43 protein-coding genes and 1 pseudogene are annotated in these 47,716 nt (G+C 72.9%); 18 read left to right on the top strand and 26 right to left on the bottom strand.

Translation table 11 applies throughout. The annotated features are described in order from the left end of the window. Positions 1-75: 75 nt before the first annotated feature. The 3 genes from AB0O36_RS34475 to AB0O36_RS34465 are packed head-to-tail and all read right to left on the bottom strand — an operon-like array spanning position 76 to position 3,300. Positions 76-1,143 (bottom strand): Zn-dependent alcohol dehydrogenase, encoded by a 1,068-nt coding sequence (locus tag AB0O36_RS34475; RefSeq protein WP_365117303.1) that lies wholly within the window; start codon positions 1,141-1,143, stop codon positions 76-78. Then, positions 1,140-2,378, bottom strand: coding sequence for an acyl-CoA dehydrogenase family protein (locus AB0O36_RS34470; RefSeq protein ID WP_365117300.1), 1,239 nt, complete (start codon positions 2,376-2,378; stop codon positions 1,140-1,142). The genes AB0O36_RS34475 and AB0O36_RS34470 overlap by 4 nt, the downstream gene beginning before the upstream one ends. A gap of 10 nt (positions 2,379-2,388) precedes the next feature. Further along, positions 2,389-3,300: an SDR family oxidoreductase gene (locus AB0O36_RS34465; RefSeq protein ID WP_365117297.1), complete on the bottom strand. Its 912-nt coding sequence runs from the start codon at positions 3,298-3,300 to the stop codon at positions 2,389-2,391. 84 nt (positions 3,301-3,384) lie between these two features. Between AB0O36_RS34465 and AB0O36_RS34460 the strand changes: the two genes are divergently transcribed. Next, a complete protein-coding gene (locus AB0O36_RS34460; protein ID WP_365117295.1) occupies positions 3,385-4,311 on the top strand; it encodes a cyclase family protein in 927 nt (308 codons plus the stop codon). A gap of 22 nt (positions 4,312-4,333) precedes the next feature. Here AB0O36_RS34460 and AB0O36_RS34455 read toward each other — a convergent pair whose 3' ends face one another. After that, entirely contained in the window at positions 4,334-5,740 is a 1,407-nt protein-coding gene (locus AB0O36_RS34455) for a hypothetical protein (RefSeq protein ID WP_365117293.1), read from the bottom strand. A gap of 120 nt (positions 5,741-5,860) precedes the next feature. Here AB0O36_RS34455 and AB0O36_RS34450 point away from each other — a divergent pair, with 120 nt between their 5' ends. Next, positions 5,861-6,058: a hypothetical protein gene (locus AB0O36_RS34450; RefSeq protein ID WP_365117290.1), complete on the top strand. Its 198-nt coding sequence runs from the start codon at positions 5,861-5,863 to the stop codon at positions 6,056-6,058. Positions 6,059-6,298: 240 nt separating this feature from the next. Continuing rightward, entirely contained in the window at positions 6,299-6,724 is a 426-nt protein-coding gene (locus AB0O36_RS34445; RefSeq protein WP_365117288.1) for a hypothetical protein, read from the top strand. Positions 6,725-6,809: 85 nt separating this feature from the next. On the opposite strand, the gene AB0O36_RS34440 is transcribed toward AB0O36_RS34445, so the two are convergent. Continuing rightward, entirely contained in the window at positions 6,810-7,217 is a 408-nt protein-coding gene (locus AB0O36_RS34440; protein WP_365117286.1) for an ATP-binding protein, read from the bottom strand. Positions 7,218-7,465: 248 nt separating this feature from the next. On the opposite strand from AB0O36_RS34440, the gene AB0O36_RS34435 reads away from it, so the two are divergent. The 3 genes from AB0O36_RS34435 (at position 7,466) to AB0O36_RS34425 (ending at position 9,165) form a co-directional block, all read left to right on the top strand. Beyond that, a complete protein-coding gene (locus AB0O36_RS34435; RefSeq protein ID WP_365117285.1) occupies positions 7,466-8,317 on the top strand; it encodes a Scr1 family TA system antitoxin-like transcriptional regulator in 852 nt (283 codons plus the stop codon). Between the two features lie 13 nt (positions 8,318-8,330). After that, a complete protein-coding gene (locus AB0O36_RS34430; RefSeq protein WP_365117313.1) occupies positions 8,331-8,537 on the top strand; it encodes a DUF397 domain-containing protein in 207 nt (68 codons plus the stop codon). A gap of 202 nt (positions 8,538-8,739) precedes the next feature. Then, a complete protein-coding gene (locus tag AB0O36_RS34425; protein ID WP_365117282.1) occupies positions 8,740-9,165 on the top strand; it encodes a hypothetical protein in 426 nt (141 codons plus the stop codon). 1,638 nt (positions 9,166-10,803) lie between these two features. On the opposite strand, the gene AB0O36_RS34420 is transcribed toward AB0O36_RS34425, so the two are convergent. From AB0O36_RS34420 to AB0O36_RS34400, 5 genes are all read right to left on the bottom strand, one after another. Beyond that, positions 10,804-11,709 carry a universal stress protein gene (locus AB0O36_RS34420; RefSeq protein ID WP_365117279.1) on the bottom strand — a complete coding sequence of 302 codons (906 nt, stop codon included), beginning with the start codon at positions 11,707-11,709 and terminating at the stop codon, positions 10,804-10,806. A gap of 198 nt (positions 11,710-11,907) precedes the next feature. Beyond that, on the bottom strand, positions 11,908-12,360 hold the full coding sequence (locus tag AB0O36_RS34415) for an ATP-binding protein (RefSeq protein WP_365117277.1): 453 nt from the start codon (positions 12,358-12,360) through the stop codon (positions 11,908-11,910). A gap of 349 nt (positions 12,361-12,709) precedes the next feature. After that, entirely contained in the window at positions 12,710-13,687 is a 978-nt protein-coding gene (locus AB0O36_RS34410; protein WP_365117274.1) for an acyl-CoA dehydrogenase family protein, read from the bottom strand. Between the two features lie 7 nt (positions 13,688-13,694). Continuing rightward, positions 13,695-14,855 (bottom strand): acyl-CoA dehydrogenase family protein, encoded by a 1,161-nt coding sequence (locus tag AB0O36_RS34405; RefSeq protein ID WP_365117272.1) that lies wholly within the window; start codon positions 14,853-14,855, stop codon positions 13,695-13,697. 6 nt (positions 14,856-14,861) lie between these two features. After that, the gene (locus AB0O36_RS34400) at positions 14,862-16,049 is read right to left on the bottom strand and encodes an amidohydrolase family protein (protein ID WP_365117270.1); all 1,188 of its coding nucleotides are present in this window, start codon (positions 16,047-16,049) and stop codon (positions 14,862-14,864) included. A gap of 158 nt (positions 16,050-16,207) precedes the next feature. On the opposite strand from AB0O36_RS34400, the gene AB0O36_RS34395 reads away from it, so the two are divergent. Beyond that, complete coding sequence (locus AB0O36_RS34395; RefSeq protein ID WP_365117269.1) at positions 16,208-17,749, top strand: AMP-binding protein; 1,542 nt, start codon at positions 16,208-16,210, stop codon at positions 17,747-17,749. Positions 17,750-17,848: 99 nt separating this feature from the next. On the opposite strand, the gene AB0O36_RS34390 is transcribed toward AB0O36_RS34395, so the two are convergent. After that, the gene (locus AB0O36_RS34390) at positions 17,849-18,799 is read right to left on the bottom strand and encodes an alpha/beta fold hydrolase (protein ID WP_365117268.1); all 951 of its coding nucleotides are present in this window, start codon (positions 18,797-18,799) and stop codon (positions 17,849-17,851) included. A 110-nt stretch (positions 18,800-18,909) separates the two neighbouring features. Between AB0O36_RS34390 and AB0O36_RS34385 the strand changes: the two genes are divergently transcribed. Together AB0O36_RS34385 and AB0O36_RS34380 are read left to right on the top strand one after the other, a co-directional pair. Beyond that, positions 18,910-19,518 carry a TetR/AcrR family transcriptional regulator gene (locus AB0O36_RS34385; RefSeq protein WP_365117267.1) on the top strand — a complete coding sequence of 203 codons (609 nt, stop codon included), beginning with the start codon at positions 18,910-18,912 and terminating at the stop codon, positions 19,516-19,518. A gap of 172 nt (positions 19,519-19,690) precedes the next feature. Next, positions 19,691-20,971, top strand: a complete 1,281-nt coding sequence (locus tag AB0O36_RS34380) for a serine hydrolase domain-containing protein (protein ID WP_365117265.1) — start codon at positions 19,691-19,693, stop codon at positions 20,969-20,971. A 125-nt stretch (positions 20,972-21,096) separates the two neighbouring features. On the opposite strand, the gene AB0O36_RS34375 is transcribed toward AB0O36_RS34380, so the two are convergent. Next, positions 21,097-21,612 carry an EF-hand domain-containing protein gene (locus tag AB0O36_RS34375; protein ID WP_365117263.1) on the bottom strand — a complete coding sequence of 172 codons (516 nt, stop codon included), beginning with the start codon at positions 21,610-21,612 and terminating at the stop codon, positions 21,097-21,099. Between the two features lie 308 nt (positions 21,613-21,920). On the opposite strand from AB0O36_RS34375, the gene AB0O36_RS34370 reads away from it, so the two are divergent. Beyond that, on the top strand, positions 21,921-22,499 hold the full coding sequence (locus AB0O36_RS34370) for a sigma-70 family RNA polymerase sigma factor (protein WP_365117260.1): 579 nt from the start codon (positions 21,921-21,923) through the stop codon (positions 22,497-22,499). Beyond that, positions 22,496-23,707: a maleylpyruvate isomerase N-terminal domain-containing protein gene (locus AB0O36_RS34365; protein ID WP_365117258.1), complete on the top strand. Its 1,212-nt coding sequence runs from the start codon at positions 22,496-22,498 to the stop codon at positions 23,705-23,707. Before AB0O36_RS34370 ends, AB0O36_RS34365 begins: the two co-directional genes overlap by 4 nt. 85 nt (positions 23,708-23,792) lie before the next feature. On the opposite strand, the gene purU is transcribed toward AB0O36_RS34365, so the two are convergent. After that, on the bottom strand, positions 23,793-24,665 hold the full coding sequence (gene purU, locus AB0O36_RS34360) for a formyltetrahydrofolate deformylase (RefSeq protein ID WP_365117256.1): 873 nt from the start codon (positions 24,663-24,665) through the stop codon (positions 23,793-23,795). 23 nt (positions 24,666-24,688) lie between these two features. Beyond that, complete coding sequence (locus tag AB0O36_RS34355) at positions 24,689-25,135, bottom strand: hypothetical protein (protein ID WP_365117310.1); 447 nt, start codon at positions 25,133-25,135, stop codon at positions 24,689-24,691. A 216-nt stretch (positions 25,136-25,351) separates the two neighbouring features. Between AB0O36_RS34355 and AB0O36_RS34350 the strand changes: the two genes are divergently transcribed. Beyond that, the gene (locus AB0O36_RS34350; protein ID WP_365117254.1) at positions 25,352-26,635 is read left to right on the top strand and encodes an ABC transporter substrate-binding protein; all 1,284 of its coding nucleotides are present in this window, start codon (positions 25,352-25,354) and stop codon (positions 26,633-26,635) included. 102 nt (positions 26,636-26,737) lie between these two features. On the opposite strand, the gene AB0O36_RS34345 is transcribed toward AB0O36_RS34350, so the two are convergent. Next, positions 26,738-28,231, bottom strand: a complete 1,494-nt coding sequence (locus AB0O36_RS34345) for a hypothetical protein (RefSeq protein ID WP_365117252.1) — start codon at positions 28,229-28,231, stop codon at positions 26,738-26,740. 149 nt (positions 28,232-28,380) lie between these two features. Continuing rightward, the gene (locus AB0O36_RS34340) at positions 28,381-29,760 is read right to left on the bottom strand and encodes a transcriptional regulator (RefSeq protein WP_365117250.1); all 1,380 of its coding nucleotides are present in this window, start codon (positions 29,758-29,760) and stop codon (positions 28,381-28,383) included. A 221-nt stretch (positions 29,761-29,981) separates the two neighbouring features. Between AB0O36_RS34340 and AB0O36_RS34335 the strand changes: the two genes are divergently transcribed. The 3 genes from AB0O36_RS34335 to AB0O36_RS34325 all read left to right on the top strand — a co-directional run bounded on the left by AB0O36_RS34335 (position 29,982) and on the right by AB0O36_RS34325 (position 33,335). Beyond that, positions 29,982-30,674, top strand: coding sequence for a bifunctional DNA primase/polymerase (locus tag AB0O36_RS34335; protein WP_365117308.1), 693 nt, complete (start codon positions 29,982-29,984; stop codon positions 30,672-30,674). 136 nt (positions 30,675-30,810) lie between these two features. Next, entirely contained in the window at positions 30,811-31,635 is an 825-nt protein-coding gene (locus tag AB0O36_RS34330; protein ID WP_365117249.1) for an ABC transporter ATP-binding protein, read from the top strand. Beyond that, on the top strand, positions 31,632-33,335 hold the full coding sequence (locus AB0O36_RS34325; RefSeq protein WP_365117246.1) for a transporter: 1,704 nt from the start codon (positions 31,632-31,634) through the stop codon (positions 33,333-33,335). Before AB0O36_RS34330 ends, AB0O36_RS34325 begins: the two co-directional genes overlap by 4 nt. A gap of 125 nt (positions 33,336-33,460) precedes the next feature. Here the strand turns inward: AB0O36_RS34325 and AB0O36_RS34320 are convergent, their stop codons facing one another. After that, a complete protein-coding gene (locus AB0O36_RS34320; protein WP_365117243.1) occupies positions 33,461-34,450 on the bottom strand; it encodes an alpha/beta hydrolase in 990 nt (329 codons plus the stop codon). Between the two features lie 289 nt (positions 34,451-34,739). Beyond that, positions 34,740-35,432, bottom strand: coding sequence for a metal-dependent transcriptional regulator (locus AB0O36_RS34315; RefSeq protein WP_365117241.1), 693 nt, complete (start codon positions 35,430-35,432; stop codon positions 34,740-34,742). Positions 35,433-35,666: 234 nt separating this feature from the next. On the opposite strand from AB0O36_RS34315, the gene AB0O36_RS34310 reads away from it, so the two are divergent. Next, positions 35,667-36,422 carry an SIS domain-containing protein gene (locus tag AB0O36_RS34310; protein WP_365117240.1) on the top strand — a complete coding sequence of 252 codons (756 nt, stop codon included), beginning with the start codon at positions 35,667-35,669 and terminating at the stop codon, positions 36,420-36,422. 114 nt (positions 36,423-36,536) lie between these two features. On the opposite strand, the gene AB0O36_RS34305 is transcribed toward AB0O36_RS34310, so the two are convergent. Both AB0O36_RS34305 and pdxH read right to left on the bottom strand, forming a co-directional pair. Beyond that, positions 36,537-37,847 carry a PAS domain-containing protein gene (locus AB0O36_RS34305; RefSeq protein WP_365117237.1) on the bottom strand — a complete coding sequence of 437 codons (1,311 nt, stop codon included), beginning with the start codon at positions 37,845-37,847 and terminating at the stop codon, positions 36,537-36,539. A 575-nt stretch (positions 37,848-38,422) separates the two neighbouring features. Beyond that, a complete protein-coding gene (pdxH, locus tag AB0O36_RS34300) occupies positions 38,423-39,070 on the bottom strand; it encodes a pyridoxamine 5'-phosphate oxidase (protein ID WP_365117305.1) in 648 nt (215 codons plus the stop codon). 311 nt (positions 39,071-39,381) lie between these two features. Here pdxH and AB0O36_RS34295 point away from each other — a divergent pair, with 311 nt between their 5' ends. Continuing rightward, entirely contained in the window at positions 39,382-40,488 is a 1,107-nt protein-coding gene (locus AB0O36_RS34295) for a citrate synthase 2 (RefSeq protein WP_365117234.1), read from the top strand. Continuing rightward, complete coding sequence (locus AB0O36_RS34290) at positions 40,485-40,745, top strand: hypothetical protein (RefSeq protein ID WP_365117231.1); 261 nt, start codon at positions 40,485-40,487, stop codon at positions 40,743-40,745. Before AB0O36_RS34295 ends, AB0O36_RS34290 begins: the two co-directional genes overlap by 4 nt. An 18-nt stretch (positions 40,746-40,763) precedes the next feature. Here AB0O36_RS34290 and AB0O36_RS34285 read toward each other — a convergent pair whose 3' ends face one another. The 6 genes and pseudogenes from AB0O36_RS34285 to AB0O36_RS34260 form a co-directional block, all read right to left on the bottom strand. Beyond that, positions 40,764-41,453: a TetR/AcrR family transcriptional regulator gene (locus AB0O36_RS34285; RefSeq protein ID WP_365117229.1), complete on the bottom strand. Its 690-nt coding sequence runs from the start codon at positions 41,451-41,453 to the stop codon at positions 40,764-40,766. Continuing rightward, a complete protein-coding gene (locus AB0O36_RS34280) occupies positions 41,441-42,214 on the bottom strand; it encodes an enoyl-CoA hydratase family protein (RefSeq protein ID WP_365117226.1) in 774 nt (257 codons plus the stop codon). The genes AB0O36_RS34285 and AB0O36_RS34280 overlap by 13 nt, the downstream gene beginning before the upstream one ends. A 79-nt stretch (positions 42,215-42,293) precedes the next feature. Beyond that, entirely contained in the window at positions 42,294-43,472 is a 1,179-nt protein-coding gene (locus tag AB0O36_RS34275; RefSeq protein WP_365117223.1) for an acyl-CoA dehydrogenase, read from the bottom strand. Continuing rightward, complete coding sequence (locus AB0O36_RS34270) at positions 43,469-45,568, bottom strand: biotin carboxylase N-terminal domain-containing protein (protein ID WP_365117220.1); 2,100 nt, start codon at positions 45,566-45,568, stop codon at positions 43,469-43,471. The genes AB0O36_RS34275 and AB0O36_RS34270 overlap by 4 nt, the downstream gene beginning before the upstream one ends. 7 nt (positions 45,569-45,575) lie before the next feature. Next, positions 45,576-47,174: a carboxyl transferase domain-containing protein gene (locus AB0O36_RS34265; protein WP_365117218.1), complete on the bottom strand. Its 1,599-nt coding sequence runs from the start codon at positions 47,172-47,174 to the stop codon at positions 45,576-45,578. Beyond that, positions 47,171-47,716: pseudogene (locus AB0O36_RS34260) on the bottom strand (exopolyphosphatase); the annotation flags it as partial. The gene AB0O36_RS34265 and the pseudogene AB0O36_RS34260, both read right to left, overlap by 4 nt.

Genomic DNA, 47,716 nt, shown 5'->3' with positions numbered 1-47,716 from the left:
GCTTTCCCGTGGGGTGGGGGCGGGGGGGGCTCGACCCCGCCGGCGCCCGTCACGGCCGTGACTCCCGGAAGGCCGTCAGAAGGTCAGGACCCCCCGCGCCACCCGCCCGTGGTGGGCGTCGTCCGCCGCCTTCGCGAAGTCCTCCACCGGGTAGACCTCGGTGACCAGCTCGTCCAGCAGCAGCCGGCCCTCCCGGTACAGCTGCGCGTACAGCGCGATGTCCCGCTGCGGGCGGGAGGAGCCGTACCGGCAGCCCATGATGGTCTTGTCCAGGTACAGGGAGGAGACCTGGAAGGCCGCCTCCTCCCTGAAGCCCGGCACGCCCAGCAGCACCGCCTGTCCGTGCCGGTCCAGCAGGTCGATGGCCTGCCGGATCAGCTTCACGCTGCCCACGCACTCGAACACGTGGTCCGCGCCCGTCGGCAGGACCTCCTTCACGGCCGCTGAGGTGTCCGGCACCGCCGAGGCGTCCACGAAGTGGGTGGCACCGAACTGCCGGGCCACCGCCTCCTTCGCCGGGTTGGCGTCCACGGCCACGATCACCGACGCGCCCGCGATCCGCGCCCCCTGGAGGACGTTGAGCCCGATCCCCCCGGTACCGATGACCACGACCGACTCGCCGCGGTCCACCTTCGCCCGGTTCAGCACCGCGCCGACGCCGGTCAGCACCCCGCAGCCGATCAGGGCCGCGCTGGTCAGCGGGATGTCGGAGGGGATCCTGACGGCCTGCACGGCCTTGACGATGGTCCGTTCGGCGAAGGCCGAGTTCGAGGCGAACTGGAACAGCGGCTGCCCGCCCCGCGAGAACGGCTGCCCGGGCATCCCGATCGCCTTCCGGCACATCGTCGGCCGGCCCCGGTCGCAGTCGGCGCAGGCCCCGCAGTTCGCCAGGGTCGACAGCGAGACGTGGTCACCGGCCGCCACGTGCGTCACTCCCGCGCCGACCGCCTCCACCACCCCGGCCCCCTCGTGGCCCAGCACCACCGGCGGCGGGAAGGGGATCGTCCCGTCGATCACCGAGAGATCGCTGTGGCAGAGCCCGGCCGCCGCGACCGCCACCAGTACCTCGCCCGGACCCGGGTCGCGTATCTCCAGGTCGTCGACCACCTGCGCCCGCTTGCCGTCGAACACGACGCCTCTCAACTGAACCTCCTGGGCTCCTTGGGGAGACCGAGCACCCGCTCGGCGATGATGTTCCGCTGGATCTCGTCCGAACCGCCGTAGATCGTGTCGGCGCGGGTGAACAGGAAGAGCCGCTGCGCCTCGTCCAGCCCCTCCTCGTACGGCTCACCGGGCGCCCAGTCCCGCACCCCGGCCGCGGCCCCCGCGCCCCGGACCGCCACCGCCAGCTCCCCGAGCCTCCTGTGCCAGCCGCCCCACAGCAGCTTGGCCACGCTCGGGGCTCCCGGATCCCCGGTGCCGCCCAGGGTGCGCAGCGCGTTCCAGCGCATGGTGCGCAGCTCCGCCCACGCCCGGACCAGACGGTCCCGCAGGACCGGGTCCGCGGCGCCGCCGCCGGCCCCGCCCGCCCCGCCCGCCCTCAGGTGGTCGGCGACCACCTGCTCCAGCTCGGCCGCGAAGCCGATCTGCTGGACCAGGGTGGACACCCCCCGCTCCAGGGCCAGCAGGCCCATGGCCACGGTCCAGCCGTTGCCCTCGCCGCCGACGACCTCCTCGGCGAGCGCGCCGTCGAAGAACACCTCGTTGAACTCGCTGGTCCCGGACATCTGCCGGATCGGCCGGACCTCGACCCGACCCGGCTGGTCCATCCGTACGAGGAGGAAGGACAGCCCCTGGTGGCGCCGGGAGCCCGGCTCGGTGCGGGCGAGCACGAAGCACCAGTCGGCGTCCCGGGCCAGCGAGGTCCAGATCTTCTGCCCGGTGACGCGGTGGCCCGTGCGCCCGGCGGCCGTCTCGCGCACCGCCGTCGTACGGATCCCCGCCAGGTCCGAGCCGGCCCCCGGCTCGCTGTAGCCCTGGCACCACAGCTCCTCGCCGCGCGCGATGCCCGGGAGGAGGCGGTCCCGCTGCTCCCGGCTGCCGTACGCGAGCAGCGTGGGCGCGAGGAGGTTCTCCCCGATGTGGCCGACCCGTCCGGGGGCGCGCACCCGCGCGTACTCCTCGGCCCACACCACCTGTCCGGTGAGGGAGGCCCGCTGCTGCCCGTACGCGCCGGGCTCCGCCTCCCAGCCCAGGCCGATCCAGCCGCCCCGCCCCAGCTCCCGCTCCCAGGCGCGCCGGGCAGCGACCCCCTGATGCTCGCTGCCCGGCCCGCCCAGCCCCACGGCGTCGGCGTACGGGCCGACCAGGTGTCCGGCGAGCCAGTCCCGCGCGGACGCCCGGAACTCCCGTTCCGCCGTGCCGAATCCGAAGTCCACCGCCCGGCCCCTACGCGTTGGGGCGGTCCTTGGCGGCCGCCGCCCTGGCCATGGCCTCCAGCTGCGCCAGCATCGGCATCGGGTCGGTGCCGACGGTGCCGGGCAGGAAGTCGGCGATCTTCTCGGGGGTCCAGGCGCCTTCGGCGTAGCCTGCGCGCAGTTCGCGCGGCTGCGCCCACACGGCGATCTTCGGGCCGGCGATGGTGTACACCTGCCCGGTGATGTCCTCCTGCCGGGCCCGGTCGCTGAGCAGGTAGGTGACGAGGGCGGCGACGTCCTCGGGCTCCCCGATCTCCTTGAGCTCCATGGGCACGTTGGCCGACATGCGGGTGCGGGCGACGGGGGCGACGGCGTTCGCGGTCACCCCGTACTTGTGCAGGCCGAGGGCGGCGCTGCGGACCAGCGAGATGATCCCGCCCTTGGCGGCCGAGTAGTTGGCCTGGGCGACGCTGCCCTGGTGGTTGCCGCTGGTGAACCCGATGAGGGTGCCGGTGCCCTGCTTCCGCATGACCGCGGAGGCCGCCCGGAAGACGGTGAAGGTGCCCTTGAGGTGGGTGGCGACCACCGGGTCCCACTCGCCCTCGCTCATGTTGAACAGCATCCGCTCGCGCAGGATGCCCGCCACGCACACGACCCCGTCGATACGGCCGTACTGCGCGAGCGCGGTGTCGACGATCCGCTGCCCGCCCTCCATCGTGGACACGTCGTCGGCGACGGCCACCCCCTCGCCGCCCGCCCCGGTGATCTCCTTCACCACGGCCTCGGCGACCTCGCTGCTCGGTTCCCCGCCCTCGATGGAGACCCCGTAGTCGTTGACCACGACCCGTGCGCCCTCGGCGGCGGCGGCGAGCGCAACGGCCCGGCCGATGCCCCGCCCCGCGCCGGTGACGGCGACGACCTTGCCTGCCAAGAAGTTCCCCACGTCCGGCCCCTTCCCGCGGTTTCTGACGGACCGTTAGATTCTAGGGGCAGTCGGATGTGCGCGCACAAGCCCCGAGGAGGACCCATGTCCCTGCCGGCCGAGTTCCACGAGATCGCCAAGCGCGTGAACAACTGGGGCCGCTGGGGAGCCGAGGACGAGATCGGCACCCTGAACCTGATCACCGCCGAGGTGGTCCGCGAGGCCGCCCGCGAAGTCCGGACCGGGCTCCGCGTGCCGCTCGCCCTCCCCCTCAAGGAGGACGGCGTCCAGGCCGGCCTGATCCCCGGCCGGATCAACCCGCTGCACACGATGGTGCAGATCAACCAGGAGATCTTCGGGCCGGGCACGGTGGCGTGCAGCGACGACGCGGTGACCATGGGCCTGCAGTCGGCCACCCACTGGGACGCCCTGACCCACGTCTCCCACTCGGGCCGGATCTACAACGGCCGCCCGGCCTCCTCGATCACCCCGCACACCCGGGCCGCGTTCAGCGGGATCGACAAGGCCACCCCGATCGTCTCGCGCGGGGTCCTGCTGGACGTCGCCCGCGCCAAGGGCTTGGACCGCCTGCCCGGCGACCACGCGGTCACCCCGGCGGACCTGGCCGAAGCCGAGGAATTCGGCCGGGTGGAGGTGCGGGCCGGCGACATCGTCCTCGTCCGCACCGGCCAGATCCAGACCTACCTCGCGGGCGACAAGCACGGCTACGGCTTCCCCTCCCCCGGACTCTCGGTGCGCACCCCGGAGTGGTTCCACGCGCGGGACGTGGCGGCCGTCGCCAACGACACCCTCACCTTCGAGATCTTCCCCCCGGAGATCGAGGACCTGTGGCTGCCGGTGCACGCCCTCGACCTGGTCGAGATGGGCATGCACCAGGGCCAGAACTGGAACCTCGAAACCTTGTCCACAGCCTGTGCAGAAGAGGGCCGCTACGCCTTCCTCCTCTCGGCCATGCCCGAACCCTTCGTCGGCGGCACGGGCACCCCGGTGGCACCGGTGGCGATCCTCTGAGACGTCCGGCGGGCGGCCGGGGTCAATTCGGCCGCTGGCCCTGGGCTGCCTTCAGCAGCCCCGCATAGGGGATCTCGGCAATCGAGCCGGGGATGAGCTGGAGGCCGTAGAGCTCTTCAGCACGCTTCCTCGTCGCCGCGTCGTGCAGGTCGTACGTCTCCTTCTCGCCCGGCAGGGACACGTCCACGTCCAGGTAGGGACCCGGAGGCCGCGTGTTCCCCCGAAGCACCCACCACAGCGTCACGCGCTCCCGGCCCCGCGTCACGTTCAGGAGCTCACTGCTGTTGGAGAACCGGGACTGGTACCTGCGGTATTCGGAATCGGGCCCCGGCGGATCCTTGTCCTCACCCTTCGCTTTGAGCTCACTCCTCCACTTCCCGGAATCCCCGTAGTCCTCAGACATTTTCAGTCGATCCTTCCGGACCACATATGCCTCGACCTGCGCCGCGATCGCCTCGAATTTAAGATCGCCGGAACTAGGGATCCTTGCGACCACATCCTCCGAGAAGTCCTCTTTCGGATTCAATGACCGCCCGGGCGGTCTGATGAATTCACCGGGCTGTATCAAGACGGTGTCGGCCGACGACGGGCTCACAACGTTCCCGATGCCGCGAATCCAGTACATGCTGCCCAGGATGTATACCGGAACTTCACCGGTGTTCCTGATGTTCAGACGGACTGGCACGTACATCGTCGTGCCGTCCCTGCCCAGACTCGGCGTTCCGAATTCGGCCGAGGTCTGCACGATCGGAGACGTGACCGAGGGCACATAGATCTGCGTGTACGCCAGATTGGCGATGACGATGAGGGTGGAGACGACCGCCCCGAGCGCGACCCTCCAGGGATTCCTCAGGCCTTCCCAGGCGCGGTTTCGGACGAGGATCCACAGAGCCCATGCCGACAGGACCGTGAGGGCTATCCAGCGCAACATGTAGTGCGTGTAGGGCTGGCTGATGATGTGCATGTAGAGCAGCAGCAGCCCGACGAGAAGGGCTACCAGGACCCCTAGCAGAAGAATGGGGCCGGAGTACTTTCGTTTCCGCTTTCGCCAGTAGTCGCACGCGGCCACAGTCGCCAGCAACTCCGCCGCGCCCATGATCAGGAAAATCAACCCGGTCGCGCGGCCGGCAAAGGTGAGCGCATCTATCGTGTCGCGTTTCCCGATCACGAGGCAGATGCGCGCGGTCACCAACAAGCCGACCGCCATGAGAATCCCGGTGATCCGCCGCCGCCACGGGCGGTCCGGCCAGACCGTGTCGTCTCCGCCGAGCCATTGGATGCCGTTTCCGGGTTCCACACCGGCATGCCGCAGGAGGTCGTGCAGTTCGTGGAGGGACCACACCGCTCCCGCGGACTTGCCGTCGATCACGACTTTGCGCAATCCGATGCAGTCCGGCGGCCCCACGACTATCGCGGGGATGTTCTCCATGACACCAGCTTGCCGCTGCACTTGGGAAGACGCAGCTCGGAGCCCACACCCGAGGTGCACGCCCGGGCGTACGGGGCGAAGCTGGTCATGACCGTGTCGCTCGTCCGCCCGGAGGTTCCGATGCGCACACGAATCCTCGGATTCGCCACGGCCGTCCTGCTGTTCACTCTCGGCGGCACGGCCGCCGCCGCACCGACTCCCCCGCCCACCGTCGACGCGCAGACCTGCGAGAAGGGCGGGGGATCCGTGGACTACGACTCCCTCAAATCCCAGTGGGTCTGCACCAACGGCAAGTACAACGGGAAACCGATCAAATGAAGGCGGAGAACCGCGGCCCCACCCAGACCGGGACCGGCAGCTCACTCTTCGAACATGACTGCACGGAACGTCAGAACACCGTGCACACCTGACACACCGCCGTCCCGAGCGGCCCATGGGACCCCGGAACCGGGCATTCCACCCCACAGGCACCACCCCCTCCCGCACTCCCGTGCGAGCCGGTACGCTGCGGTGCCCCCGACCCCCGGGGGCTCTGTTTACCGCTCGGGAGTCCCCACCATGGCCATGAAGAAGGCCACCATCACGCAGCAGGTCCACGCTGCCATCGCCCAGGCCAACCCGGCCGACCGGCCCCTCGTCACCGTCCAGGCCGTCGCCGGCCCCAGCGTCTGGCTGATGAGCATGCTGGGCCTGATCGGCCAGGCGTTCCTCACGTACTACTTCATCACCGTCACCGAACAGGCCGTAGTCGTCCACCGCGCCTCTCGGATGAGCAACCGCCCGCAGGAGATAGCCTTCGCGATCCCCCGCGCGCAGGCCGTCGGCCTCGTCTCCCAGATCAACAACAACACGATCTGGAGCAACTTCCACATGCAGCTGCCCAACCAGCAGGGCCCGACCCGCATGAACGTCCACCGCATCTGGCGCGACGAGCGCGACCAGCTGCTCTCGCTCCTCGCCGGCCAGCCCGCCCCCACGGCCTGACCGTTCCGGCGGTCTGGCCGCCTCGACGGCCCCGCCGCCCCCCGCCCGCCCCGCCGGTGCTCCCCACACCACCGGGGCGGGCGCCCTACACACCGTCCCCGCCTCCGGCGCCCAACCGGAACCACACGGCCTTCGCGGTGTCGTCGACGACCACGGCGGCCCAGTCGTCCGCGTACGCACCGAGCAGGCCGAGCCCGCGCCCGCCCTCCCGCAACAACCCCCATCCGCCGCTCGGCCACCGTTCGGGGGCACTGTCGTACACGTAGACCGTGACTCCCCCGCCGTCCGCGAGCGCGACCTCCACCCCGATCTCGTCACTCCCGCTGTGCCGATGGGCATTGGTCACCACCTCCGAGGTGCACAACCGGGCCGCCTCCACCAACTCCCCGAGCCCGACCGTCCGCAGGACCAGCACCACCCACTCCCGTGCGATCCAGGGCGTGTCCGGCCTGCTGGGGGCCACCAGCCGGTACGTGCTCATGCTCGTCTTCATCGCTGCTTCTCCCCACGCGTACGAGTTCGCGCTGCACGCCAGGCACGTGGCATTGGCCGCCCCCAGGTGACGCGCGCCAAGGCGCGCGTCAGCGGCTGCACTTCGGTCTTACAGGCGTATGACGCGGTGCTGCGACCGACTGTAGCGGGATGGACTCACTAGTGATGCCGTTTCGCATCAGGAGTGCATCAATGTGGACCAGTCCTTGTTGACGGGCCACACTTGGACCCGACACGAGAGGGAGGCCGATGCCCAACAGGAAGGCCCCGACGGCCCGGCAGCAACGACTCGGCGCCGAGCTGCGCAAGATTCGAGAGCACGCCGGCTTCACTCCGGCCCAAGCGGGCCAACTCCTCGGGACCGACCGAACGAACATCGCCAACACCGAATCGGGACGCTCGGGCGTCAGCGAAGAGCGCGTTCGCACTTGGGCGGGTCACTACGGTTGCTCGGACGAGAAGTACATCGACGCCCTTGCCGCCATGGCCGAGGAACGCGCACAGGGATGGTGGCTGGAGTACCGCGGCGTCCTATCCTCAGGCGCACTCGACCTTGCCGAACTGGAGGCCGGTTCTGTCGCACTGCGGGCCGTCCAGATCATGCACGTCCCTGGGCTGCTCCAGACCGAGTCGTACGCGCGCGCAGTCTTCGAGCAGGCCGTACCCCCACTCAGTCCGACCAGTCTTCGACGACAACTCTCGTACCGGCTGCGCCGCCGGGACGTGCTGGACGGCCCCAACCGGCCGCAATGCACCTTCCTGATCCACGAGGCGGCCCTGCGGCTGGAATTCGGCGGCCCCAAGGTGACGAAGGCCCAGTTCGAGAGTCTGCTGGAGCAGTCGGAGCGGGACAACGTGACGGTCCGCGTGATCCCGTTCTCGGCAGGCGGGTTCCCGAACGCCGGGTCCTCGACCCTGTACGCACATGGGCCCGTACCTCAGTTGGACACCGTGCAGACGGACACTGTGCATGGCCCCGCCTTCCTCGACGCCGAGACCCGTCTCGCGAACTACCGGGCGATCCTCGACCGAACCGAGGAGCGATCCCTCAGCCCGGAGCGGTCGCGCGACTTCATCCGCGAAAGAGCCGAACAAGTATGAGGGCGTGGGAATAGTGGATATCAAATGGGAGAAGTCCCGATACAGCACGGACGCGGAGGGCAGCAACTGCCTTGAGGTGGCTGCCGTCGAAGGGGACGAGATCTGGCTGCGTGAGAGCGATGAACCCGACGTGATCATCCGCACCAGCCGTGCGAAGCTCCAGGCGTTCCTTGACGGCGCAGCAGCAGGCCAGTTCGACAAGTACGGCACGCGCGCATAGCGATGACCCAGGAAGCGGCCCCCGCCAACGGCGGAGGCCGCTTCTTCATGCTTCACGAGTTGGCATATGCCGACTCACTCGTTGGACGTCAAACAGTTGATGCCACTCCGCCGCAGACGTTAGGTTCCCGGTGCATGGTCTGCGAACGCCCTTTTTCGCAGCTGAGTTGACGTGCCATCACTTGCCAAAGAGAGGGCGAAGCATGCCCAGGCACACTTCAGCAGCTTGCACAGCAGAGGTCCGCACGGGCTACTGGTGCGAGGCGGTCCGCTACCGGGACACGTACGACGACCGACCCGAGCTGCTCGACCGAATCATGCTCGGCACCCCCGAGGCCGCCATCCGCCTCATCCACACCCGGATCCGCACCGGACACCCCTTCTCCCTCTCCCCCACGGACACGGACCAGGCCCTCGTGCTGGCCGACCGGGGAAGTCGGATCCACGCCCTGGCCGCACTCCACCGCGGTGAGCCGGCCGGCTTCAACCTCACCCTGCACGACGGCCTCCGGATCGGATGGCGCGTCCTCCCCATCCGCCACCTCGCGGTCACCATGCACGGGCTCCCCACACCACGGACGGCAGCAGAAAGCGAGGCCGGACCGGGGCAACAGCCGAACGCCACGTGAGCCCGACTACTCGGTGAGGCCGGTCAGGGTGTGCCGGGGCGCCGCTTGGACGGAATCGGGGAGGTGCCCGGGGGCTGCCCGTCAGTCCCAGTGTCATTACGGGTCCGGCAGTCCTGTCAAGGGCGCTCCTTCGTCGCGTCGCCCGGAGGGCGATGGCCCTTTGGGCCACCCTTGACAGGCCTGCCGGCCCCGCAACGACAAGGACTGTCGGGCCGCCCCCGGGGGACGGCACGGGGGGACCCAAGGCCACACCTGCTCTGGCGTTGGCGGGCACGGGCAGCGGCTCCGCTCGGCCGGCCGCCCTCCGGGCGGGAAGCCGAATCGCAGTCGACGGGATGACTGCACGAAACGACGCCCAGGGCGCATCAGATCTCTACGTGCTCCTGCCGGAGGGCGAATTCGGCCCGTCAGTGGCCGTACATAGGCCGCGATTGATCGCTACGAGGTTCGGGCCGTCTCGGCGGCTGATAGGCCGGTGGGTCTTGTGCGTGCGGATGGCGGCAGACGCCCACGATCGCTACGCGGTTCGGGCCGGTCCCGGCGGCCGACAGGCCGCGATGGGGCTGGTGCATGCAGTTGGCAGACGGCGGCGCGGGCGACCGCTACTCGCTTTGGTCTGTCGGCGGATGCGGTGCTCCAGGGGCTGGGGAGATGACGCAGATGATCGCTGTGTGCTGATGCCGGGACGGCAGCTGACAAGCAGACCCGGGGTGGGGCTGACGTCCGAGGCGCACGCATTGTCGGGGAGGTCGGGCGGCAGCCTGACTGCTCGTGGCGACCGAAAGATCCGTCGTTCCATGCAGGCTGCCGCCTCCGGCGGCAGCCGGCCGCTGCCGCTGGAACGGGTGGCCCGTTCGCCGTCCGGCGGGAGCACGGAGCGGTCGATGGCGGGTCCCCCGCCGCCATCCATCCGTCCGCACGGACGGCCTGCCGGCCGCCATGCTCCGAATGCCCACGTAGCGATCGATGGCGGCCTGTGTTCGGCCACGGGCGGGTCGGATCCGCTGAGAAAGCAGGAGCATGTAGCGATCTGACGCGCCCTGGGCGCGCTGGCGTGCAGTGATCCCGTCGACCGGGATTCGGCTTCCCGCCCGGAGGGCGGCCGGCCGAGCGGAGCCGCTGCCCGTGCCCGCCGAAGCCGATGACGACTGGCCTCGGGTCCCCCGTGCCGTCCCCCGGGGGCGGCCCGACAGTCCTTGTCGTTGCGGGGCCGGCAGTCCTGTCAAGGGTGGCCCAACGGGCCATCGCCCTCCGGGCGACGCGACGAAGGAGCGCCCTTGACAGGGCTGACGGACCCGTAATGACACTGGGACTGACGGGCCACCCCCGGGCACCACCCCGATACCGCCCAGGCGGAGCGCCGGCACACCACGACGCCGCTCGACTGCGTCGTTCGGCTTCGCAGTGGCGCGGCGGGGGCGGTGGGCAACCCCCGACCCAGCCCGGCGCGGCTCAGGGGGTGAAGCGGGCTGCGGCCATAGCCCACCGACGCCGCCCGACCACGCCGTTCGGCCACACAGCAGCGCCGTCTGGGGGCGGTGGGCAACCCCCGGCCCGGCCCGGCCCGGCTCAGGGGGTGAAGCGCGCCGCGCCAACAGCCCCGTACCCCGCTCCTGCTCCCGCCCCCGCCCCCACCCCTCACTCCAACCCCGGCACCACCGCCACCGGGCAGTGGGCGTGGTGCAGGACCGCGTTCGTGACCGAGCCCATCATCAGCGAGTCCGCCTTCACGCGGCGACGGTGGCGGCCGACCACCAGCAGGGACGCGGTTTCCGACCGGGCGACCAGTTGGCCGGCCGAGTCACCCGCGCCGATTTCGCTCTGCACCCGCACCGCGGTGAAGCTGCCGGTGTACGGCGCCAGCCGTTCCTGCTGGGCCCGTTCGATCTCGCGGGTGAGCGGCGCTGCGTCGTCCTCCGGGACGCCCGCCATCGGGGTGCCGAACATGGGCAGCGGTGCCGCCGGGCTGGGGAAGGCGGTCAGCGCCACCAGCGGTCGGCCCTGCTCCTCCGCGCACCCGAAGGCGAACGCGATGACCTCGTCGGCGGTTTCGGTGGGGTTGAGGCCGAGCAGGACCGGTGCGTCCGCCGCCGCGTCCTCGGCGGTGTGCCGGACCACCACCACGGGTACGGCCGCCTTGGTCGCGACCAGACGGCTGGTCGAGCCGAGCAGCAGGCTGGCGAAGCCGCCCCGGCCGCGCGAGCCCACCACCAGCATCGCGCCCCGCGCCCCGCGTTCCTGGAGGACTCCCTCCAGCTCGCCCTCCTTGGACTCGTACCGGATCTCCGGCAGGTCCTCCCGCTCGTAGAGGTGGCTGCGCGCGTGCTCGGTGACCGGGTCGGGCGGCTCGTGCTCCGGCGTGCCGAGCACCGCGTCCCGCCGGGCGCGCCACATCTGCGTCTCGTCGGAGAGCACGTGGACGACCACGAGCTGCCGGCCGCCGGACCGGGCGGCGTCGACCGCCCAGTCCAGGGCCTTCAGGCTGTGCTGGGAGCCGTCGACGGCAACGACGATCTCCCCACCGGACATCCCTTTAGCGATCATCCGTCCAGGATTGCACCACTGCGGTCGCCACGCCCGGAGGTACTGCGGGTGGCGGCGTACGTTCGTGCACGCCCCGAGCGCGGCACGGCAAGCCGCCACCCCACGACCCGCACTCGTCAAGGTGGTCCCTTGGCGTCCCCTCGCGACGCGTCGCTCCACTCCAGGGTGATCAACACGTGACGAACCGTCAACACCTCGTTAGAGGTACACGCGCGGTTCCCGCGACACGGCAAAATCTTGCCCGGCCGTGTCCGCGCACCTTTTCTCCGAGCGGTCGATCTCGCACCAGATGCGTTTGCCGGCCCCCTCGCGCTGCCAGCCCCAGCGGTCCGCCAGCCCGTCCACCAGCTCCAGGCCCCGTCCTCCGGTGTCGTCGCCGGCCGCGTGCCGCGGGGCCGGCGGGCGGTCGCTGGCATCGGCGACCTCCACCCGGACCCCCGGACCGCCGAGCAGCATGCGCAGCACCGCGGGGCAGCCCGTGTGCACCACGGCGTTGGTGACCAGCTCCGAGATCAGCAGGATCAGCGTCTCCGCGAGCGGCTCGTCGTCCCCTATGCCGGACCCCGCGAGCCGGGAACGCGCCCATCTGCGGGCCCGGCCGACCTCTGCGGGATCCGGGCCTACCTCCAGCTGAACCTGAAGCACCTGCACCGCTCACACCATCCGAACCGGCGGACACTTCGCCTCGCGAAAGGACGACGGAATCACCGACCGTGATCCCCTTGCGTAGCAGCATGGTTGACATACAGTCACCACAACAAGCGCTTCGGGCATATTCCAGCGCGAAGGAGTAGGCGTGGTGCATACTGTGCGACGCTCACGCCGCCGGGCCGCTCGCATTGACGGGAGCGTACCGGAGCCGTCACCGACTGCGGTCCGTAATGGGCACGCCCGGAGGACACAAACCGATATCAACTCTCTGTAATCGGACATGCGTCCCCGGCCGTCCCGACCGTGACCCCAACCGGCTCTTCCGCGGCTCCCCGCCTCCCTCCTCCGGTCAGGTATCCGCCGCCGGCGGGTCCTCCGTCAGCAGCTCCGCCGCCAGCAGGTCTGCCGCCAGCAGTTCCTCGCACTCCGCAGCCGTGCACCACTGCTCGGCCCGCACCCACGCCCGCTTCAGGTGCAGGTGCACGTCCGCCTCCCAGGTGAACCCCATCCCGCCGTGCACCTGCAGGCAGTCCCGGGCGTTGCGCACCGCCGCCTCGTCCGCCAGCAGCTTCGCCGCCGCCGTCTCCGCCGGTACGCCCGTCACCGCCGCCGCGTAGACCGCCGTACGGGCCACCTCGGCCCGCACCAGCATCTGCGCGCACAGGTGCTTGACCGCCTGGAAGGCTCCGATCGGCTGCCCGAACTGCTCGCGCTCGCCGGCGTACGCCACCGCCAGTTCCACCGTCCGCAGCGCACTGCCCAGCTGGAGCGCCGCGGTCAGCAGCGCCCCCTCGCGCCGGTACACCGGGGCCGGCGCGGTCCCGGCCGCACCCTCCACCCCGGCCGCACCCGCCACCCCCGCCGCGGCCACCCGGTGCAGCGGGGTGAGCGGGTCCACCGAGGCGGTCGCGGTGCCGGTCGGCGGCGGGGTGCCGGAGTCGGCCCCCAGCACCGCGTCCGACTCGGCGAGGTGGGCCACCAGGCCGTCCGCCAGGTCGTAGGCGGTGACCACGGCCGAGCCCTCCGCCGCGCCCGGGACCGTTCCGGCCGCCAGGTGGGTGGCGACCAGCGGGCCGGGCACCAGGGCGCGCCCGGCCTCCTCGAAGACGAGCACCGCCTCCGGCAGCCCGAGTCCGACCCCGCCCTCCGCCTCCGGCAGCCGCAGGGCGAAGAACCCGGCGTCGCCCAGCTCCCGCCACAGTCCGCGGTCCACCGTCGTTCCGGTGTCGAGCGAGGCGCGCAGGGCCTCCCGCCCGTAGCGGCCCGCGAGCAGCTCCCGTACGCCCGCTCTCAGGTCGCGCTGGTCCTCCGTCAGCCGGAAGTCCACGGCACCCTCACCGCCCCTTCGGCAGGCCGAGGATCCGCTCGGCCACGATGTTCTGCTGGATCTGCGAGGTGCCCGCCGCGATCGTGTACGAGAGGGAGGAGAGCCGGTCCAGGGCCCATTCCCCCTGTTCCCGGCGTTCCCCCTGCAGGGACAGCGCCCCGGCCCCGAGCACCTCGGCCGCCGCGTCGTACAGCTCCTGCCGGGCGTGCGAGTAGCGGAGCTTGAACACCGAGCCGCCGGCCCCCGGCACCCCGCCCGACGCCTCCGCCTCGCTGACGTTCCACTGGGTGAGCCGCCACAGCGCCCCGAACTCCGCGTGCAGCCGGCCCAGCCTGCGCCGCAGCACCGGGTCGTCCCAGCGGCCGTTGCGCCGCGCCTCCCTGGCCAGCCCGCCCAGGGTGCGGCGGCAGGCCACGACCTCTCCGACGAAGGCCGTCCCCCGCTCGAAGGAGAGGGTGACCATGGTGACCCGCCAGCCGTCGTCCTCCTCGCCGACCCGGTTGGCCACCGGCACCCGGACCTCGTCGAGGAACATCTCGGCGAACTCGGTGGACCCCGCCAGCGTCCGCAGCGGCCGTACGGTGATGCCCGGCGCGTCCATCGGCATCGCGAGCCAGGTGATCCCGCGGTGCTTGGGCGTCGCCGGGCCGACGGGGGTGGTGCGCACCAGCAGCTCGCACCAGTCGGCCACTTCCGCGTGCGAGGTCCAGATCTTCGATCCGGTCACCACGTAGTCGTCCCCGTCGCGGACCGCCCGGGTGCGCAGGGAGGCCAGGTCCGAGCCGGCGTCCGGTTCGGAGAAGCCCTGGCACCAGATCTCGTCCCCGCGCAGCACCGGGGGCAGCCAGCGCTCCCGCTGGGCCTCGGTGCCCTCGGCGGCGATGGTCGGTCCGGCGTGCAGCAGTCCGACGAAGTTCGCCCCGACGTAGGGGGCGCCGGCCCGTTCGGTCTCCTCCAGGAAGATCAGCCGGCGGGTCGGGGAGGCGTCCCAGTGCACGTCGGCGTACCCGGCGTCGTGGAGCATCCGCTGCCAGCCCGCGTCGTACGCCCGCCGGCCCGGCCAGTCGTCGGGCGATGGCTTGTCCGGGAGGGCCGGCAGCACCTTGGCCAGCCACTCCCGCAGCCGGGCCCGGAAGTCCTCTTCCGCCTCGGTGTAGGTGAGGTCCATGGCGGCTCAGACCACGTCCAGTCCGAGCATCCGGATCGCGTTGCCCCGCATCAGCTTGTAAACGGTCTCCTCGTCGAGTCCCTTGACGTGGTCGAGGGCGACCTCCTTGGTGTGCGGGAAGGTCGAGTCCACGTGCGGGTAGTCGGTCTCGAAGGTGGCGTTGTCGCGGCCGACGACGTCGAGGGAGGCGATCCCGTGCTTGTCGCGGAAGAAGCAGCAGAAGATCTGCCGGTAGTAGTACGTCGACGGGGGCTCGGGGATCAGGCCGCGCACCCCGCCCCAGGCCCGGTGCTCCTGCCACACGTCGTCCGCGCGTTCCAGGGCGTACGGGATCCAGCCCATCTGGCCCTCGCTGTAGGCGAGCTTGAGCCGGGGGAAGCGGACGAGCACCCCGCTGAAGAGGAAGTCCATCATCGAGGCCATCGCGTTGTTGAAGCTCAGGCTGGCCTGGACGGCGGGCGGGGCGTCGGGGGAGGCGGCGGGCATCTGGGAGGAGGACCCGATGTGCATGTTCACCACGGTGCCGGTCTCCTGGCAGACCGCGAAGAAGGGGTCCCAGTAGCCGGAGTGGATGGACGGCAGGCCCAGGTGGGTGGGGATCTCGGAGAAGGTGACGGCGCGCACCCCGCGGGCGGCGTTGCGGCGGATCTCGGCGACGGCGAGGTCGATGTCCCAGAGCGGGATGATGCACAGCGGGATCAGCCGGCCGCCGCTGTCGCCGCACCATTCCTCGACCATCCAGTCGTTGTAGGCGCGGACGCAGGCGAGGGCGACCTCCTTGTCGTGGGCCTCGGCGAAGGTCTGGCCGCAGAAGCGGGGGAAGGTCGGGAAGCAGAGCGACGCCTCGACGTGGTTGAGGTCCATGTCCTTGAGCCGGGCGGCCGGGTCCCAGCAGCCGCGCCGCATCTCCTCCCGGGTGATGCCCTCCAGGGTCATCTCGTCCCGGTCGAAGCCGACGGCGGCGATGTTGCGCTTGTACGGGAACTTGAGGTCCTCGTAGATCCACCAGTCGGTGGGCGGGCCGTCGGGGTCCATCGTGATCTGGTACTTGCCGCCGACGTACGCGAGCTCGCCGATGCCGGCCGTGACGGCCTTGGGTCCGCGGTCCCGGTACTTGGCCGGCAGCCAGCGGTCGAAGAGATGGGCGGGTTCGATCACGTGGTCGTCGACGCTGATGATCCGAGGCAGTTCCATGGAGTCCCCTCACCTGTTTCGGAACAATCTCCGATAACTTTCTGATGACCCGTCAGAAACAAGCTAGCCCCGCACACCCTGGACCGTAAAGCGCTCCCGGCCTACGCTCTCCGTCGATCTGACAGAACGTCAGGTCAGGACGCCACGGGAGGCCGGGCATGACGGACACCGCACGCGAACTGGACCGGTCGGCCACCTTCTGGGAACTGATCACCCGCCGGGCCGGGCTCACCCCGGACGCCCCCGTGCTGATCGAGGCGGAGACCGGCCGGACCCTCACCTTCGGCGGGCTGCGCGACCGCGCCGAACGCGTGGCCGCCGGACTGCACGGCCTCGGCGTCCGCCCCGGCACGGTCGTCGCCTGGCAGCTGCCCACCCGCATCGAGACGGTGCTGCTGTCGGTCGCCCTCGCCCGGCTCGGCGCCGTCCAGTCCCCCGTCATCCCCTTCTACCGGGACCGCGAGGTCGGCTTCGCCCTCACCGCCTCCGGGGCCGGCTTCTTCGCCGTGCCGGGCACCTGGCGCGGCTTCGACCACACCGCCATGGCCGCACGGCTCGGCGCCCGCGGCGTCTTCGAGGCGTACGGCGACCTGCCCGAGGGGGACCCGGCAGTCCTGCCCGCACCCCCGGAGTCGGGCACGGACGTCCGGTGGATCTACTGGACCTCCGGCACCACCTCGGACCCCAAGGGCGTCCTGCACACCGACCGCTCGCTCATCGCCGGCGGCTCCTGCCTGGCCCACGCCCTCCGGCTGAGCGCCGCCGACGTCGGCTCCATCGCCTTCCCCTACGCCCACATAGGCGGCCCCGACTACCTGGTGATGCTGCTCCTCTACGGCTTCCCGGCGGTCCTCTTCGAGAAGTTCGCGCTCCCCGACGCCCTGGACGGCTACCGGCGGCACGGGGTCACGGTGGCCGGCGGCTCCACCGCCTTCTACTCCATGTTCCTGGCCGAACAGCGCAAGCTGCCGCCCGGCGCGAAGCTGATCCCCAGCCTGCGGCTGCTCGCGGGCGGCGGGGCCCCGAAACCCCCCGAGGTCTACCACGCCGTCACCCGCGAACTGGGCTGCCGGCTCACCCACGGCTACGGAATGACCGAGGTCCCGATGATCACCATGGGCTCCCCGGACGACACCGACGAGAACCTGGCCAACACCGAGGGCCGGCCCCCCGCCGGCATGTCCGTCCGCATCACCGACCCGGACGGCAAGCCCCTCCCCGCCGGCACGGACGGCGAGGTCCGGCTGCGCGGCGAGGCCGTCTGCCGCGGCTACCTCGACCCGGCGCAGACCGCGGCGGTCTTCGACCCCGACGGCTACCTGATCACCGGTGACCTGGGGCACCTCACCGGGACGGGCCACCTGGTGCTGACCGGCCGCAGCAAGGACGTCATCATCCGCAAGGGCGAGAACATCTCCGCCAAGGAGATCGAGGACCTCCTGCACACCCTGCCCGGCGTCGCCGACGTCGCCGTCATCGGACTGCCCGACCCCGAACGCGGCGAACGCGTCTGCGCGGTCGTCGAACAGCCTGCGGGGGCCGCCCCGCTCACCCTGCCGGCCGTCACCGCCCACCTGCGCGCCGAGGGCCTCGCCACCCACAAGCTGCCGGAGCAGCTGGAAGTGGTCGAGGCCCTCCCCCGGAACGACACGCTCCGCAAGGTCCTGAAGTACAAGCTCCGCGAGCGCTACGCAGACTGAGCACTGCGCCGGATGGGTCCTGCGCAGGATGGGTCCTGCGCAGGATGGGCCCTGCACCGGGTGAGTTCCACACCGCCCGAGCCCCAAGCCGCCCGAGTCCTACGCCGGCCGGACACCCGTGGCGTCCGCCGGGAGCCGGTCCACGTCCTCCATGAAGGCGAGCATCCGGCGGTTGACCTCGCCCGCGTGGTCGATCTGCGGGCCGTGGCCGGTCCCGGAGATGATCTCCGCGCGGGCACCCGGCACCAGCCGCGGCACCCGCTCCACCTGCCGGTCGGGGTCGAGCAGCAGGCTGCGCCTGCCCAGCACCAGGTAGAGCGGGGTGCGGACGGAGCGCAGCGCCTCCTCGGCCAGCGGGAGCGGTGCCGGGCGGCGGATCCGGTACGCCCGGACGCCCGCGAGCGCCATCGCCCGCAGCTCGGGCACGACGAGCACCGGCTGCTCCAGCCAGGTGGCGAGGCGCCGGCGCAGCGGCTTGGGCGCGAGGGTGGCGAAGAGGCTGACGAACACCCAGGCGAAGAAGCGCAGTCCGACCTTCTCCAGGCCGCCGGGGTCGAGCGCGGTCACGGACGCCAGGCGGCCGGGCCGGCGGTGCGCCATGTTGAGCACCAGCCAGCCGCCGTAGGACGCGCCGACCAGGTGGACCCGGTCGAGGCCGAGGCCGTCGAGCGCCTCGTCGAGCCACTGGGCGGCGCGCTCCGGCTGCCACATCGGCTCGCGGTGCACGCTGCGGTTGGCGTCGCCGGGGGTGTCCAGGGCGTAGACCGGGCGGTCGGCGGCGAGGTCCGGGGTGTTGGGGTACCAGGTCGCGGCGCAGGAGCCGGCGCCGTGGATCAGGACCACGGGGGTGCGGGCCTCCGCGGCCGGGTCGCCGGCGGGGCCGTACCGGTAGACGTGGGTGGTGCCGAAGCTCGTCTCCACGTCGGTCTCGGAGCGGATCGGCGCCCCCAGCGCGTAGACGGCGTCGCAGGCGGCGAAGTAGCGGTCGCGCAGGGCGTCGCTGACGTACCGGCCGACGTCGGGTCGGCGGGCGCTGGTCTTCTCGGGCACGGGGCCACCTCCTGGGACCTGGTCATCCGGTCTTTCGTGATACGACCGTACCACGATCTTGGTACGGCTGTACCATCAAGGGAGTCGAGGAGGCAGGAGAGAGCAGTCCGATGCCCAAGCGCGTGGACCACGAGGAACGCCGTACCCAGATCGCCGAGGCCCTGATCCGGGTGGCCGCCGCGCGCGGCCTGCACGCGGTGGGCATGCGGGACGTGGCGGCCGAGGCCGGAGTGTCGCTGAGGCTGGTGCAGTACTACTTCGAGACCAAGGAGAAGCTGCTGCTCTACGGCCTCCGGCACCTGGTCGAGCGGTTCGGCGCGCGGGTCGGGGCGGCGGTCGCCGCCGCCGGACCGGACCCCGGCCCGCGCGCGGTGGTCGAGGCCCTGCTCCTGACCGCGCTGCCGGCCGACGAGGAGAGCCGCGCCTTCCACCTCGTCCACACCTCGTACACGATCCTGGCGGTCACCGACCCGACACTCGCCGCCCAGCCCGCCTTCGACAGCCCGCGGGCCGCCGAGGACGCGGTCACCGGGCTGCTGGAGAAGGCCGTGGACGCGCGCCTGACGGCACCGGACACCGACCCGCGCGCCGAGGCTGCCGCCCTGCTGGCCATGTCCGCCGGGCTCGGCACCAGCGTCCTTGCCGGCTTCCGCACCCCGGAGTCCGCGGCCGGGCTGCTCCGGCACCGGCTGGACCGGATCTTCACGCCGGGGGGCTGAGTGCCCGGGGACCGAGTGCCCGGGGTCCGAGCCCTCGGGGACCCGGCACCCGGCAACCGGGCGCCGGCCGGGGGCTGAACCCCGCCCGCTCGCCGCCGCCCGGACCGGTTCCTAGGATGGGTAGGGCATGCCCGTCGCTCTCGGGGACCGGCACCTTTGAGGTGATCTCCCCATGCCCGGACTCCGAAGCCGTACGGCCTGTGCCGCCGCCGCCCTGGTCCTGGGCGTACTCGGCACCGCGCAGGTGCCCGCCTCGGGGGCGCCCCTGCGCGACGGCCTCGACCCCGTCACCACCGAACGGCTCGACCGGGCCATCGAACGCGTGATGGAGCAGGCCGACATCCCCGGCGCCAACGTCGGGGTGTGGATCGACGGGCGCGGCGACTACGTGCGCTCCTTCGGCACCGCCGACTCCGCGCTCGGCCTCCCGATGAAGACGGACCTGTACAGCAGGCTCGGCAGCGTCACCAAGACCTTCACCGTCACCGCGCTGCTCCAGCTCGTCGACGACGGCAAGGTCGGCCTGGACGACCCGATCTCCCGCTACGTGGACGGGGTGCCCGGCGGCGACCGGATCACCGTCCGGCAGCTCGCCGACATGCGCAGCGGCCTCTACAACTACACCGAGGACGAGGGCCTGCTGGACACCATGAAGGCCGACCCCCAGCACTCCTGGACGCCCCGGCAACTGGTGGACATCGCCTTCGCGCACCCGGCGAACTTCCCGCCCGGGACACGGTGGGAGTACAGCAACACCAACACGGTCCTGCTGGGCATGCTGATCGAGAAGGTCTCCGGGCAGCCCCTCGACGCCTACCTGGAGCAGCACGTCTTCGGCCCGGCCGGCCTGAACGACACCTCACTCCCGTCCGACGGCGCGATGCCCTCGCCCTACGCCCACGGGTACACGAACTTCACGCCGGACGGGAAGATCGCCGACGCCTCGAACTGGAGCCCCTCCTGGGCCTGGGCCGCCGGAGCGGCCGTCTCCGACCTGGACGACCTGCACCGCTGGGTGCCCGTCCTGACGTCCGGAAAGCTCCCCGGCGGCAAGCGGCTGCTGGAGCCGGGCACCCAGGCCCAGCGGCTGCGCATGGGAGCGACCGGCCACCCCGGCATCGGCTACGGGCTGGGCATCGCCGAGATCGACGGGTGGATCGGGCACAACGGCGAACTCCCCGGCTACGAGAGCGTCGCCGTACGGCTGCCCTCTGCCGGGACCACGCTGGTCGTGCTCGTCAACGCCGACACCGACAAGGGCGGCAACCTGAGCTCGCAGATCACGGCGGCGATCACGAAGATCATCACCCCTGAGCACGCGTGGGAGGTCCCGGCCGAGGCCCAGCCGTCCGGGCCGTCCAACCCGCCGGCCCCGACGGCACCCACGGCCCCGGGCACTCCGACCGCCCCGACGGCACCCGCCACGCCGCCGCCCCCGGCAGCGGCGCGCTGAACGAGGGCCGGGGCGGCGGCGCGTGCGGTCCCGCGTGCGGGATCACGCGTCCGGCGTCATGCGTACGGGATCACGCGTCCGGCGTCATGCGTACGGGGTCATGCGTACGGGAAACCCGCCCGGGTTCACGCGTCCGGGTCGACCCCGCAGTACGCGGCGAAGGCGGTCAGGATCCGGGCCTCGGAGATCCGGCCGTCCCCGTCGTCGTCCAGCGCGGTGGACACCGTCACGGCCAGGTCCGGCGCCACGCCCAGCACCCGCAGCACCCGGGCCGCGGCCTCCGGGGTCACACCGCCGCCGTCCTCGTCGGCGACCGCGATCACCGCGTGCAGGAAGCCCTCGGCGATCCCGGCGAACCGCTCGGGGCTGTCCTGCAGCCGCTTGGCCGCCCCGGTCACGAACTCCTCGCGGGTGACCCGCTGGTCGCCGTCCACATCGGCGATGCCGGCCATGCCCTGCCAGAACGCCTCGGCTCCGCCGAAGACCGCCTGCCCCTTGTCGGAGCGTGCGGTGACGCCGAATTCGGCCATCACCGCACGGGCAGCCTTGCTGAAGTCCTCACGGTCGATATAGCCGTTGCCGTCCTGGTCGAAGAGGGCGAATCGGGCGGCGATCTTGCGCTCGTACTCTGCGGTGTCCATATACGAGATCCGCCTTCACATGTGCGGTGGGGTTCAGTTCAAGACAAGGCAGGAGCGTACGGCCTATGTGGCCTGCGCGTTAACCGAAGCGGGCAAGCAGGTGGCCGCATCGAACCCGCGCACGAGGAGCGCGACGGGGCGCGCGCCCGCGGGAGCCCGCGGAAACCCGCCAAAGCCCCGACCGGCACTATCAGAACCGGCACTTCCGGGGGGAGGTTCCCGCAAAACGGGCACACGGCGGCCCGGTGACACTACATTCGGGAAGGTCGACAAAGGCTGGGAAGGGCCGGGAAGGGCTGGAGGCTTCGATGCCGAAGGACGCACCACCCCGCTGGGACCGCAAGATGCAGCAGCGCCTCGCCCGCGGCGAGGCCGCGGCGCTCGGGGAGCTCTACGACCGGTTCGCGTCGCTCGTGCACAGCCTCGCGCACCGGGTGCTGGGCGACGAGCAGGCCGCGGACCGGATCACCCGCGAGGTGTTCGGATACATCTGGGAGAACCCGGACGCCTACGACCCGAAGCAGGGCTCCATGCGTTCCTGGGTCGCCCGGATCACCCAGGGCCAGGCGGTGGCCCGGCTGCGCCAGGCCGAGCACGGTCGGGGCTCCCGCGAGGAGCTGGAGCAGAAGGTGCGCAGCGCCAACGCGGCCGCCCGCGCGGACTACATCGTCACCTCCATGCCCGCGCCGCTGCGGGCCGCGCTGGAACTGGCGTACTTCAAGCGCCGGGACTACCGCCAGGCCGCCGCCGACCTGCAGATCAGCGAGGACGAGGCGCGGCGCCGGCTGCGCCTGGGCCTGCAGCTGCTGTCGACCGCCAACGTCCTGCCGCGGGAGGGCACCGCCCCTCCCGGATACGGCCCGCCCGGATACGGAAGCTCACGATGAACGGCCCCGCCGAGTCCCGCGACGACGACCACGGCCTCCCGGGTCCCGCCCGGATACCGGGTCCGCGCGGCGCCGCCGACGACCTGCCGCCCGAGGCGGCGCCGGAGCCGCCGCCCACGCACGCGGTGCTGAAGTCCCTGCTGGGCGCGTGGGCGCTGGCCGCGTGCTCGGCGGAGGAGACCCAGGCCGTCGAGGACCACCTCACCGAGTGCGCGCCGTGCGCGGAGGAGGCGCTGCGGCTGCGGGACGCGGTGGGGCTGCTGCACCCCGAGGAGAGCCTGGACCTGAACCCGCTGCTGCGGTCCCGGGTGCTGGAGGGCTGCCTGGGGAAGCGGCCGGCCCGGATCCCGGTGCCGGCGTGGGCGAGCCCGTACGACACCGAGGCCGCGCGGCTGGACGCGCTGCTGCGGGACTTCGGGGACGCGGAGTGGCACACCCCGGTGCGGCTGAAGTGGTTCGGGGAGGAACGCCGGCAGACGCGCCGGACCACAGTGGCCGGGGTGATCGGCCACCTGCTGTCCGTGGACGGGCTGGTGGCGACCGCGCTCGGGCTGGACGACCCGCTGGGCGCGGAGGCACCGGCCGTGCCGGCCGCCCGTACCGAGCACTTCTGGGAGTCGTCCCCGTACCCGACCACCCGGCAGGTCCGCGAGCCCTGGCGGGAGCAGGGGCACACGCTGGTCCGCACGGTGTCCTTCGCCGGGCGCGGGGTCGCCGAACTGGAGGTGGACTACGGGGACTTCCGGCTCCCGCTGGGGGACGCGTTCCTGGAGCGGGCCTTCGAGTGCTGGGTGCACGCGTGGGACATCGCCGAAGCGGTGGACTATCCCTACGATCCGCCGTCCGGGGCGCACCTGCACCGCATGATCGACCTGGCGGCGCGGCAGCTGCCGGGCGCGCTGGCCGAGCGGCGGCGCGCGGGGCTGGCCTCCCCGGCGCGCGGGCTGGTCTCGGCGGGCTCTCCGGGCCGGACCCTGCACCTGGAGATCGAGGGGGCCCGCGGCGGCTCCTGGGACATCGCGCTGGACTCTCCGGCGGCGGCGACGTCCGCGGAACACACGGTGGCGCAGATCGCGCTGGACGGGGTTGAGTTCTGCCAGCTCGCGGCGGGCCGCGTCACGCCGGAGGAAGCGGCCGCGGGCCAGCACGGCGACCGCGAGGCGATCCGCGACGTCCTCTTCGCGGCGGCGTCCCTGAGCCGGCTGTAGCCCGTCGGGGCTGGGGGCACGTCGTCGGGCCCCGCAGCCCCCGGCGGGGCCAGGGCCTGTCCGACCCTGATCCGCCGGACAGGCCCTAGGCGAAGACCACCGTGCGGGAGCCGTTGAGGAGGACGCGGTGCTCGCTGTGCCACTTCACCGCGCGGGCCAGTGCCTGGCACTCCACGTCGCGGCCGATGGCCACCAGCTGGTCGGGGGTGACCTCGTGGCCGACCCGCTCGACCTCCTGCTCGATGATCGGGCCCTCGTCGAGGTCGGCGGTGACGTAGTGGGCCGTGGCGCCGATGAGCTTCACGCCGCGGGCGTGCGCCTGGTGGTACGGCTTGGCGCCCTTGAAGCTCGGGAGGAAGGAGTGGTGGATGTTGATGATCCGGCCGCTGAGCTCCTTGCACAGCGCGTCCGACAGCACCTGCATGTAGCGGGCCAGCACGACCAGCTCGACGTTCTCCGCCCGGACCAGCTCCAGCAGCTGCGCCTCGGCCTCCGCCTTGGTGTCCTTCGTCACCGGGATGTGGTGGAAGGGGACGTCGTAGGAGCCGACGAGTTCGGCGAAGTCGGTGTGGTTGGAGACCACCGCCGCGATCTCCACCGGAAGGGCGCCGATCCGGCACCGGAACAGCAGGTCGTTCAGGCAGTGGCCGAACTTCGAGACCATCAGCACGATCCGCATCCGCTCGTCGGAGCGGTGGATCTGCCAGTCCATCTGGAAGGAGTCGCCGATCGCGGCGAAGCTCGCGCGCAGCTTCTCCACCGTCAGCGGGGCGTCGGCGGTGAAGTGGACCCGCATGAAGAACAGGCCGGTGTCGCGGTCGCCGAACTGCTGGCTGTCCTCGATGTTGCACCCGGTCATGAACAGGTAGCTGGACACTGCGTGCACAATGCCCTGCTTGTCCGGGCAGGAGAGGGTCAGTACGTACTGCTGGGGCTGCTGGTGCGGCTCATCGCTCATGGCAGCACAGCCTTTCACACCGGTCAGGCCGAACGTGTCAGTATCCGCAGGACCTCCAGCGAGCGGGGACGCGCGTCCGGGTCGTCGCCGTCGGCGGTGGCCAGCCGTACGTGCGCCTCGCGGGCCGCGCGCACCGCCTCGGGCCAGCCGTGGTGCTCCAGATAGGTGGCGACCGGGGCGTCCGGGCCTGTCTGGTGCAGGATGCGCAGCACCCGCAGCACGGCGACGTCGACGAGGGCGGCCTCCTGGGAGTCACGGAAGATCGTCCCGACGTACTTCTCGGCGGACCAGCTGTCGAGCCAGGTGTCCTCGACCAGCCGGTACACGGCGTCGGTGACGTCCCCGTAGCCCTCGGCGCCGGCCAGCCAGGTGTCCTCCTGGAAGACCGGATCGGAAAGCATGTGCAGCGCCGAGCGCACGTTGCTGCGCCAGCGCCACCACGGCATGTCGTTCAGCGGCATGCCGCCCATGGTGGAGGAGCGGCGGCCGCGGCGGGAAGGGGTATCGGAACCTTCGGCGAATGTCACGCTTTCGATCGTACGTTCCCGTCCGGGGGGATCTTGAGCGCCCCGGGAAGGAATCGGATGGTCCTGTTCCGCATTCCTCTCCTGTAATTCACCCGTGCGTCACCCGATGTTGTGAACGCCTCACGCCACGGTTACCCGGGGCCGGAAGTCTGCGTGGTCATGACCAACAAGCGACGCACTCTTCCGGCCCGGTCCCTCCTTTCGGTGGTGATGGGTGCGTCCCTGGTCGCCGGCTGTGGGGTGCTCCCCGGAAACACAGGGGGTTCCGGGGAGACCCTCACGGTGATGACCTGGGCGCCGGAGGACAGCAAGGCCACCAACATGCCGGGCATGCCCGCCATGGCCCGCGCGTACGAGCAGTGGATCAATTCCAAGGGCGGCATCAACGGCCACAAACTGCGCGTGGTCACCTGCGACGAGCACAACACCGCGAGCGGCGCCGCCGACTGCGCACGCCGGGCCGTGGCCGAGAAGGCCGTCGCGGTGGTCGGCTCGTACAGCCAGCACGGCCGCGCCTTCATGACCCCCCTGGAGACCGCCGGCATCCCCTACATCGGCGGCTACGGCGTCTCCCAGGAGGAGTTCCAGAGCGTGCTGTCCTACCCGGTGAACGGCGGCCAGCCCGCCCTGCTCGCCGGCGCCGGACACCAGCTCGCCCAGTCCGCCTGCCGCCAGGTCGCCCTGGTCCGGCCCGACACCCTCGCGGGCGACTCGCTGCCGATCCTGCTGAACGCCGGCCTCAAGGCGCAGAAGCCGGACGAGGCCACCGACATCCGGGCCGCCGAGGACTCCGCCGACTACGGCGTCCAGGCGCGCGAGGCACTCGACCACGCCTCCGCGGGCAAGGAGAAGGGCTGCGTCACGGCTGCGCTCGGCGAGCGCACCGAGACGTTCTTCGACTCCTTCCGCCGCCTCGACGAGAAGACCGACAAGAAGCGGCGGCCGCAGATCTCCTCCGTCCAGGGCAGCGTCAGCCAGGGTCTGGTGGACCGCACCGGCGGCACGGACAGTCCCTTCGAGGGCGCGTACGTCACCAGCTGGTACCCGGTGGCCACCGACCCGCTGTGGGCCCCGATGCGGAAGGTCATCGACGAGCACGCCTTCGGCGACGACGACGTGGACCCCGCCGACGTCGGGACGCAGACCACCTGGATCGCGTACACCGTCTTCACGGAGGCCGTGCGGCGCATCGGCGCGGAGAAGAAGGTCACCGCGCGCCGGATCGCCAATGTGCTGGACACCTCCGACGGGGTCGCCACCGCCGGCCTCACCCCGGACCTCCGCTGGCGCTTCCAGGACATGCGGGCCGTCCGCGGCTACCCGCGGCTGATCAACGGGCGGGTCACCTTCCAGGTGGTGCAGGCCGGGCGGCTGGTGGCCCAGCCGGGCCAGCAGGCGCTGGACATGACGGAGGTCATGGAGCAGGCCCCGACCACCGGCTGACCACCGGCTGACCGCGGGCTGGGCCGGGCTGGGCCGGCCCGGCCCGGGCCGGGCTGGGCCGGGCCGGGCCGGGCCGGGCCGGAAGGCGCGGCCGGACAGGCCCTAGAGCTGGGTCTTGTCGCGCTTGGTCAGCTGGTACTTGCCGGCGACCCTGTTCCAGAGGACGGCGGCCTGTTCCTTGGCCTTGGTGGCCTCGCCGCTCGACTTGTTGCCGGCGGCCGCGTCGGCGGTGCCGCGGGCCTTCCCGTCCTTGCACATCTTCTTGTCGTCGCCCTTGCCGTCACCCTTGTCGTCGTCACCCTTGCCGCCGGCGACGTCGTCGGCCCAGCTCGCGTACGAACGGTCGGCCGCGGCCGAGGACTTCCACGCCTTGGTCAGCGAGGCGGAGAGCCTCGCGTGGTCCGGCAGCTTGTCGATCCTGACGTCCTGGAGCCGGGTCACCAGCTCGTCGCGCTGCCGGGCGGCGTCGCGCAGGTCGTCGGCCGCCTGGTCCAGGTTCCGGCAGCCCTTGATGTCGTCCACCGCCTTGATCACGGCGGCGCGGCTGTCGTTGCTGTCGGCGAGCAGCTTGTCGAGCTGGACCGCCTGGGCGCGGGCGGGGTCGACGGGGGCCTCGGCGGCGCCCGCCGCGGAACCGCTGGGTGAGGGTACGGAGGACACCGCGGCGGGGTCGTTGTTCTGCGCCTTGTCCTCGCTGAGCAGCGCCCCGACCCCGAGGCCGGCGACGGCGAGCCCGATGACCCCGGCCGCGATGATCCCGGCGGAGACGCGGCGCGGCGGCTGGTCCTCCTCGTAGGGGTACGGCTGCTGCGGCTGCGGCGGCACGGGCTGGGGGCCCTGCGGGCTCCGGAACCCCTGCCGTCCCGGCTGCTGCGGCGGCGGGTACGCCTGCGGGGGCGCCGGCTGCCGGAGCACCGGCTCCTCGATCGGCGGCAGGTACTGGGTGGCGGCCTCGTGGTGCCCGTCCGCGGGCCCGGCCGGCACCGGCGGGAGGTACTGCGTCGCCGCCTGGTCCGGACCGGCCGGCACGGGGGGTATGTACTGCGTCGCGGCCTCGTCGCCCATTCCGCCCGGAGCGCCCATCGCGCCCGGAGCACCCGGGCCGGCCGGCACGGGCGGTATGTACTGGGTGGCCGCCTCGCCCGTCCCGGCCGGACCGCCGGGGGCCGGGGGCACGGTCGGCATGTACGCGGTGGCCGCCTCGTGGGTGGCGGGCTGGTGGCCGTAGCCGGGGCCGTCCGCGGGGACCGGCGGGATGTACTGCGTCGCGGCCTCCTGCACCGGCTGCTGCGGATAGCCGTACCCCGGACCCTCACCGGGCACCGGCGGGATGTACCGGGTCGCCGCCTCGTGGGCAGCCGGCGGGTAACCGTACGCCGGGCCGTCCGCCGGGACCGGCGGGATGTACTGCGTCGCGGCCTCCTGCACCGGCTGCTGCGGATAGCCGTACCCCGGACCCTCACCGGGCACCGGCGGGATGTACCGGGTCGCCGCCTCGTGGGCCGGCTGCGGGCCCCGGCCGTGGGGGTCGGCGGCCGGTGGCGGGCCCCACGGCGCACCCTCGTGCGGGTAACCGCCTTGTGTGCTCTGCGTCACCGGGATCCTCCTCCGACTGCCCGAACCTTCCGAACCGTCGGGTCACGCTACCCGGTGCACCCCACCCGCGGGGGCCGCGGGGGCCGACCGCGGCCGGTCGCAACCCGGTCGCGGAAGGGCCCCGCGGGCCTCCGAAGTGATCTTGCGGCTCAGGCCGCCGGGGCCAGCCTGGAGGTGAACTCGCGTACCGCGGCCTCGTCCCGGAAGGGGTCGAGGCGGATGCGGAAGTCGTCCAGGTACTCCGCGCCGCGGTTCGAGCGGAGCCCGGACAGCAGCTCCACCGCCTGGGCGGCCGTGGCGCAGGACTGCTCCACCTCCCGCTGCTGTACCTGCGAGGTGGCCAGCAGCAGCAGGCCGATGGCCCGTCTGCGGGCCTTCGTCGCGGGCAGTGCCCGCAACGCCTCCTCCGCCCGCCGCGCAGCCGCCTCTGCCTGCCCGAGGTCCCGGTGACAGTGCGCCAGTTCGTCGGCGAGGTACGCCTCGTCGAAATGCCGGATCCAGACCGGATCGTCCCCCGACTCCGGTTCCGCCCGTTCCAGCGCGGTCACGGCCCGCGAGGACAGCACCGCGGCCGCCCGCGCGTCCCCCAGCAGGGCGTGGCCCCGCGCCTCGGCCGCGTAGAACATCGCCTCCGCACGCGGGGTGACCTGGCCCCGCGTGCCCTCCTGGGCCGCGCGCGCCAGCTGGGCGATCTCCCGGGGGTTGCCCAGCTCCGCCGCGAGGTGGCTCATGGACGCCGCCAGCACGTAGCCGCCGTACGCCCGGTCCCCCGCCGCCTGCGCCAGCCGCAGGGCCTGGATGTAGTAGCGCTGCGCCAGCCCGGGCTGGCCGGTGTCCACCGCCATGTAGCCGGCCAGTTCGGTGAGCCGGGCCACGGCCGCGAACAGCGCACGCCCGACCGGTTCCCGGTACGAGCCGCCGATCAGGCCGGACACCACGCTGTTGAGGTAGTGCACGACCACCGGGCGGACGTGGCCGCTGCCGAAGCGGTGGTCGAGGTCGGTGAGGGCGTCGGTGGTCGCCCTGACGGCCTCCACGTCGGACATGCCGACCCGTGAGCCGCCCGACCGGGCGACCGCCACGTCGGCGCCCGTGATCAGCCAGTCCCGGCTCGGCTCGACCAGGGCCGAGGCCGCGACCGTCGAACCGGAGAGGAAGTCCCGCCGGCCGACGTCGCTCCGCCACAGCTCGCAGACCTGCTCGATGGCGCCGATCACGGTCGGGGAGAACTGCAGGCCGACCCCGGAGGCGAGGTTCTTGCCGTTGGCCATGCCGATTTCGTCGATGGTGACCGTCCGGCCGAGTTTTCGGCCCAGCGCCTCGGCGATGATTCCCGGTGCCCGGCCACGGGGTTGCTGGCCGCGCAGCCAGCGGGCCACGGACGTCTTGTCGTAGCGGAGGTCGAGGCCGTGTTCGGCGCCGCACATGTTGACCCGCCGGGCGAGCCCGGCGTTGGAGCACCCGGCTTCCTGGATGAGCGCCTGCAGCCTTTCGTTGGGCTGACGGGCGACGAGTGGCCTGGCTGCCATGAGAAACCCCCTGTGGCCGCGGGTGATCGTTCCATTGATCACTTCCCGGCGGTCTGCGGAGAATGCCGGGGAATCTTCCGCTCTGCGGTGTGTCGCTACCCAGACTCGGCTCCCCGGCCCCCCGCGCGCCCCCGCCCGTGCGCCAATGCGCCCCGTATGCAGGATCGATGCTCCGTCACCCTGCCGTTTCGGGACCGTAACCCCCCGTGACAGCCACAGTTGTGATGGTCGTGGAAGAGACCATGACAGTCACGGAGTCCGACGTCGCAGCCATCCCCAAGCAGCGGGGCGAGCCGCTGCTCGACCATGCCGTGCGGTACGCGGAAGAGCGGCACTGGGACGTGTTCCCCGGAACCTGGCTGGAGGCCGGTGACAGCGGGCTGCTGTGCTCCTGCGAGGCGGCGGACTGCCCGGCCCCCGGGGCGCACCCCGCCGTGAAGGACTGGGCGGCGCAGGCCACGGGCAGTGCGGTGCAGGCCCGCCGGATGTGGACCAAGCACCCCGGCGCGTCCATCCTGCTGCCGACCGGCCGGACCTTCGACGCGATCGACGTGCCGGAGTCCGCCGGGTTCCTGGCGCTGGCGCGGATGGAGCGGATGCAGCTCACCCTGGGCCCGGTGACGCTGACCCCCGACCGCCGGATGCTGTTCTTCGTGCTGCCCGGCGCCGGGGCGAAGGTGCCGGACCTGGTGCGCCGCCTCGGCTGGTCCCCGTCCGCGATCGACCTGCTGCCGCGCGGCGAGGGCGACTTCGTGGCGGCCCCGCCGACCCGGTACGGCGGGCGGGGTGCGGTGCAGTGGGCGCGGCGGCCCACCCCCGCGAACCGCTGGCTGCCGGACATCGAGGAGCTGATCTCGCCGCTGGCGTACGCGTGCGGGCGGGAGGCGTCCTCGGCCCGCGCCCGGCGCGACTGAGTCCGCACCCGGTCGCGTCCCCGGTCCTGCCCGGTCCTGCCCCGGTCCATGACATACGTCATGCGGTCGCGCCGATTTCTGCTCGTATCGTGAGACGTGACCGACACGGGGGACAGTACGAGAGGCAGGGCGGCACATGCCTGACCAGGCGTTTGCAGCGGACGGGGCGGCGGCGGAGGCCGCCGTCCCCGCAGTGCGGGTGACGGGGCTGCGGAAGCGGTTCGGGGAGCAGACGGCCGTCGTGGGGGTGGATCTCGAGCTGCCCGCCGGGAAGTTCATCGGCCTGGTCGGGCCGAACGGGGCGGGGAAGACCACCACCCTGTCGATGGTGACCGGCCTGCTGCGGCCGGACGAGGGGCGGGTCGAGGTCGCCGGCCACGACGTGTGGCGGGATCCGGCCGAGGTCAAGGCCCGGATCGGCGTGCTGCCGGAGGGCCTGCGCCTGTTCGAGCGGCTGTCGGGCCGGGAACTCCTGGGCTACATGGGCCGCTTGCGGGGCCTGCCGGGCGAGGAGACCGACAAGCGGGCCACCCAGCTGCTGGACGTGCTCGATCTGGCGGGTTCCCAGCACAAGCTGGTGGTGGACTACTCGACGGGCATGCGGAAGAAGATCGGCCTGGCGGCCGCGCTCCTGCACAACCCGGAAGTGCTGTTCCTGGACGAGCCGTTCGAAGGCGTGGACCCGGTGTCCGCGCAGACCATCCGCGGGGTGCTGGAACGTTACACCCGCTCCGGGGCCACGGTCGTGTTCTCCTCCCACGTCATGGAGCTGGTCGAGTCGCTGTGCGACTGGGTCGCGGTGATGGCGGCCGGCCGGATCCGCGCCGCGGGCCCGCTGGCCGACGTACGCGGCGGGGCGCCCTCGCTCCAGCAGGCGTTCCTGGAGCTGGTCGGCGCGCAGGGGCGGGCCACCGGCGAGTCCCTGGACTGGCTGGGCGGCGGCACGGCGGCGGCCCGATGAGCGCCGCTGCCGCCGGGACGGCCGGACCGGGCGCACCGGCCGGTTCGGGTGGGCCGGCCGGTTCGGGTGGACCGGCCGCCACGGGTGGACCGGCCGCCACGGGCGTTCCCTCCGTCCCGCTGACCCGGATCTTCGTGGGGCTCAAGCTGGCGCTGCTGCGGAACGGCCTGAAGGGGTCCGCGAAGCGCAAGGCCGCCTTCGTCAGCTCGCTGACGACGGTCCTGGTGGCCGCCGCGCTGGTGGTGCTGGGCCTGTCCGTGCTGCGGGGCAACGCGCACGCCGGGACGGTCGTCGTCATCCTCGGCGGGATCATGGGGCTCGGCTGGGCGGTGATGCCGCTGATGTTCTCCGGCGGGGACGAGACCATGGACCCCAGCCGGCTCGTGATGCTGCCGCTGCGGCCGCGGCCCCTGGTGCGGGCCCTGCTGGTCTCCTCCCTGGTCGGCATCGGCCCGCTGTTCACCGCATGTCTGGCGGTCGGTTCGGTCGTCGCCGTGGCGCACGGCCCGGCCGGTCTCGCGGCGGGCGTGCTCGCCGTCCCGCTGCTGCTGCTCGGCTGCGTGGGGCTGGCCCGCGCGGTCACCGCCGCCAACGTGCGGCTTCTGAGCAGCCGCAAGGGCCGCGACCTGGCCGTGCTGAGCGGCCTGCTGATCGCCATCGGCGCGCAGTTCGTCAATTTCGCCGTGCAGCGGCTGACCGAGCCCGGCGGGCTCGCCGCGCTGCGGCCGGCCGCGGCCGTGGTGGGCTGGCTGCCTCCGGCGACCGCGCTCGGGATGGTGGACTCGGCGGGCCAGGGCGCGTACGGCAAGGCCGCGGGCCAGCTGGCCGTGACCCTGCTGGCGCTGTTCGCGCTGCTGGTGTCCTGGGAGCGGAGCCTGACCCGGCTGATGGTCACCCCGGACGGGTCGACGGTCGCGGCGGCGGCCCCGGCCCGGGACGGCGCGGCGGGCGAGGGCCTGTGGCGGCTGCTGCCCGGCGGCCGGGCCGGCGCGGTCATGCAGCGGACCCTCCGCTACGGCTTCCGCGACCCGAAGACGAAGGCGGGCTGGATCAGCGGCCTGGCCATCGGGGCCATCGTGCCCGTCTTCAACGCCCTCCAGGGCACCGGCTCGGTGTACCTGGCCTGCTTCGGCGCGAGCATGCTCGGGGCCCTGATGTACAACCAGTTCGGCCAGGACACCTCGGCCTTCTGGATGGTCGCGCAGACCATCTCGACCCCGCGCGAGGCCTACGCCGAACTGCGGGCGCGGGCTGCGGCGCTGCTGTTGGTCACCCTCCCGTACACGGTGCTGGTCACCGTGGTCACCGCCTGGCTGGTCGGCGACTGGGCGGCGATGCCGGCCGCGCTCGGGCTGGTCCTGGGCCTGCTGGGCACGATGCTGGGCACCGGCGCGGTGTCCTCGGCGTACGCCCCTTACTCCATCCCGCAGGAGGGCGCGTTCAAGAGCGTGGTCCCGGGTCAGGCGGGCCTGGCCGTGTCGAGCATCTTCGGCGGCATGCTGGGGTCGGCGCTGCTCTGCGCGCCGCTGATCGCCCTGGTCGTCGGCCTGCGGGTGACGGACCACCACGAGCTGCTGTGGGTGGTGCTCCCGGCCGGCATCGCCTGGGGGACGCTGCTCGCCTGGGCGGGCTTGCGGATGGCCGCCCCGAAGGTGGCCCGGGACCTGCCGGAGATCCTGCTGGCGGTCAGCAAGGGCTGAGCGGACCGGCCCGGTCGGCGAGCCGGCGGGCACCGCTGCTGTACGCCGCGGACCACCGGGGACCGGGGCCGGGGTGACCGGCGCGGCATGACCGGCCCCCGCACACCCGGCGCGCACCCCGCGGGTCAGGTGCCGGCCGGTACGCCGGCCAGGAACGGTTCGAGTACGGCGCGCCAGGCGGCCGGCTGGTCGAAGTGGAAGTAGTGGCCGGCGTCGGGGATCTCGGCGTACTGGCCCGCCGGGAGGACCCGGACCATCTCCTGGGCCTCGGCCCGGCCGAGTTCGCCGTCGAGGCCGCGGACGACCAGGGTGGGGCAGCGGACCTGGGCGAGTTCCTCCCAGTGCGCGTCGTAGACCCAGGTCTCGCGGGCCACGAGCATCTGGCTGCGGGAGAACTGCGGGCGCCAGCCGTCCTCGGTCTGTCGCATGACCTCGGCGAAGAAGGCTCCGCGGCCGGGGTCGGGGCGCTCCACGCGGGGGTCGCCCCCGCCGAACCACCGGCGGGCGGCGTCCTGGCTGGGGAAGGGCAGCGGCCAGCGGTGGAACCATTCCTCCCATTCGCGCTGGGAGGAGGCGCCGAGGGCGGAGGCGCGCATGTCGCAGATGACCAGGGCGCCGACCAGGTCGGGGCGGCGGGCGGCGAGCTGCCAGCCGGTGAGTGCGCCCATCGAGTGCCCGATGAGGGTGACGGGGGCGAGGCCGAGTTGTTCGATCACGGCTTCGGCGTCGGCGACGAAGGCCTCGCGGGTGTAGGGCCCGTGGGCGGGGGCCTCGCTGTCCCCGTGGCCGCGCTGGTCGAGGGCGATGACGCGGTGCCGTTCGGAGAGCCAGCGGGCGGTTCCGGTCCAGTGCAGGGCGTGGCCCATCAGGCCGTGGAGTAACAGGGCCGCCGGTCGCCCGGCACCCCGGCCCCTGTCGCGGCCGGCGCCCCCGGCGCTGCCACGGCCGGCGGCCCGGTCGCCGCCCCGGTCGCCGTCGGGCCGTGCGGGGCCCGGACCCGGGAGGGCCGCGCCGTGTTCCGTACGCGGCCCGCCGACGACCCCGGACGGTTCCGGGAACTCCCAGGCCGCCAGGCGTACGCCGTCGGCTCCCGTCACATCGAAGCGCTGTACCACCTCAGATGCACCCCCTTCGCGTGCCGCCGCCAGCGTATCGAACCCGTATTCGAAAATGGCCGTCCCGCCCGCAAGACCGCTCTTTCGAGTGACCTTGCTCAAGGATTGGCCGCCGCTGCCGAGGGGAGATCTTCTACGGGAGGCGGGCCGCTCGGGGAAGACGGTCCGAGGGGATGACCCTGGGAGCTCGGGGCTCCGGGTCAGCGAAGGGGAGGACCGGCCCCGGCGCCGTGAGGCGCCGGGGCCGCCCCCGTCCGGCTCAAGCTCGGGCTCGGGCCCAGGCCCGGGCTCAGCGCTTGGCGACGAACACGTGCGAGGCGATCTCCGTCTCCAGCTCGGCGGCCTCGCCGCCGCTGCCGACGAGCACACCGCCGGGCGACTCCGTCACGCTCACCACCGAGCCGGGCTGCACGCCGGCCCGCCGCAGCGTGTACATCAGCTGGGCGTCCGTCTGGATGGGCTCGCCGATCCGGCGCACCACCACGGTCTTGCCCTCGCTGCCCGGGTCCAGCTCCGCCAGGCTCACCATGCCCTCGTCGAGGAACGGGTCGGCCTCGGCCTTCTCCCCGAGCTCCTCAAGCCCCGGGATCGGGTTGCCGTACGGCGATTCCGTGGGGTGGCGCAGCAGCTCCAGCACGCGCCGCTCCACCGCCTCGCTCATCACGTGCTCCCAGCGGCAGGCCTCGGCGTGCACCTGCTCCCACTCCAGGCCGATCACGTCGACCAGCAGGCACTCGGCGAGCCGGTGCTTGCGCATCACGCGCGTCGCCAGGCGGCGGCCCTCGTCGGTCAGCTCCAGATGCCGGTCGCTGGCGACGGCCACCAGGCCGTCGCGCTCCATCCGCGCCACCGTCTGGCTGACCGTCGGGCCGCTCTGGTCGAGCCGCTCGGCGATCCGGGCGCGCATGGGCACAACACCTTCCTCTTCCAGCTCAAGAATGGTGCGGAGATACATCTCCGTGGTGTCGATCAGTCCGGACATTCGTGCCCCTCGGATAGCGTGCGCTGGCCCTGCCCCCAATTGTGCCGGAGAGCACCGACAACCGTCCCGTGCCGCCAAAGTGCAAGACGCCGGGCATTCACTCAAGTGTGCGCCCCGGCTCCGCCGCGTGCCCCGGGTTTCGGGATTGACGTCCGTATTGACACGCCCTTGGTCCAGACCGCACGGTGAGCGGCGGACACGCACGCCTCCCATCGACGGAAGGGCCCTGGGCGCATGAGCGAGAGCAAGCTGGCCGGTCAGTTCTTCGACGCCGCCATCGGGCTGCTCCAGCGCGTCCGGGACGAGGAGTCCCCGGGCATCGCCGCCGCGGGCACCGCGATCGCGGACGCCGTCGCGGCCGGAAACCGGCTGTTCGCCTTCGGCGCCGGGCATTCCTCGCTGCCCGCCCAGGACGTGGTCTACCGGGCCGGCGGGCTGGCGCTGATGAACTTCCTGGCCGTGCCGGGCACGGCCGGGGTGGACGTCATGCCCGCGACGCTGGGCAGCGCGCTGGAGCGGGTGGACGGCCTGGCGGGGGCGGTGCTGGACAGCAGCCCGGCCTCGGCGGGCGACGTACTGGTGATCATCTCGCTGTCCGGGCGCAACGCGCTGCCGGTGGAGATGGCCATGAACGCCCGCGCCCTCGGGCTCACCGTGATCGGGGTGACCTCGGTGGCCTACGCCACGGGGACGAAGTCGCGGCACGCCTCGGGCGGCTTCCTCAAGGACCACTGCGACATCGTCCTGGACAGCAAGATCGCGGTCGGGGACGCCGAGCTGACCCTGGACGGCATCGACGCGCCCTTCGCGCCCGCCTCCACGGTGGTCACGAGCGCGATCATGCAGGCGGTGATGGCGGCGGCGGCCGGCGAACTGGCCGCGCGCGGCCTGGAGCCGCCGCTGCTGCGCTCGGGCAACGTCGACGGCGGCCACGAGTGGAACGGCCGCGTCATGGCGGAGTACCGCGACCGGATCTTCTTCCGGCACTAGGCCGCGCCCGCACGCCTGCACGCCTGCACGCCTGCCACCTGCCACCTGCCACCTGCCACCTGCCACCTGCAGGCATGCACGCCCGCCCGCACGGCGGCGTCATGCGCCACGGCGCTACGGCGCCGTCGTGGTGGTCGCCGCGAGGTCGGACGCGACGCGGGAGGCGATCTCCTCGGCGTAGAGCGCGTCCGCGCGTTCGAACGCGGGACGGGACGGGCCGCGCAGGAAGGTGAGCACGCCCAGGCTGCGCCCGCGGCTCCGCAGCACCGTGCACAGGGCGTGCGCCACTCCCTCCGGCCACTGGCGGGCCGCCGCCCAGGCCGGCGCCGTCCCCTGGGTGCGCGGTGCGGTGGCCCGTACCGGGCCGATCCGGTCCAGCGCCCGCAGCGCCGGGTGGCCCTCCTCGTACCGGACCGGGATCGCCCCGGGTCCCGGCGACAGCGGCCGCGGCGTCCCGGACGGCGCCGCGGCCGCCCGTACCAGCCGCTCCCCCACCGCCAGGTCCACCAGCACGTGGTCGGCGAACCCGGCCAGCGCGAACTCCAGCCGGACCGCCACCGCCTCGGCCGGGTCCTCGCACTCCGCCGCGGCCCGCCCCGCCCGGTGCATCTGGTTGGACCGGAAGCGCAGCTGCGCCGCGTCCAGTTCTACCTGCCGGGACTCGGTCACGTCCTGGAACAGCCAGCCCACCCCGAGCGGCACCGGCTCCTCCGCGAGCGGCGAGGCCAGCCGCAGGAACCCGCAGCGCCAGCAGCGCCGCCGGTCCCCCTCCGGTGCGCGCACCGACACCCACAGCTCGACCGGTGCGGGTGGCGCGCCCTCCGCCAGTACGTGCTGCAGCGCGCCCTCCAGCTCCTCCACGCCCTGGCTGAGCAGTTCGCCCAGCGGCCTGCCCAGCAGCGCGGTCCGGCCGGTGCCGAAGGCCCGTGCGGCGTGCACGTTCACCACGGCGGGGCGCAGGTCCACGTCGACCAGCACCACGCCCCAGGAGGCGTCGTCCATCAGCGCCTCGCTGAGCGCGATGGAGCGTTCCAGGTCGATCTGCGCGTGCACCTCGCTGAAGGCGCAGTACACCCCGGCCGGCTTGCCGTCGGCGCCCGGCACCCCGGCCGACTGGGTCCGCACGAGGACGCGCCCGCCGTCCTTGGTCAGCAGGGCGAACTCGTGGACCTGCCGGCCCGGCGCGTCCTGCGCGGACATCAGTCTGGTCTCGACGTCGGGGGCGTCGGCCTCCCGGACCGCCCAGCCCGCGAAGCCGCGGCGGCCGACGGCCTCGGCCGGGGTCCAGCCCAGGATCCGCTCGGCCTCGCGGTTCCAGTGGGTGATCACCCCGTCGGCGTCGAAGGCGCACAGCGCCGCGTCCATGCCGTCCAGCAAGGCGGCCAGAAGATCGTCGGTGGTCTCACCACGTCCGGAAGCACTCACCTGGCACCCCCTGCAGGTGTTCGCGTGTGCGGCACGTCGGATCATTCAACTGGAACGTGACGCAGCCCACACCGCATTCCCCGGATTCCGTCGGAAGGAAATCCCGGAGAACGTCCGGAACGCCCGGATCCGCCGGTTCGGACGCGCCCCGCCGTCGCACCCGTCCGGCACCCCCGCGCACCAAGTGATCGGAAACGATCCGTGGTGATCCGGAAACGCTTCGGAGTGGCCCCATTAATTCCGTTGAACCGCCCACGGGGGCGTGCCTACAGTGGCCGCACACTGAAAGGAGGTGATCCCGGAAATGTATGAAATCCGGACGCGTGAGGTGACTGCGGGCTAGCGCCCGTCGTCGCACGCACCCAGTGCGGTGCCGGCTTCGATCGCCGGCCCAAACCCAAGCAGTCACCCGACCCGCGGGCTCGCCGGTACGTCCGACCGGCTCCTCTTACTGCAGAAGAGGATCACAGCCCGCGGGTCGTCTGCGTTTCCCGGGCGCCTTCCGCGTACTTCCCGCGCGGTTCCGGGCACTCCCGCGCCTTCCGTGCACTTCCCGGAGCCGTACGGCGGCCCGGTCAGGGGCAGAGCCGCTCGACCCGCCAGCTCCCGCCCCCGCCCCCGCCTCCGCCTTCGCCCTCGCGGACGTAGCGCAGCCGGTCGTGGAGCCGGTTCTCGTGCCCCTGCCAGAACTCCAGCGTCTCCGGGACGACCCGGTAGCCGCCCCACTCCGTCGGCACCGGCACCTGCTCGCCCTCCGGGTAGCGCGCGGCCAGCTCCGCGTACCGGCGGTCCAGCTCGGCGCGGGAGTCCACCACCCGGGACTGCTCGCTCGCCCAGGCACCCAGCTGGGAGCCGTGCGGACGGGACCGGAAGTACGCGGCCGTCTCGTCCCGGCCGACCCGGGCAGCGGTGCCGGTCACCACGACCTGGCGGGCGATCGGATGCCAGGGGAAGAGCAGCGCGGTGTGCGGGTTCGCGTCGATCTCCAGCGCCTTGCGGGAGCCGTAATTGGTGAAGAAGACGAAGCCCCGCTCGTCGAACCGCTTCAACAGCACCGTCCGCGAGCTGGGACGGCCGTCGGGGGTCGCGGTCGAGACGACCATCGCGTTCGGTTCAAAGACGTGCGCGTCGGCGGCGTCCTGGAACCAGCGGGCGAACTGGTCCATCGGGTCGGCCGCGAGGCTTTCCTCGGTGACGATCTGGGAACGGTACTGCTTGCGCATGGAGGCGGGATCAAGGTCCTGGTCGGTCACCCGGCCATCTTGCCCCAGGGAGTGTCCGGGGGCCGGGGCCCACCCCTGGTCCGCCCGGGATCGGCCGGGGGATCGGCCGCCCACCACGTGGTGGCCTGGAGGGTGTGCCGTATGTCACGCTTCCACAGGCCATCGTGAGCCGCCAAAATCTTGGGGCCGGTCCGCTGGTACCCGAGTGGGTGACCGACGGCCGTTCCGGGCATCAACGGGGATGACCGCGCCGGACCGCGAACCACGCCGGGAGCCGCGCGTGTTCGCACTACTCTGACAGGAGCCGCCTGATGTCCGACTTCGTACCCGGACTCGAAGGGGTCGTCGCGTTCGAGACCGAGATCGCCGAACCCGACAAGGAAGGCGGGTCGCTCCGCTACCGAGGCGTCGACATCGAAGACCTGGTCGGGCACGTGTCCTTCGGGAACGTGTGGGGCCTGCTGGTCGACGGTGCGTTCAACCCCGGCCTGCCCGCAGCCGAACCGTTCCCGATCCCGGTGCACTCCGGTGACATCCGCGTGGACGTGCAGTCGGCACTGGCCATGCTCGCCCCGGTGTGGGGCCTCAAACCGCTGCTCGACATCGACGAGCAGACCGCCCGCGACAACCTGGCGCGCGCCGCGGTCATGGCGCTGTCCTACGTCGCCCAGTCCGCGCGCGGGCAGGGCCGGCCCATGGTGCCGCAGCGCGAGATCGACAAGGCCGAGTCCGTCGTCGAGCGGTTCATGATCCGCTGGCGGGGCGAGCCGGACCCGCGCCACGTGAAGGCGGTGGACGCGTACTGGACGTCGGCGGCCGAGCACGGCATGAACGCCTCGACGTTCACGGCCCGTGTGATCGCCTCCACCGGCGCCGACGTCGCGGCCGCGCTCTCGGGCGCCGTCGGCGCCATGTCCGGCCCGCTGCACGGCGGTGCGCCGTCCCGGGTCCTCGGCATGATCGAGGAGATCGAGCGCACCGGTGACGCGGTGGCGTACGTGAAGAAGACGCTGGACAAGGGCGAGCGCCTGATGGGCTTCGGGCACCGGGTGTACCGGGCCGAGGACCCGCGCGCCCGCGTCCTGCGCCGCACCGCCAAGGAACTGGACGCCCCGCGCTACGAGGTGGCCGCGGCGCTGGAGAAGGCCGCGCTGGAGGAGCTGCACGCGCGGCGCCCGGACCGGGTGCTGGCGACGAACGTGGAGTTCTGGGCCGCCATCATGCTGGACTTCGCCGAGGTCCCGGCGCACATGTTCACCTCCATGTTCACCTGCGCCCGTACGGCCGGCTGGTCGGCGCACATCCTGGAGCAGAAGCGGACGGGCCGCCTGGTCCGCCCGTCCGCCCGCTACATCGGCCCGGGCCGCCGCGACCCGCGCGACATCGAGGGCTACGCGGACATCGTGGGCGGCGCGTGAGCCGTGCCCTGCGGGCGGCGGCCTGGTGGTTCAAGGACCTGGCCGCCGCCGTGGTCGTGAGGGCCCTGTTCTGGGACCTCCTCGCCCTGCTGCTCGCCGGGGTCGTGCTCCACGCCCTGTGGCGCCGGTCCCGGCCGCGGGCCGCCGTGACCCTGGCCAAGGGCATGCCGGGCCGCCCCCCTTGGACGCGCAAGGACCTGCTCGGCCTGGCGGCCGTGACGGGCGCGGGCCTGGTGATGACCCACCTGGTGCGCTGAGGGGGTCCGGTCCGCGGCTCAGCCCGCGGCCGGGCCCAGGGCGGCGTCGATGATCCGTGCCCACTGGGCGACCACGCGGGTCCGGCGGGCGGTGTCGTCCGTCAGTACGTTGGCCAGGCCCAGGCCGCGGGCCATGTCCAGCAGGCCCTGCACGGTCTCCCGCACCCCCGGGACGGACTCGTCGGCGCCCAGCAGCTCCACCGCGATGCGGTGGGTCTCGCGGCCGACGCGGGCTTCGAGCTCGGTGACGCGGGGCCGCAGCTGCTCCTCGTTGGAGGCGGCGACCCACAGCTGGAGGGCGGCGCGGAACAGCGTGCCCGTGTAGAGGTCGACCAGCGCCCCGACGACGGCGGCACGGGCGGCCGGGCCCGCCACGGCCGGGCCCTCGGCGGTCGTGCCCCCGGCGGTCGTGCCCTCCGCGGCAGTGCCGTCCACTGCCGCGCCCTCCACTGCCCTGCCCGTCGCGAACGGGCCCCGCAGTGCGGCGGAGCGCTCCTCGGCGACGTACTCGACGGCGGCGGTGAACAGGTCCTCGCGGGTCGGGAAGTGGTGCTGGGCCGCGCCGCGGGACACCCCGGCGCGTTCGGCGACGACGGCGACGGTCGAACCGGCCCAGCCGTGCTCGGCCAGGCAGGACACCGCTGCTTCCAGCAGGCGCTGCCGGGTGGCCCGGCTGCGGTCCTGCTTGGGGGCGGTCACAGCGCCCATGACGGGCTCCGGCGCTCGAAGCGGGCGGTGATGCCCTCGCGGGCCTCGGCAGAGCCGAAGTGGCGGGCGGACAGGGCCGTGAGGCGTTCGCCGTCCCCGGCGAGTGCGGCCCGTACCGGGGCGGCGAGCAGCGCCTTGGTCGCGGCCAGGGCCTGTGGGCCGGCCTTGCGGAGCCCGTCCAGGACGGGGGCGAGGGCCTCGTCCACGTCCTCGGCGTGCAGGGTGAGCAGCCCGATCCGGGCGGCCTCGGCGGGGCCGAAGGGCTCGGCGGTCAGGAAGTAGCGGGCCGCGGCGCGCGGGTCGAGCCGGGGCAGCAGCGGCGCGGAGATCACGGCGGGGACGACCCCGAGGTGGGTCTCGGTGAAGGCGTACGTGGAGCCGGGTCCGGCGGCGGCGATGTCGCAGACCCCGAGCAGGCCGAGCCCGCCCGCCCGGACATGGCCGGTGACGCGGGCGACGACCGGCTTCGACAGGCCCGCGATCCGGTCGAGGAGGGACAGGAAGTCGGCCGGGTCGCACGGGGACTTGAGGTCGGCGCCGGAGCAGAAGGTGCCGCCGGAATGGGTGAGGACGACCGCCCGGACCGCCGGGTCCGCGCCCGCCGCGGCCAGCGCCGTGCCCAGCTCGCCGACGAGTTCCGCGGAGAGCGCGTTGCGGTTGGCCGGCGAGTCCAGCGTGAGCGTGGTGACGCCGCGTTCGTGCGCGGAGACGACGGGGCCGACAGGGCCGACTGGGCCGACTGGGCCGACGGGGCCGGTCATGCGGGTTCCTCCTCGGTCGGGGCGGGGCGGTGCCGCCCGGTGCCGGCGCGGGACGCGCCGGCCCGGTCGGGAGCGCCGGTCAGTAGGACTTGGGCAGCCCGAGGGTCTGGTGCGAGACGAAGTTGAGGATCATCTCGCGGCTGACCGGGGCGATCCGGGCCACCCGGGAGGCGGGGATCAGCGCGGCCAGACCGTACTCACGGGTGAGGCCGTTCCCGCCGAGGGTGTGGACCGCCTGGTCCACGGCCCGTACGCAGGCCTCTCCGGCAGCGTACTTGGCCATGTTCGCGGCCTCTCCGGCGGCCATGTCGTCGCCGCCGTCGTAGAGGTGGGCCGCCTTCTGCATCATCAGCCGGGCGAGTTCCAGCTCGATGTGCGCCTGTGCGAGCGGGTGCGCGATCGCCTGGTGGGCGCCGATCGGCTCCTTCCAGACCTGGCGGGTCTTCGCGTAGTCCACGGCCTTGGCGAGTGCGTGGCGGCCCATGCCGATCGCGAACGCGGCGGTCATGATGCGTTCGGGGTTGAGCCCGGCGAACAGCTGGAGCAGTCCGGCGTCCTCGTCGCCGACGAGCGCCTCCGCGGGCAGCCGTACGTCGTCCAGGACCAGCTCGAACTGCTTCTCGGCCGCCTGGAGTTCCATGTCGATCACCGACCGGGTGAAGCCGGGGGTGTCGCGCGGGACGATGAACAGGCAGGGCTTGAGCCGACCGGTGCGCGCGTCCTCGGTCCGGCCGACGATCAGCGTGGCGTCGGCGATGTCCACACCGGAGATGAACACCTTGCGGCCGGTGAGGATCCAGTCCTCGCCGTCGCGGCGCGCGGTGGTGGTGATGCGGTGCGAGTTGGAGCCGGCGTCGGGCTCGGTGATACCGAAGGCCATGGTGCGGCTGCCGTCGGCGAGACCGGGGAGCCAGGTGCGCTTCTGCCGCTCGGTGCCGAAGCGGGAGATGACGGTCCCGCAGATCGCCGGGGACACCACCATCATCAGCAGCGGGCTGCCGGCCGCGCCCAGTTCCTCCAGGACGATGGACAGCTCGGCGATGCCGCCGCCCCCGCCGCCGTACTCCTCGGGCAGGCTGACCCCGAGGTAGCCGAGCTTGGCGGCGTCCGCCCACAGCTCGTCGGGGCGGCCGCCCTCACGGGCGACCCGGGCGAGGTATTCGCGCCCGTAACGCTGCCCGAGGGCGGCGACGGCGGCGCGCAGGGCCTTGTGCTCTTCGGTCTCCGTGCCGGGACCGGCGGGGCTGGTGGGGCTCATGACTGCGGTTCCTCCTGGACGACGGCGAGCAGGGCGCCGACCTCGACCTGCCGGCCGGGGGCGGCGTGGAGCGCGGTGAGCGTGCCGGAGGCGGGCGAGAGGATGCGGTGCTCCATCTTCATGGCCTCCAGCCAGAGCAGGGGCTGTCCGGCGGTGACGGCGGAGCCGGGGGCCAGGCCCTCGGCGACGCGGACGACGGTGCCGGGCATGGGGGCGAGCAGGGAGCCGGGATCGGTGTGGTCCCCGGGCTCCTCGAACCGGGGCAGCGGGGTGAGGGTGTGGGCGCCGAGCGTCAGGACACCCCCTCGGGAGGTGGGGGGAGAATCGACGTACAGCTCACCGTTGTCAGCGTTGCGCTTCACGTGGAACACCCGCTGGACGCCGTCGACTTCGAGGGTGACGGCGTCCGGGCCGACGGTCACGGCCCGGACACCGGGGAGGTCCACCAGGGTGGGCGGGCCGGTGCGGGTGTGCTCGTAACGGACCTCGTACGCCCTCCCGTCCGCGGCCCGGTAGCGGCGCAGCCGGGGCTGCGAGCGGAGGTTGCGCCACCCGCCGAGCCGGGCCGCCAGGGCGGCCCCGGGGGCGGGAGCGGCCTCGGCGAGTGCGGCGGCGACGGCGGAGAGGGCTGCGGCTCCTCCGGCGGGGGCGGTGGGTTCGGCGGCGTCGGCGAGCTCGGCGGCGTCGGCGGGTTCGGTGATTTCGGCGGGCGCGGTGAGTTCGGCGAGGTGGCGGTCGTAGAAGCCCGTGTCGAGGCGGGCGGCGGTGAACTCCGGGTGGCGAAGACTGCGGACGAGGAGCTCGCGGTTGGTGGTGAGGCCGTGGATCCGGGCCCGGGAGAGCGCGTGCACGAGGACGCGGAGGGCTTCGGCGCGGGTCGGGGCGTGTGCGATGACCTTGGCGAGCATGGCGTCGTAGTGGACGCCGACCGGGTCGCCGTCGGCGTATCCGGTGTCGACGCGGACGGTCCCGGGCACGGCGAGGGTGTGCAGGGTGCCGGCCTGGGGCCGCCAGTCCCGGGCGGGGTCCTCGGCGTACAGCCGGGCCTCGACGGCGTGCCCGGACGGGGCGGGCGGTTGCGGGGGCAGGGCGTGCCCCTCGGCCACCCGCAGCTGGAGCTCGACCAGGTCGATGCCGAACACGGCCTCGGTGACGGGGTGTTCCACCTGGAGCCGGGTGTTCATCTCCAGGAAGTACGGGCGGCCGTCCTCGGTGACCAGGAACTCGACGGTGCCGGCGCCCCGGTAGGAGACGGCGCGGGCGGCCGCGACGGCAGCTTCGTGCAGGGTGTCGCGGAGGGCGTCGGGCAGGGCCGGGGCCGGGGCCTCCTCGATGACCTTCTGGTGGCGGCGCTGCAGGGAGCAGTCCCGGGTGCCGAGCGCCCAGACGGTGCCGTGCGCGTCGGCGAGGACCTGCACCTCGACGTGTCGGCCGCGTTCCACGTACGGCTCGGCGAACACCTCCCCGTCGCCGAAGGCGGACCGGGCCTCGGCCGCGGCCGCGTCCAGCTCCGCGGGCAGCCGGTCCAGGTCCCGTACGAGGCGCATGCCGCGGCCGCCTCCGCCCGCGGCGGCCTTGAGGAGCAGCGGGAGGTCCTCCGGGCCCGCCTTCTCCGGGTCGACGGGTTCGAGGAGCGGCACCCCGGCGGCGCGCATCAGTTCCTTGGCGCGGGTTTTGGAGGCCATGGCCTCGATGGCCTCGGGCGGCGGGCCGACCCAGACCAGCCCGGCTTCGGTGACGGCCCGGGCGAACGCGGCGTTCTCGGAGAGGAAGCCGTACCCGGGGTGGATGGCGTCGGCACCGGCGGCGCGGGCGGCCGCGATGACCGGACCGGCGCGGAGGTAGGTGTCGGCGGGGGCCGCGCCGGGGAGCCGGACGGCCGCGTCGGCCTCCCGTACGTGCAGGGCACCGGCGTCGGGGTCGGAGTGGACGGCGACGGTGTCCAGGCCGAGGGCGCGGGCGGTGCGGAACACGCGCACGGCGATCTCACCGCGGTTGGCGACGAGGAGTGAGGTGATGGGGGTGATGGGGGTGACGGTGGCGGCAGGGGCGGTGGCCGGGGTCGGGGCCGGGGCGGGGGTCTCTGCAAGGGTCATCGCGGGCTCACATCCGGAAGACGCCGAAGCCGCCGCGGGCGCCCTCGACGGGGGCGTTGTGGACGGCCGACAGGCACAGGCCGAGGACGGTGCGGGTGTCGCGCGGGTCGATGATCCCGTCGTCGTACAGCCGCCCGGACAGGAACGCGGGCAGGGACTCCGCTTCGATCTGCGCCTCGACGAAGGCGCGCATCCCGGCGTCCTGCTCCTCGTCGTACGGCAGCCCCTTCGAGGCGGCGGACTGCCGGGCCACGATGGACAGCACCCCCGCGAGCTGCTGGGGGCCCATCACGGCGGACTTGGCGCCGGGCCAGGCGAACAGGAACCGGGGGTCGTAGGCGCGGCCGCACATGCCGTAGTGCCCGGCGCCGTAGGAGGCCCCGACGAGCAGGGACAGGTGCGGGACCCGGGAGTTGGACACCGCGTTGATCATCATCGAGCCGTGCTTGATGATGCCGCCCTGCTCGTACTCCTTGCCGACCATGTAGCCGGTGGTGTTGTGGAGGAAGAGGAGGGGGATGTCGCGCTGGTTGGCGAGCTGGATGAACTGGGCGGCCTTCTGCGACTCGGCGCTGAACAGCACGCCCTGGGCGTTGGCGAGGATCCCGATCGGGTAGCCGTGCAGGGCGGCCCAGCCGGTGACCAGGCTGGGGCCGTAGAGGGGCTTGAACTCGTCGAAGTCGGAGCCGTCCACGATGCGCGCGATGACCTCGCGCGGGTCGAAGGGGGTCTTCAGGTCGGCGGGGACGATGCCGAGGAGTTCCTCGGCGTCGTACAGCGGCTCGGGCGCGGGGGCCGGATCGGGGTGCGCCTTGCGGTGGTTGAGACGGGCGATGATCCGGCGGGCCTGCCGGATCGCGTCGTGCTCGTCGAGGGCGTGGTGGTCGGCGAGGCCGGAGGTCCGGGCGTGCATGTCGGCGCCGCCGAGGGACTCGTCGTCGCTCTCCTCGCCGGTGGCCATCTTCACCAGCGGTGGGCCGCCGAGGAACACCTTCGACCGGTCCTTGATCATCACGGTGTGGTCGGACATGCCGGGGATGTACGCGCCGCCGGCGGTGGAGTTGCCGAACACGACGGCGACGGTCGGGATCCCGGCGGCGGACAGCCGGGTCAGGTCGCGGAAGACCGCGCCGCCCGGGATGAAGATCTCCTTCTGCGAGGGCAGGTCCGCACCGCCGGACTCGACCAGGCTGATCACCGGCAGCCGGTTGGCGAGGGCGATCTCCTTGGCGCGCAGGCTCTTGCGGAGGGTCCAGGGGTTGCTCGCGCCGCCGCGGACGGTCGGGTCGTTGGCGACGACCAGGCACTCCACGCCCTCGACGGTGCCGATGCCGGTGACGACGGAGGCCCCGACGGGGTAGTCGCTGCCGTAGGCCGCCAGCGGGGACAGCTCCAGGAAGGGGGTGTCCGGGTCGAGCAGCAGCTCCACGCGCTCGCGGGCGAGCAGTTTGCCGCGGGCGCGGTGGCGGTCGCTGTACTTCTCGCCGCCGCCGGCAAGTGCCTTGGCGTACTCGGCGTCGAGCTCGGCGAGCCGGCCGAGGGCGGCCTCGCGGTGGGCGAGGTGGTCGGGGTCGTGGGGGTCGACGCGGGTGCGGAGCAAGGTCATGCGCTGACCTCCGGGGTCGGGGGGAGCGGGTGGCCGGGGCCGGCGGGCGGGGGGCCGGCGGGCGGGCGGTCGGGGCCGGCGGGCGGGGGGCCAGGGAGCAGATGGCCAGGGTCGGCGGGCAGGGGGCCGGCGAGCAGATGGCCGGGGATGTCGAGGTGCCGGGCCCGGAGCCATTCGCCGAGGGCCTTGGCCTGGGGGTCGAAGCGGTGGCCCGCGGCCACGCCGGCGCCGAGGACGCCGGCGACGGTGAAGTTGAGGGCGCGGAGGTGGGGCAGGGCGTGGCGGGTGACGACGAGCCCGCGGGTCTCGGGGAGCAGCTCCTGGAGGCGGTGGGCGGTGAGCGTGGCCGCGAGCCACGCGTACGCCTCGTCGCTCTCCACCCACACGCCGACGTTGGCGTCCCCGCCCTTGTCGCCGCTGCGGGCCCCGGCGATCGCCCCCAGGGGGGCGCGGACGTGGCCCGGCGCGGGCGCCGCTTGGCTGCGCCCTGCGGGGCTTTCCCCCTCCCCGCCCCTTCCCGAAACCGGGGGCTCCGCCCCCGG

Source organism: Streptomyces sp. NPDC089799 (assembly GCF_040684755.1).
GTDB lineage: Bacteria > Actinomycetota > Actinomycetes > Streptomycetales > Streptomycetaceae > Streptomyces.
Note: the sequence above shows the minus strand (reverse complement) of the source record. Positions and strands in the feature narration are given on the sequence as shown.

Bases quoted from the DNA above. Each gene is read 5' to 3' on its own strand.
- AB0O36_RS34460 (WP_365117295.1), top strand. From the start codon at position 3,385: ATGTCCCTGCCGGCCGAGTTCCACGAGATCGCCAAGCGCGTGAACAAC.
- AB0O36_RS34455 (WP_365117293.1), bottom strand. From the start codon at position 5,740: ATGGAGAACATCCCCGCGATAGTCGTGGGGCCGCCGGACTGCATCGGA.
- AB0O36_RS34450 (WP_365117290.1), top strand. From the start codon at position 5,861: ATGCGCACACGAATCCTCGGATTCGCCACGGCCGTCCTGCTGTTCACT.
- AB0O36_RS34445 (WP_365117288.1), top strand. From the start codon at position 6,299: ATGGCCATGAAGAAGGCCACCATCACGCAGCAGGTCCACGCTGCCATC.
- AB0O36_RS34440 (WP_365117286.1), bottom strand. From the start codon at position 7,217: ATGAAGACGAGCATGAGCACGTACCGGCTGGTGGCCCCCAGCAGGCCG.
- AB0O36_RS34435 (WP_365117285.1), top strand. From the start codon at position 7,466: ATGCCCAACAGGAAGGCCCCGACGGCCCGGCAGCAACGACTCGGCGCC.
- AB0O36_RS34425 (WP_365117282.1), top strand. From the start codon at position 8,740: ATGCCCAGGCACACTTCAGCAGCTTGCACAGCAGAGGTCCGCACGGGC.
- AB0O36_RS34420 (WP_365117279.1), bottom strand. From the start codon at position 11,709: ATGATCGCTAAAGGGATGTCCGGTGGGGAGATCGTCGTTGCCGTCGAC.
- AB0O36_RS34405 (WP_365117272.1), bottom strand. From the start codon at position 14,855: ATGGACCTCACCTACACCGAGGCGGAAGAGGACTTCCGGGCCCGGCTG.
- AB0O36_RS34400 (WP_365117270.1), bottom strand. From the start codon at position 16,049: ATGGAACTGCCTCGGATCATCAGCGTCGACGACCACGTGATCGAACCC.
- AB0O36_RS34395 (WP_365117269.1), top strand. From the start codon at position 16,208: ATGACGGACACCGCACGCGAACTGGACCGGTCGGCCACCTTCTGGGAA.
- AB0O36_RS34385 (WP_365117267.1), top strand. From the start codon at position 18,910: ATGCCCAAGCGCGTGGACCACGAGGAACGCCGTACCCAGATCGCCGAG.
- AB0O36_RS34380 (WP_365117265.1), top strand. From the start codon at position 19,691: ATGCCCGGACTCCGAAGCCGTACGGCCTGTGCCGCCGCCGCCCTGGTC.
- AB0O36_RS34375 (WP_365117263.1), bottom strand. From the start codon at position 21,612: ATGGACACCGCAGAGTACGAGCGCAAGATCGCCGCCCGATTCGCCCTC.
- AB0O36_RS34370 (WP_365117260.1), top strand. From the start codon at position 21,921: ATGCCGAAGGACGCACCACCCCGCTGGGACCGCAAGATGCAGCAGCGC.
- AB0O36_RS34365 (WP_365117258.1), top strand. From the start codon at position 22,496: ATGAACGGCCCCGCCGAGTCCCGCGACGACGACCACGGCCTCCCGGGT.
- purU (WP_365117256.1), bottom strand. From the start codon at position 24,665: ATGAGCGATGAGCCGCACCAGCAGCCCCAGCAGTACGTACTGACCCTC.
- AB0O36_RS34355 (WP_365117310.1), bottom strand. From the start codon at position 25,135: ATGGGCGGCATGCCGCTGAACGACATGCCGTGGTGGCGCTGGCGCAGC.
- AB0O36_RS34350 (WP_365117254.1), top strand. From the start codon at position 25,352: ATGACCAACAAGCGACGCACTCTTCCGGCCCGGTCCCTCCTTTCGGTG.
- AB0O36_RS34340 (WP_365117250.1), bottom strand. From the start codon at position 29,760: ATGGCAGCCAGGCCACTCGTCGCCCGTCAGCCCAACGAAAGGCTGCAG.
- AB0O36_RS34330 (WP_365117249.1), top strand. From the start codon at position 30,811: ATGCCTGACCAGGCGTTTGCAGCGGACGGGGCGGCGGCGGAGGCCGCC.
- AB0O36_RS34325 (WP_365117246.1), top strand. From the start codon at position 31,632: ATGAGCGCCGCTGCCGCCGGGACGGCCGGACCGGGCGCACCGGCCGGT.
- AB0O36_RS34315 (WP_365117241.1), bottom strand. From the start codon at position 35,432: ATGTCCGGACTGATCGACACCACGGAGATGTATCTCCGCACCATTCTT.
- AB0O36_RS34310 (WP_365117240.1), top strand. From the start codon at position 35,667: ATGAGCGAGAGCAAGCTGGCCGGTCAGTTCTTCGACGCCGCCATCGGG.
- pdxH (WP_365117305.1), bottom strand. From the start codon at position 39,070: ATGCGCAAGCAGTACCGTTCCCAGATCGTCACCGAGGAAAGCCTCGCG.
- AB0O36_RS34295 (WP_365117234.1), top strand. From the start codon at position 39,382: ATGTCCGACTTCGTACCCGGACTCGAAGGGGTCGTCGCGTTCGAGACC.
- AB0O36_RS34285 (WP_365117229.1), bottom strand. From the start codon at position 41,453: ATGGGCGCTGTGACCGCCCCCAAGCAGGACCGCAGCCGGGCCACCCGG.
- AB0O36_RS34280 (WP_365117226.1), bottom strand. From the start codon at position 42,214: ATGACCGGCCCCGTCGGCCCAGTCGGCCCAGTCGGCCCTGTCGGCCCC.
- AB0O36_RS34275 (WP_365117223.1), bottom strand. From the start codon at position 43,472: ATGAGCCCCACCAGCCCCGCCGGTCCCGGCACGGAGACCGAAGAGCAC.
- AB0O36_RS34270 (WP_365117220.1), bottom strand. From the start codon at position 45,568: ATGACCCTTGCAGAGACCCCCGCCCCGGCCCCGACCCCGGCCACCGCC.
- AB0O36_RS34265 (WP_365117218.1), bottom strand. From the start codon at position 47,174: ATGACCTTGCTCCGCACCCGCGTCGACCCCCACGACCCCGACCACCTC.